This window comes from Methylobacterium sp. SD274 (assembly GCF_017355285.1).
In the GTDB taxonomy this organism is placed as follows: domain Bacteria; phylum Pseudomonadota; class Alphaproteobacteria; order Rhizobiales; family Beijerinckiaceae; genus Methylobacterium.
In genome coordinates this window covers 55709-111438 of the sequence record NZ_JADIJP010000015.1, presented here as the reverse complement: position 1 = coordinate 111438, position 55730 = coordinate 55709, and the positions used below count along the sequence as shown (strand labels likewise).

The 55730-nt window shown below is 62.6% G+C and carries 56 protein-coding genes and 4 pseudogenes (1 of these 60 cut by a window edge); 39 read left to right on the top strand and 21 right to left on the bottom strand.

Annotated features, from left to right (window positions below):
• Positions 1-65, top strand: partial view of a methyl-accepting chemotaxis protein gene (locus tag IPV08_RS14535; protein ID WP_207412350.1) — the 3' portion only. It extends 1633 nt beyond the left edge of the window; only the last 65 of its 1698 coding nucleotides appear in the window; its start codon lies beyond the left edge, outside the window; the stop codon is at positions 63-65.
• Positions 66-348: 283 nt separating this feature from the next.
• Here the strand turns inward: IPV08_RS14535 and gltX are convergent, their stop codons facing one another.
• Positions 349-1695 (bottom strand): glutamate--tRNA ligase, encoded by a 1347-nt coding sequence (gene gltX / locus IPV08_RS14530; protein WP_056434646.1) that lies wholly within the window; start codon positions 1693-1695, stop codon positions 349-351.
• A gap of 738 nt (positions 1696-2433) precedes the next feature.
• Here gltX and IPV08_RS14525 point away from each other — a divergent pair.
• From IPV08_RS14525 to IPV08_RS14515, 3 genes and pseudogenes are all read left to right on the top strand, one after another.
• Positions 2434-2865, top strand: a pseudogene (locus IPV08_RS14525) (formate dehydrogenase); the annotation flags it as partial.
• Between the two features lie 155 nt (positions 2866-3020).
• Positions 3021-3656: a DUF938 domain-containing protein gene (locus IPV08_RS14520; protein ID WP_056434653.1), complete on the top strand. Its 636-nt coding sequence runs from the start codon at positions 3021-3023 to the stop codon at positions 3654-3656.
• The gene (locus tag IPV08_RS14515) at positions 3653-4381 is read left to right on the top strand and encodes an SDR family NAD(P)-dependent oxidoreductase (RefSeq protein ID WP_056434655.1); all 729 of its coding nucleotides are present in this window, start codon (positions 3653-3655) and stop codon (positions 4379-4381) included. Before IPV08_RS14520 ends, IPV08_RS14515 begins: the two co-directional genes overlap by 4 nt.
• Positions 4382-5408: 1027 nt before the next feature.
• Here the strand turns inward: IPV08_RS14515 and paoC are convergent.
• From paoC to paoA, 3 genes are read right to left on the bottom strand one after another with little or no spacing between them, the layout of a single operon-like run.
• The gene (gene paoC / locus IPV08_RS14510; protein WP_056434658.1) at positions 5409-7625 is read right to left on the bottom strand and encodes an aldehyde oxidoreductase molybdenum-binding subunit PaoC; all 2217 of its coding nucleotides are present in this window, start codon (positions 7623-7625) and stop codon (positions 5409-5411) included.
• A 3-nt stretch (positions 7626-7628) separates the two neighbouring features.
• Positions 7629-8579, bottom strand: coding sequence for a xanthine dehydrogenase family protein subunit M (locus IPV08_RS14505; RefSeq protein WP_056434661.1), 951 nt, complete (start codon positions 8577-8579; stop codon positions 7629-7631).
• Positions 8576-9211 carry an aldehyde dehydrogenase iron-sulfur subunit PaoA gene (gene paoA / locus IPV08_RS14500; RefSeq protein WP_082490501.1) on the bottom strand — a complete coding sequence of 212 codons (636 nt, stop codon included), beginning with the start codon at positions 9209-9211 and terminating at the stop codon, positions 8576-8578. Before paoA ends, IPV08_RS14505 begins: the two co-directional genes overlap by 4 nt.
• A 156-nt stretch (positions 9212-9367) precedes the next feature.
• On the opposite strand from paoA, the gene IPV08_RS25080 reads away from it, so the two are divergent.
• Positions 9368-9700, top strand: coding sequence for a LysR family transcriptional regulator (locus IPV08_RS25080; RefSeq protein WP_210348473.1), 333 nt, complete (start codon positions 9368-9370; stop codon positions 9698-9700).
• Positions 9701-9893: 193 nt separating this feature from the next.
• On the opposite strand, the gene IPV08_RS14490 is transcribed toward IPV08_RS25080, so the two are convergent.
• A complete protein-coding gene (locus IPV08_RS14490; protein ID WP_082470353.1) occupies positions 9894-10241 on the bottom strand; it encodes an avidin/streptavidin family protein in 348 nt (115 codons plus the stop codon).
• A gap of 700 nt (positions 10242-10941) precedes the next feature.
• Here IPV08_RS14490 and IPV08_RS14485 point away from each other — a divergent pair.
• The 3 genes from IPV08_RS14485 to fdhF are packed head-to-tail and all read left to right on the top strand — an operon-like array spanning position 10942 to position 16049.
• Positions 10942-11265: a hypothetical protein gene (locus IPV08_RS14485; RefSeq protein ID WP_056434670.1), complete on the top strand. Its 324-nt coding sequence runs from the start codon at positions 10942-10944 to the stop codon at positions 11263-11265.
• Between the two features lie 49 nt (positions 11266-11314).
• Positions 11315-13033: an NAD(P)H-dependent oxidoreductase subunit E gene (locus tag IPV08_RS14480; protein WP_056434673.1), complete on the top strand. Its 1719-nt coding sequence runs from the start codon at positions 11315-11317 to the stop codon at positions 13031-13033.
• Positions 13034-13076: 43 nt separating this feature from the next.
• On the top strand, positions 13077-16049 hold the full coding sequence (gene fdhF, locus IPV08_RS14475) for a formate dehydrogenase subunit alpha (protein ID WP_056453869.1): 2973 nt from the start codon (positions 13077-13079) through the stop codon (positions 16047-16049).
• A gap of 388 nt (positions 16050-16437) precedes the next feature.
• On the opposite strand, the pseudogene IPV08_RS14470 reads toward fdhF, so the two are convergent.
• Positions 16438-17210, bottom strand: a pseudogene (locus IPV08_RS14470) (IS3 family transposase); the annotation flags it as partial.
• Between the two features lie 115 nt (positions 17211-17325).
• Between IPV08_RS14470 and IPV08_RS14465 the strand changes: the two are divergent.
• The 10 genes and pseudogenes from IPV08_RS14465 (at position 17326) to IPV08_RS14420 (ending at position 25736) form a co-directional block, all read left to right on the top strand.
• A complete protein-coding gene (locus tag IPV08_RS14465; protein ID WP_156467946.1) occupies positions 17326-18291 on the top strand; it encodes a hypothetical protein in 966 nt (321 codons plus the stop codon).
• A 316-nt stretch (positions 18292-18607) separates the two neighbouring features.
• Positions 18608-18808: pseudogene (locus tag IPV08_RS14460) on the top strand (DUF3489 domain-containing protein); the annotation flags it as partial.
• A complete protein-coding gene (locus IPV08_RS14455; RefSeq protein ID WP_246747957.1) occupies positions 18808-19086 on the top strand; it encodes a DUF2924 domain-containing protein in 279 nt (92 codons plus the stop codon). The pseudogene IPV08_RS14460 and the gene IPV08_RS14455, both read left to right, overlap by 1 nt.
• A 204-nt stretch (positions 19087-19290) precedes the next feature.
• A complete protein-coding gene (locus tag IPV08_RS14450; RefSeq protein WP_056434677.1) occupies positions 19291-19476 on the top strand; it encodes a hypothetical protein in 186 nt (61 codons plus the stop codon).
• A gap of 434 nt (positions 19477-19910) precedes the next feature.
• Positions 19911-20465 (top strand): DUF2059 domain-containing protein, encoded by a 555-nt coding sequence (locus IPV08_RS14445; RefSeq protein ID WP_244483701.1) that lies wholly within the window; start codon positions 19911-19913, stop codon positions 20463-20465.
• A gap of 1030 nt (positions 20466-21495) precedes the next feature.
• Positions 21496-21909, top strand: coding sequence for a transposase (locus IPV08_RS14440; protein ID WP_056434681.1), 414 nt, complete (start codon positions 21496-21498; stop codon positions 21907-21909).
• Positions 21906-22253 (top strand): IS66 family insertion sequence element accessory protein TnpB, encoded by a 348-nt coding sequence (gene tnpB, locus IPV08_RS14435; RefSeq protein ID WP_056434683.1) that lies wholly within the window; start codon positions 21906-21908, stop codon positions 22251-22253. The genes IPV08_RS14440 and tnpB overlap by 4 nt, the downstream gene beginning before the upstream one ends.
• A 101-nt stretch (positions 22254-22354) precedes the next feature.
• A protein-coding gene (locus IPV08_RS14430; RefSeq protein WP_207412356.1) for an IS66 family transposase occupies positions 22355-23856 on the top strand; the annotation gives its coding sequence in 2 pieces (ribosomal slippage) (positions 22355-22451 and positions 22451-23856; 1503 coding nt in all).
• A 571-nt stretch (positions 23857-24427) separates the two neighbouring features.
• Entirely contained in the window at positions 24428-24637 is a 210-nt protein-coding gene (locus tag IPV08_RS14425) for a hypothetical protein (protein ID WP_207412349.1), read from the top strand.
• A 325-nt stretch (positions 24638-24962) separates the two neighbouring features.
• A complete protein-coding gene (locus IPV08_RS14420) occupies positions 24963-25736 on the top strand; it encodes a GGDEF domain-containing protein (RefSeq protein ID WP_162239928.1) in 774 nt (257 codons plus the stop codon).
• Positions 25737-25893: 157 nt separating this feature from the next.
• Here the strand turns inward: IPV08_RS14420 and IPV08_RS14415 are convergent, their stop codons facing one another.
• Together IPV08_RS14415 and umuD are read right to left on the bottom strand one after the other, a co-directional pair.
• Positions 25894-27186 (bottom strand): Y-family DNA polymerase, encoded by a 1293-nt coding sequence (locus tag IPV08_RS14415; protein ID WP_207412348.1) that lies wholly within the window; start codon positions 27184-27186, stop codon positions 25894-25896.
• Positions 27183-27638, bottom strand: a complete 456-nt coding sequence (gene umuD, locus IPV08_RS14410; RefSeq protein ID WP_056434691.1) for a translesion error-prone DNA polymerase V autoproteolytic subunit — start codon at positions 27636-27638, stop codon at positions 27183-27185. Before umuD ends, IPV08_RS14415 begins: the two co-directional genes overlap by 4 nt.
• A 97-nt stretch (positions 27639-27735) precedes the next feature.
• Here umuD and IPV08_RS14405 point away from each other — a divergent pair, with 97 nt between their 5' ends.
• Positions 27736-27984, top strand: a complete 249-nt coding sequence (locus IPV08_RS14405; protein ID WP_056434693.1) for a hypothetical protein — start codon at positions 27736-27738, stop codon at positions 27982-27984.
• A gap of 409 nt (positions 27985-28393) precedes the next feature.
• Here IPV08_RS14405 and IPV08_RS14400 read toward each other — a convergent pair whose 3' ends face one another.
• Positions 28394-28618 carry a hypothetical protein gene (locus tag IPV08_RS14400; RefSeq protein ID WP_156467947.1) on the bottom strand — a complete coding sequence of 75 codons (225 nt, stop codon included), beginning with the start codon at positions 28616-28618 and terminating at the stop codon, positions 28394-28396.
• A 239-nt stretch (positions 28619-28857) separates the two neighbouring features.
• On the opposite strand from IPV08_RS14400, the gene IPV08_RS14395 reads away from it, so the two are divergent.
• The 4 genes from IPV08_RS14395 (at position 28858) to IPV08_RS14380 (ending at position 30482) form a co-directional block, all read left to right on the top strand.
• Positions 28858-29100 (top strand): hypothetical protein, encoded by a 243-nt coding sequence (locus IPV08_RS14395; protein WP_056434697.1) that lies wholly within the window; start codon positions 28858-28860, stop codon positions 29098-29100.
• Positions 29101-29470: 370 nt separating this feature from the next.
• On the top strand, positions 29471-29704 hold the full coding sequence (locus tag IPV08_RS14390) for a hypothetical protein (protein ID WP_207412347.1): 234 nt from the start codon (positions 29471-29473) through the stop codon (positions 29702-29704).
• A gap of 74 nt (positions 29705-29778) precedes the next feature.
• A complete protein-coding gene (locus IPV08_RS14385) occupies positions 29779-30099 on the top strand; it encodes a hypothetical protein (protein WP_056434701.1) in 321 nt (106 codons plus the stop codon).
• A gap of 179 nt (positions 30100-30278) precedes the next feature.
• Positions 30279-30482, top strand: a complete 204-nt coding sequence (locus IPV08_RS14380; protein WP_207412346.1) for a hypothetical protein — start codon at positions 30279-30281, stop codon at positions 30480-30482.
• Between the two features lie 259 nt (positions 30483-30741).
• On the opposite strand, the gene IPV08_RS14375 is transcribed toward IPV08_RS14380, so the two are convergent.
• Complete coding sequence (locus IPV08_RS14375) at positions 30742-31275, bottom strand: MucR family transcriptional regulator (protein WP_056434705.1); 534 nt, start codon at positions 31273-31275, stop codon at positions 30742-30744.
• Positions 31276-31829: 554 nt separating this feature from the next.
• Here IPV08_RS14375 and IPV08_RS14370 point away from each other — a divergent pair.
• Positions 31830-32003 carry a hypothetical protein gene (locus tag IPV08_RS14370; protein WP_200930133.1) on the top strand — a complete coding sequence of 58 codons (174 nt, stop codon included), beginning with the start codon at positions 31830-31832 and terminating at the stop codon, positions 32001-32003.
• A gap of 184 nt (positions 32004-32187) precedes the next feature.
• On the opposite strand, the gene IPV08_RS14365 is transcribed toward IPV08_RS14370, so the two are convergent.
• The 3 genes from IPV08_RS14365 to IPV08_RS14355 all read right to left on the bottom strand — a co-directional run bounded on the left by IPV08_RS14365 (position 32188) and on the right by IPV08_RS14355 (position 35281).
• Positions 32188-32688 carry a hypothetical protein gene (locus IPV08_RS14365; RefSeq protein WP_207412345.1) on the bottom strand — a complete coding sequence of 167 codons (501 nt, stop codon included), beginning with the start codon at positions 32686-32688 and terminating at the stop codon, positions 32188-32190.
• Positions 32689-33718: 1030 nt separating this feature from the next.
• Positions 33719-34240 carry a phospholipase A2 family protein gene (locus tag IPV08_RS14360; RefSeq protein ID WP_082490349.1) on the bottom strand — a complete coding sequence of 174 codons (522 nt, stop codon included), beginning with the start codon at positions 34238-34240 and terminating at the stop codon, positions 33719-33721.
• A 552-nt stretch (positions 34241-34792) separates the two neighbouring features.
• The gene (locus tag IPV08_RS14355) at positions 34793-35281 is read right to left on the bottom strand and encodes a thermonuclease family protein (RefSeq protein WP_348646127.1); all 489 of its coding nucleotides are present in this window, start codon (positions 35279-35281) and stop codon (positions 34793-34795) included.
• 338 nt (positions 35282-35619) lie between these two features.
• Here IPV08_RS14355 and IPV08_RS14350 point away from each other — a divergent pair, with 338 nt between their 5' ends.
• Positions 35620-35844 (top strand): hypothetical protein, encoded by a 225-nt coding sequence (locus IPV08_RS14350; protein WP_207412344.1) that lies wholly within the window; start codon positions 35620-35622, stop codon positions 35842-35844.
• Positions 35845-35899: 55 nt separating this feature from the next.
• On the opposite strand, the pseudogene IPV08_RS14345 reads toward IPV08_RS14350, so the two are convergent.
• Positions 35900-36308 (bottom strand): annotated as a pseudogene (locus IPV08_RS14345) (SOS response-associated peptidase family protein); the annotation flags it as partial.
• Between the two features lie 613 nt (positions 36309-36921).
• Here IPV08_RS14345 and IPV08_RS14340 point away from each other — a divergent pair.
• The 3 genes from IPV08_RS14340 (at position 36922) to IPV08_RS14330 (ending at position 40682) form a co-directional block, all read left to right on the top strand.
• Positions 36922-37425, top strand: a complete 504-nt coding sequence (locus IPV08_RS14340; RefSeq protein ID WP_207412343.1) for a hypothetical protein — start codon at positions 36922-36924, stop codon at positions 37423-37425.
• Positions 37426-37609: 184 nt separating this feature from the next.
• Complete coding sequence (locus IPV08_RS14335; RefSeq protein ID WP_207412342.1) at positions 37610-39310, top strand: DUF927 domain-containing protein; 1701 nt, start codon at positions 37610-37612, stop codon at positions 39308-39310.
• Between the two features lie 343 nt (positions 39311-39653).
• Positions 39654-40682: a formamidase gene (locus IPV08_RS14330; protein ID WP_207412341.1), complete on the top strand. Its 1029-nt coding sequence runs from the start codon at positions 39654-39656 to the stop codon at positions 40680-40682.
• Between the two features lie 651 nt (positions 40683-41333).
• On the opposite strand, the gene IPV08_RS14320 is transcribed toward IPV08_RS14330, so the two are convergent.
• Positions 41334-43136 (bottom strand): methanol/ethanol family PQQ-dependent dehydrogenase, encoded by a 1803-nt coding sequence (locus IPV08_RS14320; RefSeq protein WP_207412340.1) that lies wholly within the window; start codon positions 43134-43136, stop codon positions 41334-41336.
• A 203-nt stretch (positions 43137-43339) separates the two neighbouring features.
• On the opposite strand from IPV08_RS14320, the gene IPV08_RS14315 reads away from it, so the two are divergent.
• The 5 genes from IPV08_RS14315 to IPV08_RS14295 all read left to right on the top strand — a co-directional run bounded on the left by IPV08_RS14315 (position 43340) and on the right by IPV08_RS14295 (position 47225).
• Positions 43340-44764, top strand: a complete 1425-nt coding sequence (locus IPV08_RS14315) for a histidine kinase (protein ID WP_207412339.1) — start codon at positions 43340-43342, stop codon at positions 44762-44764.
• The gene (locus IPV08_RS14310; RefSeq protein ID WP_207412338.1) at positions 44761-45420 is read left to right on the top strand and encodes a response regulator; all 660 of its coding nucleotides are present in this window, start codon (positions 44761-44763) and stop codon (positions 45418-45420) included. Before IPV08_RS14315 ends, IPV08_RS14310 begins: the two co-directional genes overlap by 4 nt.
• A gap of 311 nt (positions 45421-45731) precedes the next feature.
• Positions 45732-46358 carry a hypothetical protein gene (locus IPV08_RS14305; protein ID WP_207412337.1) on the top strand — a complete coding sequence of 209 codons (627 nt, stop codon included), beginning with the start codon at positions 45732-45734 and terminating at the stop codon, positions 46356-46358.
• A complete protein-coding gene (locus IPV08_RS14300) occupies positions 46355-46726 on the top strand; it encodes a DUF3768 domain-containing protein (protein ID WP_207412336.1) in 372 nt (123 codons plus the stop codon). The genes IPV08_RS14305 and IPV08_RS14300 overlap by 4 nt, the downstream gene beginning before the upstream one ends.
• Positions 46727-46793: 67 nt before the next feature.
• On the top strand, positions 46794-47225 hold the full coding sequence (locus tag IPV08_RS14295) for a superinfection immunity protein (protein ID WP_207412335.1): 432 nt from the start codon (positions 46794-46796) through the stop codon (positions 47223-47225).
• 153 nt (positions 47226-47378) lie between these two features.
• On the opposite strand, the gene IPV08_RS14290 is transcribed toward IPV08_RS14295, so the two are convergent.
• Both IPV08_RS14290 and IPV08_RS14285 read right to left on the bottom strand, forming a co-directional pair.
• Positions 47379-47804, bottom strand: a complete 426-nt coding sequence (locus IPV08_RS14290) for a VOC family protein (protein WP_207412334.1) — start codon at positions 47802-47804, stop codon at positions 47379-47381.
• A 101-nt stretch (positions 47805-47905) separates the two neighbouring features.
• Entirely contained in the window at positions 47906-48619 is a 714-nt protein-coding gene (locus IPV08_RS14285; RefSeq protein WP_348646125.1) for a Crp/Fnr family transcriptional regulator, read from the bottom strand.
• A gap of 175 nt (positions 48620-48794) precedes the next feature.
• On the opposite strand from IPV08_RS14285, the gene IPV08_RS14280 reads away from it, so the two are divergent.
• Genes IPV08_RS14280 through IPV08_RS14270 form a run of 3 tightly spaced genes read left to right on the top strand, consistent with a single transcriptional unit; the run spans position 48795 to position 50755 of the window.
• Complete coding sequence (locus IPV08_RS14280; protein ID WP_207412333.1) at positions 48795-49595, top strand: pentapeptide repeat-containing protein; 801 nt, start codon at positions 48795-48797, stop codon at positions 49593-49595.
• Between the two features lie 44 nt (positions 49596-49639).
• Complete coding sequence (locus tag IPV08_RS14275) at positions 49640-50029, top strand: thioredoxin family protein (protein ID WP_207412332.1); 390 nt, start codon at positions 49640-49642, stop codon at positions 50027-50029.
• A gap of 6 nt (positions 50030-50035) precedes the next feature.
• Positions 50036-50755 (top strand): cytochrome c biogenesis protein CcdA, encoded by a 720-nt coding sequence (locus IPV08_RS14270; protein WP_207412331.1) that lies wholly within the window; start codon positions 50036-50038, stop codon positions 50753-50755.
• A gap of 29 nt (positions 50756-50784) precedes the next feature.
• On the opposite strand, the gene IPV08_RS14265 is transcribed toward IPV08_RS14270, so the two are convergent.
• The 3 genes from IPV08_RS14265 to IPV08_RS14255 all read right to left on the bottom strand — a co-directional run bounded on the left by IPV08_RS14265 (position 50785) and on the right by IPV08_RS14255 (position 52821).
• On the bottom strand, positions 50785-51411 hold the full coding sequence (locus tag IPV08_RS14265) for a methyltransferase domain-containing protein (protein WP_207412330.1): 627 nt from the start codon (positions 51409-51411) through the stop codon (positions 50785-50787).
• A gap of 430 nt (positions 51412-51841) precedes the next feature.
• Entirely contained in the window at positions 51842-52108 is a 267-nt protein-coding gene (locus tag IPV08_RS14260) for a hypothetical protein (RefSeq protein ID WP_207412329.1), read from the bottom strand.
• Positions 52108-52821 (bottom strand): Crp/Fnr family transcriptional regulator, encoded by a 714-nt coding sequence (locus IPV08_RS14255; RefSeq protein WP_207412328.1) that lies wholly within the window; start codon positions 52819-52821, stop codon positions 52108-52110. Before IPV08_RS14255 ends, IPV08_RS14260 begins: the two co-directional genes overlap by 1 nt.
• Positions 52822-53132: 311 nt before the next feature.
• Here IPV08_RS14255 and IPV08_RS14250 point away from each other — a divergent pair, with 311 nt between their 5' ends.
• Together IPV08_RS14250 and IPV08_RS14245 are read left to right on the top strand one after the other, a co-directional pair.
• Complete coding sequence (locus IPV08_RS14250; RefSeq protein ID WP_207412327.1) at positions 53133-54266, top strand: helix-turn-helix domain-containing protein; 1134 nt, start codon at positions 53133-53135, stop codon at positions 54264-54266.
• Positions 54263-54508, top strand: coding sequence for a hypothetical protein (locus IPV08_RS14245; RefSeq protein ID WP_207412326.1), 246 nt, complete (start codon positions 54263-54265; stop codon positions 54506-54508). Before IPV08_RS14250 ends, IPV08_RS14245 begins: the two co-directional genes overlap by 4 nt.
• Positions 54509-54750: 242 nt before the next feature.
• On the opposite strand, the gene IPV08_RS14240 is transcribed toward IPV08_RS14245, so the two are convergent.
• Positions 54751-54960, bottom strand: a complete 210-nt coding sequence (locus IPV08_RS14240; RefSeq protein WP_207412325.1) for a hypothetical protein — start codon at positions 54958-54960, stop codon at positions 54751-54753.
• A gap of 170 nt (positions 54961-55130) precedes the next feature.
• Between IPV08_RS14240 and IPV08_RS14235 the strand changes: the two genes are divergently transcribed.
• Positions 55131-55685 (top strand): PAS domain-containing protein, encoded by a 555-nt coding sequence (locus tag IPV08_RS14235; protein WP_207412324.1) that lies wholly within the window; start codon positions 55131-55133, stop codon positions 55683-55685.
• The last annotated feature ends 45 nt before the right edge of the window (positions 55686-55730 follow it).

Sequence of the window (55730 nt, the reverse complement as noted above, 5' to 3'; positions counted from 1 at the left end):
CTCGCCAATCCGAGCACCTGAACGCCGAGGTCCGCCGCTTCCTCGCCAGCGTAAGAGCGGCCTGAGGCGGTCTCCGGCCGCTGCACTCGGTGTCCGGCGAGCGCGGGTCCCCTCTCTTGGAAGGAAGGGGGGCCGGCTCCGGCCGACCTGACCGAAGCGACCGACCGGAGGGGGTATGAGGCCGACCGGCATCGGTCTGAGACCGGCCGACGATGAGGAGAACTCATCGTCGGCCGCCCGCGCGACTGCGCGGCGGCGGGCGTCCGCCGAACGCGCTGAAGACGACCATCGGTCGGGATCAGCGCCGCTTGGTCTGAGAAGCGGGATCCGCTTTTCGGGCCGATTCTGTCAGCCTCGACCGCCGAGCCGAGCCGCCACAATGTCCCGGCCGATGAGGGGCAGCAGGCCCGAGAGGTCCGGGCCGTGCTCCAGCCCTGTCACCGCGAGGCGGAGCGGCATGAACAGGGCCTTGCCCTTGGCGCCGGTCCGCTCCTTCACGGCATTGGTCCAGGCCTTCCAGGTCTGGCCGTCCCAGGGCTCGGGCGGCAGCACGTCCAGGGCGGCAGCGGCGAAGCCCGCATCCGCGATGACCGGCGTCACCTCCCCGGCCACGATCCGCCACCATTCGGCGGCGTCCCCGACCTTGGTGAGGTTGGGCTGGATCACCGCCCAGAACGCCTGCGCCCGTTCCTCGGGGATGCCCATTCCGAGGAGGCGTTCGCGTGCCTCCTCATACGGCATGGCATGGATCAGGCGGGCATTGAGCCCGTCGAGTTCCTGCGGATCGAACTTCGCCGGCGCCCGCGAGATGTGGGAGAGATCGACCAGGGCGGCGAGTTCGTCGAGGTTAGGCACCGCGCGCACCGCCTCGGCAGAGCCGGTGAGCACGGCAAGCGAGCGCACCGCGCCGGGTTCATAGCCGGCCTCGCGCAGGCCCCGGAGAGAGAGGTGGCCGAGGCGCTTCGACAGACCTTCGCCGTCGGCGGTTGTGAGCAGGTTGTGGTGGCCGAAGATCGGCACCGGCTGGTCCAGGGCCTCGAAAATCTGCACCTGCACGCCCGTATTGGTGACGTGGTCCTCGCCGCGAATGACATGGGTGATCCCCATCTCGGCATCGTCCACCACGGAGGGCAGCGTGTAGAGGTAGCTGCCATCGGCGCGGATCAGCACCGGGTCCGAGAGAGAGGCGCAATCCACATGCGCCGGCCCGCGCACGAGATCGTCCCAGGCGACGGTGCGGGCGTCGAGCTTGAAGCGCCAATGCGGCGTGCGCCCTTCGGCCTCCAAGGCCGCACGCTCGTCATCGGTCAGGCTGAGCGCGGCGCGGTCGTAGATCGGCGGCTGGCCACGGCCGAGCTGGCGCCGGCGTCGACGCTCGAGTTCCTCCTGCGTCTCGTAGCAGGGATAGAGCCGGCCCGCCGCCTTCAGGCGCTCGGCCGCCGCATCGTGGATGGCGGAGCGGTCCGACTGGCGGACGAAGAGATCGGGCACGATGCCGAGCCAGGCGAGGTCTTCCTCGATGGCGTTGGCGAATTCCTCCGTCGAGCGCTCCCGGTCGGTGTCGTCGAGGCGCAGCAGGAAGCGCCCGCCATGCGCCCGCGCGAACAAGGCGTTCAACAGCGCCGGGCGGGCGTTGCCGATATGGAGATACCCCGTGGGCGAGGGCGCGAAGCGGACGAGAGGGGCGGATGTCATGCCTGCCCGTCTACAGCATCGACCCGAACGGTGGGAACCGGCTTTCGGGAAGACCGGGGCAGGTCGCACATGATAGGCGCCGCCGTCGCACTGGCCGCGATGAGCTCCGCCCGAGCGCGCTTGCAGCCCGGCCCAAACACGATCGCGACCAGAACGAAGTCCGGTCCTGATCGCATGTCATCAGGAGGCAAAGTCGCGGCCGACCTGCGCCTTGCTCTCTACTCTGGGTCAGGTGGCCACGGCTTGGACCTCAGTCTGAGTCTAGTCCCAGTATCCGACGGAGCCTGGACGTTGCGGGAGACCGGACTGGCCCGTTGGCACGGAAGCTTGCTCGGTGTTCCGGCCCCGCGACCCCTCCGAACCCGATAAGTCCAAGCTTATAGATCGCAGGCTGCAGGTTTCATTGCTGTCGCGATAGGATGACGGGTCGCGCTGCGCCGGCGCATCAGACAAAGAGTGCCCAATGCGGCGAGGCTCATTGCCCCCGCCAGGATCCGTGAGGGTCTGACTCCCATGCGCCTGGCCGAGCGATCCAAGGCGACTTCGAAGCCACCGGCGAGATTTGCGACAAGCGGCACGATGGTCGTATCCAAGAAAAACTTCGGCGCCGACGGTCCAGCCGGCTTCTTTAGAAGGTAATCTCGATCAATCATCATCGTAACCTCCGATAATGCCGCACCTGATTTTGCAACTATACATGGATGCATGGGCCGGACGTAGAACCTGACGAGCCGGCCGATGTTCCCGCAGCTGTATTGGCACGGAGATCGTTCATTGGATAAGCCCACCTACAAGCCGTACCGCCTTCCATCAGGGGGATGGGGCTCGGCCCGCTCCGTCGGCAACATCCTGCGGCGCGAAGGGGTGCTGGCGAGCGTGCCGATCGCGCTGACCCGCCACAACAAGGTCGACGGCTACCAGTGCAACAGCTGCGCCTGGGTGAAGCCCGCGAGCCCCCTGCCGTTCGAGTTCTGCGAGAACGGTGTCAAGGCGGTCGCCTGGGAGCTGACCGCGCATCGCTGCACGCCGAAGTTCTTCGCCGAGCACACCGTCACCGAACTTCGGGGCTGGGACGATTTCCACCTCGAACAGCCGGGCCGCCTGACACACCCGCTCCGCTACGACGCCGCCAGCGATAAGTACGTGCCCGTCTCCCGTTGGTCGAAGTCATGATTGAACTCCGTTTGAGGAGCCATCAGCATCTCATCGCGATCGGCCCGCGCCGCAGCTGCGCGCTATGAGCTGAAGACGCGTCTTTTCCCCGAAGTAGGCGCGCTGCCACGAAAGGGCATGCACTCGGCATCGGCCGCGCTTAGAAGTGACCCATGCCCAATACTTTGTTCTCGCCGGCCGCAGCCCGCAACGCCGCCCCGATCGCCGAGGTCCTCGAACGCGTCTTCCCGCCCAGCGGTCTCGTGCTCGAGATCGCGAGCGGATCGGGCGAGCACGTCGTCCATTTCGCCCGTGCGCTGCCCGCCCTCGACTGGCAGCCAAGCGATCCCAATGAAGTGGCCCGTCGCAGCATCGTCGCCCATGCCCACGCCTCCGGGCTGGCCAACATCCGGTCGCCGTTGGCGATCGATGCGATTCGTCAGCCGTGGCCGGTGCCGCGGGTGGACGCGGTCGTCGCGATCAACATGATCCACATCGCACCCTGGGATGCGACCATCGGGCTGATGGCTGGCGCAGAAGCGGCGCTAGCGGGGGGTGGTGTGTTGTACCTCTACGGTCCTTTCCGGGAGCATGGCGCGCACACCGCGCCAAGCAACGCCACGTTCGACAACAGCCTGCGCGCGAGGAATGCCTCCTGGGGGGTCCGCGACATCGAGGCGGTCGTGGCTGCTGCAAAAGCGCATGATCTTCATCTGGCAGAGCGCATCACGATGCCGGCCAATAACCTCAGTTTGATCTTTCGCCGAGGGCGCCGAGGCTCCGCCGTTGACCGGGAGGCCGCGCCTTGACCGCTTCACGCCCGACCAGCGCGGTCGTCATCGGTGCGTCCGGCGGCATCGGTGGGGCCGTGGTCCGCGCGCTCGCCGAGGGCGAAGCCTACGCGCCGATCTTCGCGCTCTCACGCTCGGGATCATCTGTTCCCGCGGGTGTCCGAACCCTCCCGATCGACCTGAGCGATGAGACAACGGTTGCTGCGGCGGCGGCCAGGGTCGGCGAAGCCGGACCGGTGGGTCTGGTTATCGTCGCTACCGGCCTTCTTCACCGGGCGGGTGTCTCGCCTGAGAAGGCGGTCAGGGCGCTCGACCCCGCCGCGATGGCCACCATCTTCGCGATCAACACGATCGGCCCTGCGCTTGTCGCCAAGCATTTCGTGCCCCTGCTTGCGCGACGGGAGCGATGCGTGTTCGCGGCCCTGTCGGCGCGGGTCGGATCGATCGGCGACAACCGACTTGGCGGCTGGTATACCTACCGTGCCTCAAAGTCGGCACTGAACCAGATCCTGCGAACGCTCGCGATCGAGGTCGCCCGAAGCCGACCGGAGGCGATCGTCGTGGGCTTGCATCCCGGCACGGTCGCCTCCGGCCTGTCGCGGCCCTTCCGGCCGGACCCGACGGCCGACGGCGTCTTCTCGCCCGAAGTGAGCGCGGCCCATCTCCTGCGCGTGCTGAACGGCCTTAGCGCGGCCGACACCGGCAGCGTTTTCGCTTGGGACGGTTCGAAGATCCCCGCCTAAGCGCGGTTTCGGCCCAAACGGATAACGGGCAGCTGCCTCGGCTGCTACTAGGATGTGAATGTTTCCCGCAGGATGCGTGGTGCGAGCTTGACCATTGGCATACCGGTTCCTCCAACGTTTAATTAGCCTATCATCCGCCTGAAAGCGGATGAGCAGAAAGCTGTCCATTCCCTTCATAGCCATCTGATAAATTGAATAGCCCGGTAGCGGACGTTCCTAAGGTCTGAGAAGGGTCAGCTTCGGCCGACTAATAAGATCTACTTAACCAATTGACCGCCCGGAAGCAGGCGGACTGTCCTGGCGCCCGTACCGTTCTCCGTTCCGGCACGGCAGATGGTTCGCAGGCGGCCAGCCTAGTAGGCCTATCGTCGAAGGGGCGTGCCATCCGGCCGTGAGATCGATGGACGGGCGAACCACCACGGTTAGATGCGACGCGGGTTCCGGCATGCCGCATCATGACGGCCACACGATGGGGCATCTTCGACCGCGATGGTCTCTATGAATCCTTACAGTGGGGCATCAAGGCCTTACCAACTACGAGCTTCGGGATAGGCACTGATAGGCTCATGATGCCGTTCGGCCGTAGAAACGACGAGAACCGCAAGCCCTATGGCAGCGGCATCCTCGATAAGGCCCCTGGGCACGACCAGGGAACTTGCGCGAGTCCGGTCCCCGGGCCGCTCGGCCGATACGTGTACCCGCGACGGCGTCGGCCTGGGCCCCGGTCCTGGGTGACGATTGACGGCCGACCAACGCTCATCCGCCGATTGCGAGCCGAAATGCGAACGAGGGCGGGATGCGGCAATCCGCTGGGAACGACATCTTGTCCCTTGCCATCTCACCACGCGGCAGTGTCGTCACAATGGCTCGTGCTCCCGCGCCGACCGGGATCGAGGCGCCCCGTGTCCGGCCCTCCGAGGTGGCCCACGCCACTGCGGCACAAGCCGACATGCTGTGCATTCCGGCGACGGGGGCGAGCCCGAACAAGGTCGCATATCCGTACATTGTGCCTGCCGTTCCCCGTAGCTCAGGCTGCGTCGGGCATGCGGTCAAGGAACTTGTCGAGGGTAAGCGGGTATTCCCGCACCCGGATACCCGTCGCGTTGTAAACGGCGTTTGCCACCGCCGCGCTGACGCCGCAGATGCCGAGCTCGCCCACGCCCTTGGCTTTCATCGGCGAAGAGATCGGATCGACCTCGTCGAGGAAAATCACATCTTGGTGCGGGATATCGGCATGTACCGGCACCTCGTATCCGGCGAGGTCGTGGTTAGCGAAGAAGCCGCGTTTGGTGTCGACCGCAAGCTCCTCCATCAGCGCAGCACCAACACCCATAGTCATGCCGCCAATGACCTGGCTGCGGGCCGACTTCGGGTTGAGGATACGACCGGCGGCGCAGACCGCAAGCATGCGCCGGACCCGGATCTCCGCCGTGTGGACATCGACGCCCACCTCGACGAAATGGGCTCCGAACGTTGATTGCTGATAGGTCTTCGAGAGTTCGCCGAACTCGATGGTGTCCTCGACTGTCAGCCCTCCCTGCGCGGCTTCGCCGAGCGGCACGCCGCGGTTTCCGGAGCGGACCTGGCCGTCCTCGAAGACTGCGTCGGCCGAGTTGATGCCAAGGCGCTGCGCCACGGCCTCGCGCAGCTTCACGCAGGCCGCGTAGACCCCGGACGTCGAGGAGTTGGCGCCCCATTGGCCACCCGATCCCGCCGAGGCGGGGAAATCGGAGTCCCCCAGCCGCACCACGACCTTGTCCAGCGGGACGCCCATCATCTCGGCGGCCGTCTGGGCGATGATGGTGTAGGTGCCCGTTCCAATGTCGGTCATGTCGGTTTCAACCGTGACCGTCCCTTGTTCATCCAGGCGAACGCGCGCACCGGATTTCATCACCATGTTGTTGCGGAAGGCGGAGGCGACCCCGACGCCAACGAGCCACTGCCCGTCCCGAAGGGAGCCAGGTTTGGCATTGCGCTTCGCCCAACCGAACCTGTCCGCCCCCAGCTTAAGGCACCCGACGAGGTCACGATGCGAGAAGCGGCGATCCGGGGCGTGGGGGTCGACCTGGGTGTCGTTGCGAACGCGGAACTCCACGGGGTCGATTCCTAGCTTTTCTGCCATTTCGTCCATGGCGACTTCCAGGACCATCAGGCCCGGAGCCTCGCCGGGCGCGCGCATCGCATTGCCCTCGGGCAGGTCGAGGAGGGCAAGCTTCATCGCCGTGAGCCGGTTGGCGCCCGCGTAGAGAAGCTTCGTCTGGCTCACCGCCGTCTCGGGATCGCCGTCGGGCAGGTTGCCGGAAGTGCTCTCGTGGGCGATGGCCGTGATGGTGCCGTCCTTCGTCGCCCCGATGCGCACGCGCTGTATAGTGGCGGGCCGATGGGTGGTGTTGTTGGCGATAAGGGGACGGGTCAGTGCGACCTTCACCGGCCGTCCCGCCGCCTTGGCACCGAGCGCCGCGAGGACCGCGTCGGCGCGCACGAACAGCTTGCCGCCGAATCCGCCGCCCACGTAGGGAGAATCGATCCGCACGTTCGCTTTCGGAATACCAAGGATCTTGGCCATGCTTTCATGGGCCCAGGTGATCATCTGGTTCGAGGTCCAGAGCGTGACCTTGTCGCCCTCCCATGCCGCGACGGTCGCGTGCGGCTCCATCATCGCGTGGCTCTCGTCGGCGGTGGCGTAGATTTCGTCGAACGTGACCTGTGCCTTTGCGAAGGCGCCCTCGAAATCACCGACGCGCTCCTCGCCGTTGCCACCGCTGCCCTCGCCGCTGTCGCCCTTCACCGGCTTCGCGGACTTCGCTTCGGCGGCCAGGTCGAACTTCCCCGTTTCAGGGGTATAATCGACCGTGATCAGGAAGGAGGCCGCGCGGGCCTGCTCGAAGGTCTCGGCCACCACCACGGCGATGGCCTGGTGGTAGTGCTGAACTTGGTCGCCGCCGAACAAGTAGGCCGTGTTCATTGTGCCCCGTTCCATCCGGGGCGTTTCGAGCGTCGTCACGATGGCGAGGACACCTGGGGCCGTCCTGGCAATGGAGGTGTCCATGCCGCGAATGCCGCCCTTGGCAATGCCGGCACCGAGCACGTAGCCGTAGGCCTGGCTCGGCGTCACGTCATGGCGTTCGTAGGCGTAGGGCGCGGTGCCAGTGGTTTTGTACTTGCCGTCGATCCGGTCGGTCGGCTGGCCGACGACCTTAAGACGGTCGATGGGGTTCTGGCCTGCGGGGGTGTCGAACTTCATGGCTCAGGCCCTCGCTTCGTGGATCGCCGCCATTAGCGTACGCTCGGCGAGCTTCAGCTTGTAGGCGTTCTGGTGAGTAGGCTTGGCCCCGGCGAAGGCCTTGTCGGTCACGGCCTTGGCGCCGCGTGGCAGATCACCCTCTGCCGCCTCGACGCGCCATGGCTTGTGCGAGACGCCACCAAATGCTGCCCGACCCGTGCCGTCCGGCTGCAGCACTGCAGCGACCGAGACGAGGGCGTAGGCGTAGGAGGCCCGGTCGCGGACCTTGCGGTAGACATGCGTGCCGCCTAACGGCTTCGGCAGGGTAACGGCGGTGATGAGCTCGCCGGCCTTGAGGGTCGTGTCAATCTCGGGCCGGTCGCCGGGCAGGCGGTGGAATTCCGCCATCGGGATTTTTCGCGATGAGCCTTTGGCATCCACGGTCTCGACGTTGGCGTCGAGCAGCCGCATGGCCACCGCCATGTCACCCGGGTGGGTGGCGATGCAGGCCTCGCTGCCGCCGATCACCGCTAACTGGCGCGAGACCCCATCCAGGGCCGAGCAGCCGGAGCCGGGCTGGCGCTTGTTGCAGGCCTGAGCCGTGTCGTAAAAGTATGGGCAGCGGGTCCGCTGGAGCAAGTTGCCGGCGGTGGTGGCTTTGTTGCGCAGCTGGCCCGAGGCGCCCGCCAGGAGCGCGCGGCTGAGCACGGCGTAGTCCTTGCGGACCCGGGCATCGGCGGCCAGATCCGTGTTACGCACCAGGGCACCGACCCGGAGGCCGCCCTCGGGCGTCGGTTCGATGGTGTCCAGGCCTAGGCCGTTCACGTCGACGAGGTGCGCCGGTGTCTCGATCTGTAGCTTCATCAGGTCAAGCAAGTTCGTGCCGCCTGCAATGAACTTCGCGTTCGGGGTGCGGGCGACGGCGGCGGCTGCCTCGGAGGGCGAGCTTGGGCGCTCGTAGGTGAAGGACTTCATACGGGCCTCCCGGCAACCTCGGTCATCGCCTCGACGATGTTGGAATAGGCGCCGCAACGGCAGATGTTGCCGCTCATGCGCTCCCGAATCTCGGCCTCTGTCACCTGGAGGGTGGCATTGAGATCGGCGGTGACGTGGCTGGGGATGCCGGCCTTGATCTCGGCGAGCACGGCGACGCCGGAGCAGATCTGGCCCGGGGTGCAGTAGCCGCACTGGTAACCGTCGTGCTTGATGAAGGCCGCCTGCATCGGGTGTAGGTTCTCGGGCTGGCCGATACCCTCGATGGTGGTGATCTCGGCGCCCTGGTGCATCACCGCGAGGGTGAGGCAAGAGTTGATACGCCGCCCCTCGACGATCATCGTACAGGCGCCGCACTGGCCGTGGTCGCAGCCCTTCTTGGAACCGGTCAGATGCAGGTGCTCACGGGCGGCATCGAGCAGGCTCGTGCGGGTGTCGAGCTCAAGGTCGCGGCGCTGGCCGTTCACCGTCAACGACACCTTCGTCAGCACCGGCTTGTCGATGCTCACGGGGGCAGCGCCCGCCGCCGAGGGTACGGCCGCGAGGGCCGCCGTGGCGGATGCTCCCACCATCAAGTCTCTCCGATTCAATTCATGATCTCCAGATCGTCCCATCTCGGCCTCCGTAGGGATGCGGGGGCGGCGCTTCGAACCGTCCGGCGCGAGCGGGTTGTGCGGAGGAAACACTCACACCTTGGATAGGCTCCAATGTACGGCGCACGATCTCGTCGATTTGCCCTGCAAACCCACATAGGGTCATGAGCGTGGACTATGGGGTCGGTTCGGCACGCCGCAGCTGCAGGATCAACCCCCTACGGATGCGCGCGCCGGGGACCGTCGATTGCGCGTGAGAACCTGACCGAAGTCCGGTCCTTTGCAACGGTATCGCCGCAGGACAGCTTCGTCCTTGCCGCGGCACGACTGGGCGTGCCCCAATCGGCCCTGAGCCGCGCCATGACGGATCTTGATGAACAGCTCGGGATGCGGCTGCTGACCGATCCACGCGCGGTGTCTTCCCGACCGAGGCGAGCAAGCGTCCGCTGGACGTCGTCGGTTCCCAGTTCGCGCAGGTCGAGGTCGAGCTCACTGCCCTGGCAGAGATGAAGGACAAGCCCGCGGGAAACATGAGAGTCCCAGCGCCCGAGCACGCGTCCCAGACGTTCCTGTGGCCAGTCCTGCATCCGCTCTTGTCGTACTAACCCAGCATCAACATCGTCGCCTTCGTCTGCCTCATGCTTTAAACAGGTCGCTCAACTGGCACGGTTCATAAAAGCCTCTAGCTTCGGGTAGGCGCTAATTAATCGACGGTCACCTGGGTGAACACGACGGTCTCAAGCTTGACCGACCGCGAAAACTTAACCCGCGACGTCTGCTGTCCGACAGTTTGGCTCAATAGGTGAAGCTCGAAACCCATTCCTCCTTCAGACGGATAGATGCGACCCGCCCAGCTCCTGATTGTGTGCGATGCTCCTGATGCCGTCACGAAACCAATCACGTTGCCTTCCGCCATACCGACCAGTATGCGACCACGATGCGGCGGCATCGCCTCCGCTTGGCCAGCAGCATACGTGCCGGATACCGCCTCCCCGAATTGCCATAGTCGGAGCTCGGCACCGGCCGCGCTGCGCCACGTCCCTTCAAACATCGATGCGTCCACACCTGCTCGCTCAGCCGACGCAGATGCGCGGCACACGAGATATGTGCATCGGTATATCGATGTCGGCTATGTTTCCCAAGAAGCCGAGAAGAACTCCTCCGATCTGCGACCGTCTCTAACGCGCAGCTTGGGCGATTTCATGGAATATCGCCCCATCGGAATTTGCTAAGTAACTCATCCACCCTGCAAACATCTGCTCGGCGGATTATACCACCGGCGTACAAGCACGCTCGAAGGGGCCGTCACGACCGACCAATACGATCCGTACAAGGCTGGAACGCAGCGGTCCTCGTTCGTTCGTATGCGAGTAGATTCCAATTTCTGGGCTGGTCCAACGCTAGCCCACTCGACCACCGCGAGGTTTTATGAGCCTGCCCGCCAAATCGCTTCACCGAGCCGTGTCCGGCTCGTCGTCGAACTCGTGAACCGCGGTCCAGTGATGCCCCATGATAACGAGTATCTGGCTCACCACCGCCCTGCAAAGCTCAAGCTCGTCACTTCCCGGTCGGTCCCGAGCCATGCTCCCAGGGCTTGCCCCCGCAACGCAGCGCCAGTTTGAAACCATTGCAAAAGCGATATACCACATGAAATATATCGCGTATTAACGGGTAGCCAGAGGCAGAATGCCGAGTTACCGAAACAACGGGCACGCCATGCACCGCCTTTTTGCACCCTTGCGAGCCCAACCATGACCGAGCTCCCCATCCTCACGGCGACCGATCAGGCGCATGCTGTGACGCAAGCCTATGTTGAGCAGGCCAAGCCACCACTCACCCAAGAGTTGATTGAGCGGCTTCAAAGCGTACTGACCGAGGCCCTCGATTCAAAAGGCCAGTCGGGATCGGACGAAAGCCCGACGGACCGTCTCAACGCTGCCCTGGACGCTTTCGAGTCGGAACTTCGGTCCATCGTCGGCCCACGGGTCGCGTCGCTGGAGACGTCCACCGGTGCTGTGACGATGGAACATCGCTCCGAAGCCGGTCAGCCGCTACGGGCCTTTGGTGGCCAATAGGCAGCGCTCGCACCAATCACCGCAAGAACGAATGGAAACCGGATCGCCCATGAGTGAGGCAGCAGGGACAGTCAGGAATTTTTCTCATCCTGGCACGGGACGCAACAAGGTCCGAGCCGTGCCAAAGGGCCGTCAGGTCGAGCCGAATGCCAAAGTCGAGATCGAGCAACTCCTTGGGACGCGCTCGCGCCAACGCGACCTGCTGATCGAGCATCTCCATCTGATCCAGGATACCTACGGCCAGATCGGGGCACACCATCTCGCGGCGTTGGCGGACGAGATGGACCTCGCCTTCGCCGAGGTCTTCGAGACGGCGACGTTCTACGCCCATTTCGACGTGGTGAAGGAGGGCGACGCTGACATTCCGCAGCTGACTGTCCGCGTCTGCGACAGCATCACCTGCGCGATGTTCGGCGCCGACGACTTGCTGACAACGCTCCAGCGGGAGCTTGCGTCGGACCGGGTCCGTGTCGTGCGTGCCCCATGCGTCGGCCTCTGCGACCACGCGCCCGCCGTCGAGGTCGGGCATAACTTCCTCCACAAGGCAGACTTGGCATCCGTGCGGGCGGCCGTCGAGGCCGGTGACACCCACGCCCATCTGCCCCAATACATCGACTACGACGCGTACTGGGCGACCGGCGGATACGCGACGCTGGACCGTCTCCGAGGCGGCGACCTTTCCATAGACGACATATTCCAGGTGCTCGACGACGGCGGCTTGCGTGGCCTCGGCGGCGCGGGTTTCCCAACGGGGCGCAAGTGGAGATCGGTGCGCGGCGAACCTGGGCCGCGGCTGATGGCGGTCAACGGCGACGAGGGTGAGCCTGGCACCTTCAAGGATCAGCTCTACCTTAACACCGACCCACACCGCTTCCTCGAAGGCATGCTGATTGGCGCCCACGTGGTCGAGGCCACGGACGTCTATATCTACCTTCGCGACGAGTATCCGATCTCCCGTGAGATCCTGACCCGAGAAATCGCCCGGCTTCCTACGGGCGGACCGCGCATCCATCTCCGCCGCGGGGCCGGGGCCTATATCTGCGGCGAGGAATCCTCACTGATCGAGTCGCTCGAAGGCAAGCGAGGGCTGCCACGGCATAAACCGCCCTTCCCGTTCCAAGTCGGTCTGTTCAATCGTCCGACCCTCATCAACAACATCGAGACGTTGTTCTGGGTGCGCGACCTGATCGAACGCGGCGCTGGCTGGTGGAAGAGCCATGGCCGTAACGACCGTGTCGGCCTGCGCTCCTATTCGGTGTCCGGACGCGTGAGGGAACCCGGTGTGAAGCTGGCGCCCGCCGGCCTCACCATCCAGGAACTCATCGATGAGCATTGCGGCGGCATGCTGGAGGGCCATACCTTCTCGGCCTACCTGCCGGGCGGCGCGTCCGGTGGTATCCTGCCGGCGTCGATGAACGACATCCCGCTCGATTTCGGCACACTTGAAAAATACGGCTGCTTCATCGGATCGGCGGCCGTCGTTGTCATGTCCGACCGGGACGACGTTCGGGGGGCCGCCCTGAACCTAATGCGATTCTTCGAGGACGAGAGTTGCGGGCAATGCACGCCCTGTCGCTCCGGCACCCAGAAGGCCCGCATCCTGATGGAGGATGGCATCTGGGACACCGAGCTTCTGGGGGAACTCGCCCAATGCATGCGCGACGCCTCGATCTGCGGGTTGGGCCAGGCGGCCTCGAACCCCCTGAGCAGCGTCATTCGGTTCTTCCCCGATCTTTTTCCTGCCCCCAAGGCGCTGGCTGCCGAATGATGGTCACGATTACCCTTTCCACGCGCAAGCCAGGAGCGGACGCATGAGCAACGCCCCCGAAACGCACGACGATACGTCCGTAAGGCACAAAATCCGGGCCGACGGCGCGCAGGATGCCGGCGGCCCTACGCAGGGGTCGAGCCCCGAGGCGGGCGGCGCCTATTCGCAAGGGGCGAAATCGGGGGGGCAGGCCGCCCCTGATCCGACCGGGACGTTCGGCTTGAGGGACGGCCCGGTCGCCCCGTCGTCGATTGCGTTCGAGCTCGATGGTCGGCAGGTCGAGGCTCAGCCCGGCGAAACCATCTGGGCGGTGGCCAAGCGGATCGGGACGCACATCCCGCACCTTTGCCACAAGCCCGACCCAGGCTACCGCCCGGACGGCAACTGCCGTGCTTGCATGGTCGAGATTGAGGGCGAGCGCGTGCTCGCCGCCTCGTGTAAGCGTACCCCCGCCATCGGCATGAAGGTGAAGTCGGCATCCGAGCGGGCGACCAAGGCCCGAGCGATGGTGCTCGAACTGCTCGTCGCCGACCAGCCGGAGCGCGAGACCTCGCACGATCCAACGTCGCATTTCTGGGTGCAGGCCGACTTCCTCGACGTCACGGAAAGCCGTTTCCCGGCGGCCGAGCGCTGGACCGGAGACTTCAGCCACCCTGCCATGAGCGTCAACCTCGACGCGTGCATCCAGTGCAATCTCTGTGTCCGGGCCTGCCGCGAGGTGCAGGTCAACGACGTTATCGGCATGGCCTACCGCTCCGCCGACGCCAAGGTCGTGTTCGACTTCGATGACCCCATGGGCGGCTCGACCTGCGTCGCCTGCGGCGAGTGCGTCCAGGCCTGCCCGACCGGCGCGCTGATGCCCTCGGCCTACCTCGATGCCGAACACAATACCCGGACGGTCTATCCCGACCGGGAGGTCACCTCGCTGTGCCCGTATTGTGGCGTCGGCTGCCAAGTCTCCTACAAGGTCAAGGACGAGCGGATCGTCTACGCCGAGGGTGTGGACGGGCCGGCGAACCATAACCGGCTCTGCGTGAAGGGGCGCTTCGGCTTCGACTACATCCACCACCCCCATCGCCTAACGGCACCGCTGATCCGACTCGACAATGTCCCGAAGGACGCCAACGACCAGGTCGATCCCGCCAATCCATGGACGCATTTTCGCGAGGCAACTTGGGAGGAGGCGCTCGACCGGGCAGCCGGTGGGCTGACCAAGGTCCGCGACACGCACGGGCGCAAATCGCTCGCCGGATTCGGCTCCGCCAAGGGTTCGAACGAGGAAGCGTATCTCTTCCAGAAATTAGTCCGGCTCGGCTTCGGCTCGAACAACGTCGACCATTGCACACGCCTGTGCCACGCGTCCTCAGTTGCCGCACTGATGGAAGGCCTGAACTCCGGTGCCGTTACTGCACCATTCTCGGCGGCGCTGGACGCCGAGGTCATCATCGTGATCGGTGCCAACCCGACCGTGAACCACCCGGTCGCGGCGACCTTCCTGAAGAACGCCGTGAAGCAGCACGGCGCCAAGCTGATCGTGATGGACCCGCGTCGTCAGGTTTTGTCGCGGCATGCCTTTAAACACCTCGCCTTCAAGCCGGGCTCCGACGTCGCGATGCTGAATGCGATGCTCAACGTGATCGTCACGGAGCGGCTCTACGACGAGCAATACATCGCGGGTTACACCGAAAACTTCGAGGCGCTGAAGGAGAAGATCGTCGACTTTACGCCAGAGAAGATGGCTCCGGTCTGTGGCATCGACGCCAAGACCCTGCGCGAGGTCGCCCGCCTCTACGCAAGGGCTAAGTCCTCGATCATCTTCTGGGGCATGGGCGTCAGCCAGCACGTCCACGGTACCGACAACGCACGCTGTCTCATAGCGCTCGCGCTCATTACTGGGCAGATCGGGCGCCCAGGTACGGGGCTACACCCGCTCCGAGGCCAGAACAACGTCCAGGGCGCGTCTGACGCAGGCCTGATCCCGATGGTCTACCCGGACTACCAGTCCGTCGAGAAAGAGGCGGTACGCAAGCTCTTCGAGGAGTTCTGGGGGCAGTCCCTCGATCCGAACAATGGCCTGACCGTTGTCGAGATCATGCGCGCGATCCATGCGGGCGAAATCAAGGGCATGTTCGTTGAGGGTGAGAATCCGGCTATGTCGGACCCTGACCTCAACCACGCCCGTCACGCGCTGGCAATGCTCGACCACCTCGTCGTGCAGGACCTGTTCCTGACCGAAACCGCGTTCCACGCCGACGTTGTTCTGCCGGCTTCGGCCTTCGCCGAGAAGGCCGGCACTTTCACGAACACCGACCGTCGCGTTCAGATCGCCAAACCCGTGGTCTCGCCGCCGGGTGACGCTCGCCAGGATTGGTGGATCATTCAGGAACTCGCCAATCGGATGGGGCTTGTGTGGAATTACGGCGGGCCCGCCGACATCTTCGCCGAGATGGCGCAGGTGATGCCATCGTTCAACAACATCACCTGGGAGCGCCTGGAGCGAGAGGGCGCCGTGACCTACCCGGTCGACGCGCCAGACAAGCCCGGAAACGAGATCATCTTCTACGCCGGCTTCCCGACCGAGAGTGGCCGGGCCAAGATCGTACCGGCGGCCATCGTACCGCCTGACGAGGTGCCGGACGCAGAATACCCGATGGTGCTCTCTACCGGCCGGGTGCTGGAGCATTGGCATACCGGATCGATGACGCGGCGTGCGGGCGTCCTCGACGCACTCGAACCGGAGGCGGTCGCCTTTCTGGCACCAAAGGAGCTTTACCGACTCGGCCTCGAACCCGGCGATACGATGAGACTGGAAACGCGACGGGGCGCTGTCCACTTGAAGGTTCGATCCGACCGAGACGTACCAGTCGGCATGATCTTCATGCCGTTCTGTTACGCCGAGGCCGCGGCAAATCTTCTGACCAATCCGGCACTTGATCCGATGGGCAAGATTCCGGAGTTCAAGTTCTGTGCGGCTCGAGTATCTGCCGTCGGTGTAGCGCATATGGCGGCGGAATAGCTGCTGGGCAAACCTTCATGCGGGGCAACGGGGCCGCAACAGTCGCTGCGGCCCCGTTGCCCACCTTTAACATCGACATGATCCGGTCACGGTCGAGGCGGCACTCACCGATGACAAATTACACCGATGCTTTTTTGACCGCTCGATGCACTCGCGTCGGAGCGAACCTAAATGGGGGGCCCGCTCACTCAGTGCGAGCGCGCCAGGCTCAGTCTCGACCCCTTTACTCGTCTCGCATCGATTCGAGACGTACGGGTTCGGCACTGTGACAGAGTCGCATAACGATGCTCTCGCAGGCGGTAGGAGATGACGTGCCCCCCGTTTCTTCATCCACCTGGAACTAGAGGCCGTCCTTTCGTTGGAGTTGACCCGCTTTGTGGTCCACGGCCTATGCAAGTTCTCGGGCTGTGACAGCTTGGTTGGCGAAGGCTCGGGGCGTCAAGCCGCCCAGGGCCGTGTGGGGTCGATCTTCGTTGTAGTGGCACCTCCAGTCCTCGATGCGCTCGCGGGCATCAGCCAGCGACAGGAACCACGAAGCGTTCAGGCATTCCGCCCCCAGACGGCCGTTGAACGACTCGATGTAGGCGTTGTCGGTCGGCTTGCCCGGTCGGGAGAAGTCGATCTTGCCCCCGTTCAGGTAGGCCCATTGGTCGAGCATGCGACCGGCAAACTCAGGTCCGTTGTCTACCCGTAGACTTTTCGGTCGACCTCGCGGCCTGACCAAAGCGTCGAGCGCCTCAGTTACCTGGTAGGCGCGGAAGTTGGCTCTCGGTGTGAGCGAGAGCGCCTCTCGCATGTGGCAATCGACGACGGTCAAGATCCGGAACGGACGTCCGTCGAAGATGCGGTCGGACATGAAGTCCATGGCCCAGACCTCGTTGGGGCTGGCGATCGCCGGTCGCCCCTGGCGATAGCGCCAAGCTCGCTTGCGCTTAGGCAGCTTGGCCCGGATCGACAGTCCCTCGTCGCGGTAGATCCGGTAGGTGCGCTTGTGGTTCACCTTCCAGCCCTCCCGTCGCAGCAGGATGTGTAGACGCCGGTAGCCGTAAAGCACCCGCACGGCGGCCAACGCCGCATGCGCAGTGCGACCTGAGGGTCCGAGCGCTTCCTCTAGCGCTGGGACGAACGGCCGAAGCCGGTAGCCAGACAGGCCCGCCGCTCGCCGCGAGGTCGCCGGTCACCTGCAGAAGGCATGTGTCCAGTCGTGAAACCTCCTTGGCTGCTGCGTCGATCCCATTCACGTCACGCTGACGGAGGCCAGGGGCGATCAGTCAGTATGCCCACCGGCACCGAGCAAATGGTGGATCTTGGCGGCGAGTGCATCGGTGGTGAAGGGCTTGCCGAGAAAGTTCACGCCCTCGTCGAGGCGGCCATGGTGAACGAAGGCATCGCGGGCATAGCCGGACGTGAACACGCGCCTGCGCTCGTGCTCGAAAGTGCCGACAATCGCTATGAGGTCGTCCTGACCACTGAAAAGCTCGGATTGCCCTATGAGGCAGCAGCCGTAGCAGCCGCCGCAAAACAGCTTCGTGAGTTTTATGGCGCAGAGCGCGGCCGCTACGGTTTGCGAATCCGGAAAGATGGGGTGCGACCTGAAGGACGCGAACGAGAGGCTGAGCCGTCTCCTGCCTACGCTCAGATCGTGGACGGTGCCGGTACCCTCTGCAGCCGCCTGAAATCCATGATCAAGAAATGGATCATAACGTTCATCAACCGCCTTGGACTAGGCGCTGGCTCGCGGTTAGGGTGCGGATGGCCTTCCGATGGAGTGCCTGAACCAGAGAATGCGCCGGTGTATTGGGCGCATCGCGCCGACATCCTCGCGCATTGGGAGGGACGCTGGCCCAATGCCTCCCGCGTCGACAGCCTGATCGCCCGGCGCATGCAGGCCAATGGGCATGCCGAAGCGGCTGTCGCCAATGTGATCACGGCATGTGCTCCGGCTGTCGATCGGCTGAGGCGATACGACTGGATCGCTTACGGCCTACGGGCGGCAGCCCACGCTTTTCACGATACCGAGGACACATGCTGGGCCTTCGACCGGTCCCCCACAATGCGGTGGCGCGAATTGGAGGAGGACGTGAAGGCACGAGCAGTAGCCAGGAAAATCGCTTCACCGCCGCCGATCGACGTCGTCATCCCGCCGTGGCCTAGAGGCGAGAAAGAGACGGGCAAAGCGAGACGCGCCGCACCAGCAGCCCAAGGCGCCGCAAATGGGCGCGGTGGTGGCTATGAGAGGTGATTCGGAATTGCGTGCCGCGAAGTTTGGTAGTGCAGCCTGAGGATCCCTGAATTTGTAGCCCACGCTAATTATTAGATGTCGATCTCCAGCGGTTCAATTGCCAAGCTCACCGTCGAAAGAAGCATATCGGTCGTGGCATTGTCGCGAGCTCGCGTTGCCATGCCGACGATGACGGTTCCGTAAAACTCAGCGAACATGCTCAAGAGAAGGGACGACGAGATCTGCTTCTCTGAAACTGCGCGTGCGAGCCTCCCGTGGATCGCACTCTGAATGCGATCACGATATTGCGCCGTCCAGGTGATCCGGCACGAAGCAGGCGCTGATCATCGCGATGCTGCGGCGTGAGGAAGGGGCCACACTCGCCGACCTGCTGGCTGCCACCGGCTGGCTCGCCCATTCGACGCGCGCCGCCCTGACCGGCTTGCGCAAGCGAGGGATGATCCTCACGAAGGGATGCGATGCCGAGGGTTGGACCGCCTATCGCCTGACCGACGATGCCACGACGGAGGCCCGGTGATGGCCGGCGTGATCAGCCCCGAGCTCAAGCGTGAGATCGAGGGGCTCGTCTCTCTCGATCTGGGCCACCTGCGCATTCGCTGGCGTCAGCATCTGCGAACGGCCACTCCCCCGCACCTGTCCCGAACCCTCATGGTGCGGCTCCTGGCCTATCGCATCCAGGCCAAAGCCCTGGGCGACCTCGATCGCGACAGCGCCCGGCTGCTCGATCGGATCGCGAAGGAACGCCTGCGCCGCCGCGCCGCCGCGCCGCCGCGCCGCCGCCGAACGCGCGGCTAAGCCGAAGGGACCGCCAGCGGCATCAAAAATCTGGCGACTAACCCTGTCACCCTAACTGCCAATGCCTCTATATTCGCCTCCCTGCGAAAAGAGGTTGCCCGACTGGGCACGGCCCTGGCCTCCACCGCGGACCGCGGAACCTATCGGGCGCAGCTCACCAGCCTCAATGCCTCGCTTGTCCAGCTTCACGGCGACTATCGGAAGGTGATCGCGCTCGGCATCTTCATGCTGGTCGCGGTACCGAACATCATTGGCGTCGGCGTGCCGAAATGGACACGGTTCCGGATCGGGCTGGCCTGGGCAAATGCGGTCGGCGTCGTCGCGGGATTGGTCGCTTTGTCGCCCGACCTACATTGGGTGGCTGAAGGACTTCGACCGGTGCTTTGCTAAGAAGCGGCCGGCCAGCGACCTCCGCCAACGCCCGGCACACCCCGTGCATGGCGCTGAGAGAGCTTGTCCTCCCTCATGCTCCTCTGAACAACTGACCCGCCCGGCTCACGCTGCGGCGGTTTTTTTCGTATGGTGCCCGCGACCCAAATACCTAAGTACTGGATTCCACTTTTCGCATAGGGGGTATGCTGCTAGGGAGGGGCTCCCAAAAAGAAGGGCAGCCCCGAAGAGCGACCCGAGTCTAGGGAGGAAACGTCAAAAAGGGCTGCTGAAACGCGACGCCATCGCGTTCCCGCAATGTGCCAATGCATCGAATGCTAGATGGCCTCAAGCCTCTGGCCTTGGAGACCGACCTTGCCCGCCCGGCTGACGCCGCGGCGGGTTTTTCGTTTGGATTGCCCTACCTCTGCAGTTCCACAACTGGAGGAAACCTCTTGCAGAATCGTATCGGCCGTTTGTGCCCCCTAATCGCAGGCCTTTCCCTGTGCATTCCGCTCGCATCGGAAGCGCTTGCTCAAGCAGCAGCGCCAGCGGCCAAGCCTGCTGCAATGGCGGCACAAGATCCGGCGACGCTAAAGGTGGCACGTGAGGTCGTGACCCAGATGCAGGGGGATCGCGCGACTACGCTATCCTCAATGGCCGCCCCCATGGCCGGCATGATGCAACAGATGGGAATCAAGGAAGCTGATCGGGCTCAGGTCATCGTTCAAGAGGCCGTACTTCCAATGTTGACGGCCCATTACGACGAGCTCCTCGATATCCAGGCACGCAGCTTCGCAGGTGTCCTCAGCAAAGAGGATCTGCAGGCGGTGGGGACGTTCTATGCCTCTCCGGCTGGCCGCCGCCTTGCCGCAGCACAACCCCAGCTAGTTCAGGCTCAGATGGCCGGCACGACACAGTGGATGCAGGGCCTGATGCCCGAGATGCAGACGAAGATCGTGCAGATCATCAAAGCGAAGGGATGGGGGCCTGGCGACAAGCCCAAATAATGGCTCTCGTTAGGGCTATAGTGCTCTGAGTAATCATGACCCGTCGGCTGAGGCCGCGCGGGGGCTTTTCATGCGGCACTGGTCCACCCGACGCGCTACCCCGTGTGCCGGTCGTCCCGAGAGCACAATATGACTCCGCCCGGCGAAAGCCGGAGCGGGGTATTTTCTTTCGATTCGGTCCATGCCTTTCCGGCGGTCGGTCTTCTTGATAGAAAAGCACCGTGAATTCACAAGATTCACCTCGGTCGGGGCCTTGGCATTTGACAATCGCCGCGACTGCTTTCGGGAAGCATTAGGCCGATGACTGAGCAAACCCCACCGGTCCGTTCACCTGATGCTGAAGCGAAGCGCGCGAGTTCAGGCAATTAAGGAAGGACGAGCCAAAATTCGCGCAGCATTGCGTAAAGCGAAGCGCGCGGACGAGGAAGCTCAGAACGAGTGTAACTCGGACGGGACTTAGCTATTTACGGCCCGATCGGGGCGTGCAGATGAATTTCTGCAAGAACGGTTATTGACCCGCCCGGCTCACGCCGCGGGTGGTTTTTGGTTTTGACTAGGGCGCCTTAAACTGTCGTGCCGCTCTCTTGACGGTAAGGCGGCGAATTGCGGTGAGTTGCGATTCAGACGTGCCGGTAGTCGAGGTCGTCCCTTCAGCGGCAACCTCTCGCAAGATCACCTCGAAACTCTCCCTCGAAACACCGAGGCTCTCGGCTAATGCCTTAAAGGCGTGAAGTGCCGCGATGTAAGCGGCGTGTTTCAACTCTTCGTCGTATCCGGTCACCATCCGTTCAGTGCAGTAGCAGCCGGCTCTTAATTTTTCTCCTCAAGCCCCGCCGCTGTCATGGCGCGCCGGGCTTTTTGTTCTCGCCGCCTGGAACGCCTGCCCTAAGGGTCGGCCTGGGCGGGGCTGCCTGCAAATTTGATTGGTTGGCACAAGCGTACGCGTCCGGTGATGGCCGCGGTCGACAGCATCGCGCACTCGGCTGAAGCCTGACCTTAATGCTGGCGTCAAGGTCAGCGGGTCGGGGCGATGCGGCTCGAGGTGCTTGAGGGGGCCGAACGACGGCGCCGCTGGTCGTTCGAGGACAAGGTGCGGATCGTCGAAGCCTCGTACGAGGCCGGGGTGTCGGTGTGTTCGGTGGCGCGCCGGCACGGGATCGCCCAGGGCCTGCTGTTCACGTGGCGACGCCAGGCTCGGGAAGGCCGTTTGGGCGGGGATGAGCAGGCCCCGGTCTTCGTGCCCGTCGCGATCACCCCGGAGCCGTCGCCGGCGGTTCCAGTTCTGCAGTCGGATGATCTTGATGTTGCGGCCCACCCCCGTCGAGCGCGGCGCAAGACCGGGATCATGGAGATCGATCTCGGTGGTGGTCGGCGTCTCAAGGTCGACCGGGACGTCGATGCCGCGGCACTGCGTCGGGTGCTCGATGCCCTGGAGGGCCGATGATCCCGCTGCCGGCCAACGTTCGGGTCTGGCTGGCCACCGGCCACACCGACATGCGCAAGGGCTTTTCCAGCTTGGGGATGATCGTCCAGGAAACGCTCAAGCGCGATCCCCACTCCGGACACCTGTTCGTCTTCCGCGGCCGGCGCGGTGACCTGATCAAGGTGATCTGGCACGATGGCCAGGGCGCGTGCCTGTACACCAAGCGGCTCGACCGCGGCCGCTTCCTGTGGCCGTCGGTGGCGGACGGAGCCGTGACGATCTCGACGGCGCAGCTCGGCTACCTGCTCTCGGGCATCGACTGGCGGATGCCGCGGACAAGCTGGCGTCCGAGCGCCGTCGGCTGAGGATAACGCGTTACAGAGGCTGAGGAATATGCTCTTCTCAGTGTGTGCCGAACGCGCCTGAGCCCCCGCCGCTTCCCACCGATCTCGCTGCCGCTCACGCCATGATCCTGGCCGAGCGAGCGGCGCGGCTCGTGTCCGAGATCGCGGTCGAACGGCTCAAGCTGGAGGTCGCCCGGCTGCGACGGGAGCGCTCTGGGCCTCCTCGGAACGCAGCGCCCGGATCGACCAGCTCGAACTGACGTTGGAGGATCTGGAGGAGACGCTCGCCGAGACGGAGGCGCAAGCGGCTGAGCCCGAGCCGCATACCACCCCGACCTCTTCCCAGCGCAAGCCCGCTCGTAGGCTCTTGCCCGAGCATCTGCCGCGCGAGCGCATTCTCCATCCCAGCCCGACGACCTGCGCCTGCTGTGGCGGGGCACGCCTGCGCCCTCTCGGCGAAGACGTCACCGAGACTCTGGAGCGGATCCCGGCGCGCTGGGTCGTGATCCAGCACGTGCGCGAGCGCTTCTCCTGCCGCGACTGCGAGACCATCGCGCAGAACCCGGCCCCCTTCCATCCGATCCCGCGGGGGCGGGCCGGGCCGAACCTCCTGGCCGAGGTGATGATGGCCAAGTTCGGCCTGCATCTGCCGCTGCATCGCCAGAGCCAGCGCTTCGCCCATGAAGGCGTGCCGGTCGACGTCTCGACGTTGGCTGGCTGGGTCGGAGCCGTCACCACCGCCCTGTCGCCCCTAGTCTCTCGGATCGAGGCCCATGTCCGGGGAGCCGACCGCCTCCATCTCGACGATACGCCGGTGCCGGTCCTGGCCAAGGGGAAGACCCGCACCGGCCGGCTCTGGACGGTGGTGCGCGACGACCGCCCCTTCGGTGGACCCGAGCCGCCGGCCGCGGCCTACTTCTACTCCCCCGACCGCTCCGGCGCGCATGCCGAGACTTGGCTCGGCGACTTCCACGGCATCGTGCAGGCGGACGCCTTCTCGGGGTTCGGCCGGCTGTACGACCCAGGCCGCAAGCCGGGTCCGATCCGCGAGGCGGCCTGCTGGGCCCATGCCCGACGCAAGTTCTTCGAGCTGGCCGATCTAAAGAAGGCTCCGATCGCCATCGAGGCCGTGACGCGGATCGATGCGATCTTCGCCATCGAGCGCGCCGCCAACGGTCTTGCCCCCGATGAGCGCCGCGCGCACCGAAGCATTCGCTCGGCCGCCCTCGTTGCCGACCTGGAGGCGTGGCTGCGGGAGAACCGCGCCAAGCTCTCGGCCAAGGCTCCCACGGCAGCGGCGATCGACTACCTGCTCAAGCGCTGGACCGCCTTCGCCCGGTTCCTCGACGACGGACGGATCTGCCTGTCGAACAATGCTGCCGAACGCTCCATCCGTCCCATCGCGGTGGGCCGCCGCAACTGGACCTTCGCCGGATCGGATGCGGGCGGTCATCGTACCGCTGCCCTCTACACGCTGATCGAAACCGCCAAGCTCAATCGCATCGACCCCCAGGCCTGGCTCGCCGACGTGCTCACGCGGCTACCCGACCATCCCGCCAGGCGTATCGACGATCTGCTGCCGTGGAACTGGACCCAGCCTCAGCGCCGGCAGATCGCCGCCTGACACCCCGCCGGGACCACGAACGCGGCCTTCACCGAAGGCGTACGCACAAGCGATGCCATAACTAGATTGAAATATTGTATTCACTTTTGAAACCTAGATGATCCGTCTGCCGTACCAGCGCGCATGATGAATGCGAAAGCACGCCCGAGGCCCGTCCCTTTCTTATCGGTTACAGCTAGTCGCCTCTATGCCGCTGACGAAGCCTGGGCAACAGAGCTAGCGGCACGGTTTGGTGACGAGATGGTCAATGCAATCTCGGCCCAAACAGAGGGCCGTGGGGAAGAGGGAACCAGACTTCGCGCGCTTTACGATGCCCGAAGCCGTGCCCTGAGTGATTGGCAGCGCGTCCGAGGTCTGAGGTAGCGTTACGAACGCCCCTTTACCAATCAACTTCCCAATCTCAGCGTCTCAGCATTACGCCCGGCCGCCGGTCGTTCAGGAACGCGCTTAAGCCCTCGTTAACCATTCCCCCGGCATCTTTCGGACTACGCCCGGAGGCCACCATGACGCTCACCGTTTTCGATCCGATCTCGGGCAAGCTGGTGACGATCGAGGTGCCGGTCAGGAAGCCATGTCCCTGACCCTCTACCGCATTGGACCTGACGAGCATCACCTAATCCAGGCTGGCGAGGTCGTCGGCAATCTGGCGCGAGAGGAAGGCAAGTCGAGTTGGCGGGTGTCGCTGCTTGAGGACGCCGGGACGATCCGGCAGCGTCTTTTCAGATCGTTCGACGCGGCGTTGGAATGGCTGGGCCTGCCCGCTCTGGCTGAGCCGGTCTAAGGTTATCCGGGAACTGATGGTGAAAACGCTTGCTGCTGAGCGAGCGGACAAGTCCAAGATTTGATAGTTGAAGCAAAGAAGTATGGCCCGGACGGATTGCGGCACGCCACTCGTTTGCGTTCTCAAACCGGAACGAAGGACACGGTAAGTCTACCCCCATCCCACGTGAGGCCAGTCATCGAGCTTCTGAACCGCCTTTAGAGAGGCGCCAGAAACCAGACAAGCGGGGAGGACATTAATTGAACGTTGACGCTAAATCTGAGGTATTGATTCAGCCTGTCGCCTTAGGCGTAAGCGCCGTACCGCTCCAAAGTGTATGTATGTCATGCCGCTTATCCGCAACCCTCTTAAAAAGCTACGCATTGCGTCGAAGCGTGATCTTCAATTTTATATGATCCGAACGACAGCCTTCTGCATTGGCGTCGCGCTTCTCTTCGATGTGGTTCAGCAGCTTGTATTTTTTCAGAGCTGGACATCCGCAGTTCGGTCTTGGGTCATCACCGTTGTAGTTGTAATCGTCGTTGCCGCTCCCGTCACTAGAGCTATCGGCAAAGCGCACTTAGCACTTTTCAGGGCAAGCCAGACTGACCCGTTAACTGGGCTGCTAAATCGGCGGGCCCTTCTCGAAGATGTTGAGGAGCGCTCGACGCTGATGGCACTTATGATCGTCGATATAGATCATTTTAAATCAGTGAACGATAATCACGGCCATTTGGTCGGCGATCAAGTTCTTCGTGTCGTAGCCGAAATTATGCAGCGCGAGCTCGGCGCCATTGGACGAATTGGGCGACTTGGAGGCGAAGAGTTCGCGCTGATCACCGACGGTTGCTACGAACGAAGCCTGCTTCAGCGACTTGACGAATTTCGGGAAACCATAGCTCGAACACTCGTCCATGCTGGCTCGGCCGTCGTATCAGTTACCATCTCAGCAGGTGTTGCAACCCGCACGCCAGATCAGCCCTTTCAGGCGCTATTCATTGAAGCAGATCAGGCACTCTATCGTGCCAAGGCGGCGGGCCGTAACCGCATCGTGGTCGCGCCCACTAAAAACTTTACAAGTGACGACGGGCATCAAAAGCAGTTGGCGTCAATCCGCTGACCGGTAGTGAAGATTGGAAATCTTCCGATCAAATCTGATCGTGTTTTGCGCGCCTCCGCTCCAAGATTACGTGGTACCGATGAACAGCGCTTGGTGCTCTGCAGGCGGAAGGGCATGGGCCAAATGCCGTGTGCATCAACGGTATTGTCGCCTCTTCTCACGCATGCGCCGTTGGCAGCTCTGATATCTGTGTCGTGTAGCGCGGGCTCCGCATCTCGAACTTCGTCGACCAGGTCCGCTTCGTTTCCAGGCCCGCCCGGGCCGGCACGACGGCACCGAGCCCAAAGCGCCGATTGCACTCGTCCATCGCGGCCATCAACGGAGCGCTGCGCTCACGGTCGAGCTGGCCGATCAGGGCGCGCTGGGATTCCTCCAACAGCTTGAGGTCGGTGGTGATGACGCCAGCCTTGCTGTAGCGCCACGGCCGGTCGCCTGGTGCCTCGCGCCAAGTGCGGGTCACACCCTCGAGCGCCGCTTTGATCAGCGCCAATGTGTCGTTCGTCGCCTCCGGTAACGTGACAGTCGTCGAGACCGAGCGCATCGGGTCGCCGCGGTCGTGCTCGGAGGTGTGGTAGAAAACCGAGACGTGGTTCGTGCCGAGCCCACCCCGGCGCAGTTTCTCACCCAATCGGGTCGCGTGAGCGGACACCGCCTGCTCCATCGTGGCTCGGTCCTCGATCCGGCTGGAGAACGAGCGCGTCACGGCACACCCCTTCCGTTGGGCCGGCATCAGTTCGAGCGGCAGGCAGCACACGCCGCGCAGCTCATGGATGATGCGCTCGCCAACCACCGTCATCGCCTTACGGACCGGACGCGGGTCGAGGTCGCGCAGATCGGCGATGGAATCGACGCCCATGGCTTCTAGCTTCGCCAGCGAGGCCCGGCCGATCCCCCAGACCTCGCCGACGTGGATGCGACAGAGCCAAGCCGCCCGCTCGTCCTCGTCCGAGAGGTCACACACCCCGCCGAGATCCGGAATCGTCTTGGCGATGTGGTTGGCGAGCTTGGCCAGCGTCTTCGTTGGCCCAATCCCCACGCATGTCGGAATGCCGGTCCAGGCGCGCACCGTCGCACGCAGGTCACGCGCGAGCTCGACGCGCCGATCCTCGCGCACGTCCGACAGATCGAGGAAGCTCTCATCGATGGAATAGATCTCCACAGCCGGCGCGAAGTCGCGATAGACCGCGTTCGCCCTGGCGCTCATGTCGCCATAGAGCGTGTAGTTCGACGAGAACGCCCGCACGCCCTCGCGCTTGCACAGGTCGCGGATCTTGAACCAGGGCTCGCCCATCTTGATCCCGAGCGCTTTGGCCTCGGCGGTGCGGGCCACCGCGCAGCCATCGTTGTTGGACAGCACGATTACCGGGACGCGGGCGAGCTTCGGGTCGAACACCCGCTCGCAGGAGCAATAGAAGCTGTTGCCGTCGATCAGCGCGATGGCACGGCTCATCGAACCAGGCCGGCCCGGGCGATGTGCCAGCGAATCGAAAACCGTACGACGCCCCAGATCTCGGCCTCGCCGCTCTCCTCAACCGCGAAGGCCGGCAGGTCCGGGTTCTCGAACGAGAGCCGCGCCACGTTCCCGTCCACGAGGAAACGCTTGATCGACATCTGGCCATCGATGGCAGCGACCACGACGCTATCGTGCACAGCATTGAGGCTCCGATCCACGACGGCAAGATCGCGGTCGAAGATGCCGGCGCCGCGCATGGAATCTCCGGAGATGTTCCAGGCGAACGTAGCCGGCGGGTTCGGTGCGAGCCACCGCGGCAGTTCGAGCGAGCCTTCGAGGAAATCGTCAGCAGGCGAGGGAAAGCCAGCGCAGAGTGTCGGCCCCATGATGGGGATGTGGACAACGTCGGTACCGCCCGGCGTCAGCTCGTCGATTCGATAGACGCCCATGGCCCTCTCCGTTAGAACAAAAAGAGAACAAACAGGCTGGCGGTTCCAGGTCAATCTTAGCCGTATGCGGCCTATTCGAGCCTGTGGAGAGCTGTGGATGGCGCGCCAGACATATCGATTTCACTGCACCGACGGACACACCGCGATCATCGACGAGACGGGTGTGAAGCTGCCGAACACCGGCCTGCTCTGGCACCACGCGGAGCGCGCGGCTTGGCGGGTGATGGAGCTGACCGGGCGCAATCTCGACTGGTCGGATTGGGTCGTCGACGTTCACGATGGCGCCGGCCGGCACGTGATGACCCTTGGATTTATGGACGTGCTCAACGTCCCGATGGCGGCGTGAGAATAGGCGAGATGGGGTAGTGGGTCAGTTTAAAAACTGAAGGCTCGCCGGCATCTCAGGTGCTGCTGTTTCTGTTTGGGCCACGGATAATCTTTGCAGACCCAACACAAGTAAATGCAGGGCATCAAAGGCCAATGCAGCAATTCAGCCTTGAGCTTTTCCCCCAGCAATCCAGCGATCGGCACGATATGCCCTCGCTCTTAATCTGCTATGGGAAGTTAATGGCGCAAATTATTAACCTGAGCAGTAGGTATATCCCTCTGTCAGATCCCGAGCGCGTCCGCCATTCGGTTCGACTGGTGCAGGAGATGAAAGCCGAGATCGCCCGAAGCCGTGCCCTTCTGAGCGAAACGAAGGAAATCCTCCGCAAAATGCCGGATCTAAGGCCGAACTTCGACTAGCGCCAGCCTCAATCAACCGGCGAAAATCTCTCGATAAAGCGCAAGCCGTCCCAAAGCTCGACGGTCTCATCGCCCACCATCGCTTTAGCTTGCTGAACGGCGCGCTCCTCATTGTCGGCTGCGAGCCGCATCGCGTTCACGACCGTCCCGCTCTTGGCTACCACGATGGCACGGTAAACCGCCGATTGCCGATCACCTAAACCGCTAAGATGGAGTTGAGCTGAGCCCGACACGGCTTTGCTCCTTCTATGGCGGGAGCATTCTAATCTCAGCAGTCGCCGCCTGATTCGCTAGCTGATTAGAAACGATATCAACGACCCAATACGGTCGCAGCCACATATGTCAAATTGTGGCAAGATTAGGAACTTCTCATAATTTGGCCCTTTCTGGTCTAAGCAGTTCTGTATGAACCCAGACAGAAACCCTAGCTGGAGATGCGCGGTTGGCCTAGCAAACCGAACAGGGAGAGCCTATGCCCCGCTACTTCTTTGATCTCCACATCGACGGCAAAGCCCAGCGTGATGATACGGGGGTGATTTTGGAGACGATGGCGGAGGTGCGTAGGGCAGCACAGAAGCTCCTGCCCGCGATCGGATACGAGGAAATCCCCGCAGATGGAGATCGCATGTCGATTGTCGTCTTTGTGACAGATATGGATAGTCGTCCTGTCTACTCCGCTACGTTAAGCTATTCGGGGCTTTCGCTGCTGAGGTAGCACGCTCCCCTTGGTGCATTTGCTCTATAAGACTGATTTTACAACAGGACGTACGAACCACCGATCAAAAAAACTAATCAAATGACAAATTTTCGAAGCTTGAAATTCCGGTCGACACGTTGTCACATGCCTTTTCCTCAGCAATCTTGGCCGACCTGGGGAAAGGCGGCTCGCTGCCAACGCATCATTCGGTGCATTTCTAATTGAGGTGTAGGGGTAGGCGAGGAAGGAAGACTCCATGCCGTGCGGAACGACCCTGCTAAAGCGCTCTGCGATCCTGGCCTTTGCCGTGGGATGCTTGTGGCTGCCCACTGGCACCGCTTCGTCCCAACCGTCATCAAGCGTGTCAGACGCTGATCGGGAGAAGCGGATGGAGGCCATGCACCAAGAGCAAGTGGAGAATTCGGCCAGCCAGGCAAAGAAGGACAAGGACCGCGACGCCCGCACCGACCGTCTATCGAAGTCCGTTTGTATCGGATGCGGCGGTAGCGTCGTGCCGTTCGATCCGTCTGGGCGCGCTGCGAAGAAGGAGCCACGCAAGGCTCGGGCAGTGAAGCCCCGGCGTATTGATCCAGCACAAGCGGGTGGCGAAGGCGGCGATTGACGAGCCCGACCACCCGGCGAGCCTCCGCCGAGTTGCCTCACGGATCAGATCGAACTCTCGCACAGTGACAGTCCATGGCAAAGCTAGCTTTCAATTTGATGCTGGAGGAGCCGCGTGAGACATACATTGTCACCAGCGCGGCCCTGATCGTCGGAAGGATCGATTGTATTCAAGCCGAACCTGTGGCGGACCAGCAGTGGGCATGGGCGATGCACCTCGATATTGGTGTGGCACCGTTCCGGCGAGGCGGAAACGCTGGCTCTGCCGACGAAGCGGCATTCAAGATGCGTGAGGCTTGGGAGGATTGGAAGGTCTGGGCCGGGTTGCGGGATGTCGAGGGAGCCGAATGCACCATGGCAGCGACCGTTCAGATGACCCTCAAATCGTTGACGTAGAGCATCGCATTCGTTGTCCGGCCCATTGCCGCAGCCAATTCGGATACTGGGCGACCCAAATAGGGGCGTAGCCTCGTGCACACCAACAGCAGGCCCTCTCATGGATGCTAGCGAGAGGTTCTGTCGCATCCCCCTCGCGCCGTTCTTGGCGTTGGCTGCTGCCGAACAAGGCGACCCTCGTGGCAGCGAATGACAATGTCACTAGCTACACCCTGAAACCCGCTTTCGCGGCGAAGGTTGGCGACCACATCAAGCTCGCGGTGGAAGCCGAGAACGGGACCAACTTCAAGATCGTGGCGACCGCCGAGCAGTTCGACGCGCTCAAAGGCGATCTACAAAGCATCCTTGCCGAGGGCGACGCAAAGGCCGAAGCTACGGAGTAGCGGATTAGGCATGCTCATTGATCGTTAACCATATGATCCCCACATGAGGGCTAGGTCGATCGCGACCCACGTCGCTTGATCGGAGACGGCCACGATGCCGGGACAGGGTGACGCCGGATGTACGCGCACCTTGGCTCGGTGTCCGTGGCCGTTAGCTTTTCGGGTAGCTGCTATTCTCGATGCAGTTCGACCTTCTCCCGCTTTCCTCTGTCCAACCGCGGGTAGGGCCTAGCATGCGCCCGGCGCCCTTCAAGGCTCGTCAGGCAGCGACAGCAGCCTTGCGTGGCCGCCCGGCCTTCTTGGGCTTCTCAGGGGCCGGAGCGGCCTCTTCAACGACGGCCTTTTCAGGAGCGGCTATCTTCGCGTTGGCTGCACCCTTGCGCTGCTGCCCAAGGCCAAGGGACCGAGCAAGCTCCGAGCGCTGCGCCGAATAGCTTGCGGAGGTCATGGGATAGTCGGCGTGTAGGCCATGCTTCGCACGGTAAGCCTCAGGGCTCAGCCCGCGGAGCGTTAGATGCCGGCGCAGCGTCTTGTAGGGCTTGCCATCCTCGAAGCTGATGAGGTGGTCTGGCGTGATCGACTTCTTGATCTGTGCCGGCGTCGCCTTCTCGATCTTGTCCACCTCCGGCGCGCTAGATCCACCGCTGGTAAGGCCGCTGATGGCGGCGTGCACGCTGCTCAGCAAGTCGGCCAATGATCCTACCGGAACCGAGTTGTTGGAGACGTAGGCGGCGACGATGTCAGCCGTAAGCTCGATATGGCTGGTCGGCAGTTCGGGAGTCTGATCTGTCATATCGTTGTTCTCAAGAGGAGCCGTGGAACCCCCATAGAGCAATGTTTCGAGGCGTTCTCAATAGCATTATTATCGGATAGAGAAATAGATAGGTGATATAAACGCTCTTCGAAGCCAGCCGTGCCGACCTGGAATGAGAAGCAATAGGCCATCGATGACGCACGAACTCCCGCCCTGGCGCGAGATCATGACGGATGACTATGCACCCTGCCTTTTCACGGATCTGGGGGCTTCGGAAGCTTGGATCGCTTCTTCGGAAACCCTCAGGGTCCTATTGGTTCGCAAGCATGAGGGGGAATTCCGCCTGCGCCTGGTCCTTCGAGAGGGTGTCGATCTGAGATGGGGCCAACCGCAGACCCGAGCTGGAGGTGGGATTACGCCCATGCGCCAGAGCTCGCCCTCGACGCTACTGAGGTTTGGATCAAGCGGGCCGATGGCCGACGCGAGCGTGTGAATCAGACGGAGACGCGACCGCACCCTTGAGGAGGAGCAATAATTCAACGATCTGGTGGAAATTGTTGCCGTGATTGCCGGGGCAGGATACGGCCAGCGTCATGTCCAAGCTTGTCGCTCTCCTTGACCGTCTGAAGGCCCATCAGCACGTTCTGATCGTCGCCGCAGCGGATCACGACACTATGCCAGCCGATAGTGTGCTGAAGCGCGTCGCCGAGTTGGAGAATGCGATTGCTGCCGTCGAGGCAGTGATGGCGGAGGAAGATGGGAACTAGGTCCCGATACCAACGAACGAACCCGCGACAATGAGCATGGGAGGCTCGAACTTTCGAACCTCCGGATCATGGTCACCGACTTACTGCGTCCCAATCGGACAGTTCCTGAAGCTGGAACCGATGCACCGGATATGCTAATTGGCAGCTTCTGAGGAAAGCCATCCGTTCCTCACGCGAATAAAATTTAGGCCGTGAGGCGCTTTTCGTCTTTGGAAGAGAATTCCTCGGCGATCGTCATTGAGATCTTCGACAGCCACGCTTCTGCTGTGCGAGCCCGCTCTTCCGCTTCTCTAACGCGCGCATCGGCGGCTTTCAGCAACGCATCGGACCGGGTTTGAATATCCTTGGCATGGCTCTCGGCTGCTCTGATGCGCTCATGCGCGGCCGTCATATCCTCACGAACCCGGTCTAGAAGCTCACGAACGCGGATCTCCTGCTCCTGAGTTTCGGCTTCAGCCTCCCTTACCCGATGCGCAGCGTCCCTGACCCTATCAATCAGGTCCGACCAATCCTGTGGGGTGGCGTGATGATTAGGGGGGGAGTCAGTGGTTTGCCTGTCCGTCGAGCCAATGACCCGCAGAATGCCGGCCAGTGAAGGCGCAGAAATCTGCTTCGTATCGGATGCCTGCCGCTCGACTTCGAAATCCCTGGTGAGATCACGCATGATCTTTTCGATCTGATCCACCGTATGATTCCTTACAATCAACCTAAGCACATCGTTTCGGCCTCTCGCATGCCGAGCCGGGAGCACTCCCTAATTTTTTATAACCGTCAAGCGCGATAAAATTGTCTAATTATACTTTGGAAGAACCAACTGCTCGGTGTTGCTCATATATCTCTCAGCATCAGATGCGCGACTTCCCCATCCTGCTGCTTGCGCAGATCACGTGTGCCGCTCAACCCAAGTAGCGTAGGTCGGACAGCCGGCCTTTCCCAAACGGCTCAGCAGGGCGCGGCCCGCGCCTGCCACCTGTCGCGGTCGCGCTCGGCTACGGCAAGCCGCCACTGTAGCCGTTCCACCTCGGCGTGAAGCTCGCCCGCATCCACTGCCAGCTCGACGCACTGCTCCTGAACCTCCGCGAGCTGGGCGCGTAGCTCGGCGTTCTCGGTCGCTAGGGTGAGCAAAAGAAGAGCGTCGGAAATGGCGGGCCTCCCAGGGATTGAGCAGGCCGTGGGCGTCGCCGACGCGGGTTAGCGTTGAATTAACCATCTCGAACATATGGCCTGTGTGCCCTGTGATGTCAGGTTTTGAGATGCAGAGCGGACCGTAGAGGCGGCTGAAGTCATTTAGTAGCGACATCCGAGAAAACGGTATGGCGAGCAGCGATCAATCCTAACGGGAACGTAGAACTGCACACACTCTCGCCGACCTTTGGGTCGATCGTATCTACAACGCACTGCGGAGCCTATGCCGCTGTACGCCGGAGTGAGCACGCCTATGATCAAAATCCTGACGGCAATCCTGTCGGTCTTCGTTGTGCTGGCGCTGGGCGCCTGTGTGACGATGTTGATGCTTCCGTTCAGAGCCCTCCGGGGTCTGATGCGCAGCCCAGCCGAACCGGCTTAACCTGGTCGCCCGTACCGGCGGGATGATCGAGGCCTTCCGCACGACCCTCAGCTTGGTGATGCAGGGTGCCGTGTTCCGGCAACAGACGATCACGTCGATATGCCAGACCAGGATGTGACAGCTGGACCTCCCCTAATGGAGCTTACCCTCAGGGAGCCTGGCAGCTCATGGCATCCGCAGCCCCGACAACGCTCAAGGCTCGGCGACGTATTTCTAGCGTGACGTCTGGTCTTTCCGAAACCGCAGTCGCCTCGCGCCTCAGCTTCTTGTCACAAGCGCACGAGCGATGTCCGGCCATATCGTAGCATGCGTCATGGCGCTGACAGGCGGCATCTAGGGCGTCAGTCGGCGGAAGATCCGCGCCACGCTGGCCCGAGCCGCAATAATTGCCATGGAACAGATCCTTACCCGCGATGACGTTAGCAAGATCGCCCTTCGCGGGAGTCTCATCCTCGCGAGTCCCGCTCGGGTTGAGTTCGTTGGCGGGTCCACCGGCTTTGCTGGCCGATCCTCGCAGGACCTTCGGGATGCCGGAGCGCGCATCTGGCTCGGCGAGTGCCTCTCCGGTGCGAGAGTTCGGATCCGACAGGTCCGGGAGCGGCGGAGGCGGCCCCGGCCTTACGTCATCGATACTCTCCACGGCCTGATCCTGCGACAGGGTTTGCGCCATGGCGTCTTGTGCCAGGAGCAAGGTGAGGGACAGGATGATCGCGCCTATGGTTCTCAAATATGCCTCCTAGGAGGTGACGCGGGAGGGTGAGACGCCCCCCCGTTCACCGAGCCCTTGCAACCGCTTTCCCACGTATGATCGGCGAAGCCGCTCGCGCGTCGGCCATGGGTTACCCACGACGCACTCACACCTCAGTGCGGGGGCATTCGAAGTACGCGAAGGTCTCGTTGTCTGGGCCTGACCTTCAGCCGCCTAGGTACGGTGGAGACCGTAAAACCGTTCCCCGTAACTTCGTAGGGCGAAGGTATTTTGCAGGAGGCGCACACGAATACCCAGCACGACCTCGGCGCTCTCGGACGCCAGGACGAGCAGGAGCAGGGGATCGGAAACAGCGGGCCTTCGGAGATGAGGCCAAGGGAGGCGGTAACCTACTCAGTCATAAAACTTCTCAGAAACGGCGATTAGTCGCCGCAAACATTTTCTGGCGTATCTCATCCATTATGGCTGAAATCTTCTCCGGATCTATGCCGGCCTCAATCAGTGCTTTTGGTATTACCGCGGCTCCCGCCACCCAGCCGCTTTCGCTTCGTCTTCAGAGCAGAACATGCGCTCGCCGTCCTTCTCGCTGATCCGGGTCCGGTCATAGTCGCGCGATCCGGGAACGTGGAAGACCTTCTCGCCCTTTCGGCTAATGTTCCCCTTGATCGCGCAGCCGCCGGCCTTGGGGGCCGCTTGCGGAGGCATCGGCGAGGGTATCGGACAAACTGGACCGCCCGCTGCCGCGAACCCCATTGTCATGGCCCGCTTGCCCTTGCGCCAATCTCCTGGTGCCGTGAAGGCTCCTCCCCATGTCCCGAGCTTTCCCGCCTTCGCGGTGTCCTCAGATCCAACGTAGTCCTCCGAGTACCGGCGATAGGCCATTGCATGGCCCTTCGCGACCAGCCAGCGGTTCAGATCCTCGGCCCCCTTTCGGAAGACCGCGGCGGTGCGTCCGCACTTATCGGTATCCCTAGGATCGCAGGAGACAGGTTCAGAGTTGATCCGGTTGGCCAGCGCGAGGGCAGCGGCCTGCCCGCATCGGAAGCCTTCCCCACCTTATCTTCGCAGAGCTGGGCGCTTTCGGTCGCGTCGATGGCGTGAAGGCCGATGCGGGTACTGCCGATATCGAGGGTGTCGCCGTCGATCACCGAGGCCCGGCCGGTGATGGGCTCGGCTGCGAATGCGGGAGCCAGTGACAAGGCAAGGAAGAGGGCATGAAGGTACATCGATTTCATCAATATCGACTATCGATCCAATCTGTTTGAATGATGGTGCACTGCAGCGCATATCCCTCTCATCAGACGGGGCGCAGGCCCCGAAACACCAGAGGGATTAGTACCATGACCGTCCATAAAATCGTTCTTGCCGCTTTCGCCGCCATCACCCTGACCGGTACGGCAATGGCTGAGGATCGCGTTAACCTTACGCCGACCCTCTACCGTGAACAGGCTCGCGTCACAGCATCGGTTCGTCCGGCTTCCGAGCTGACGACCACGCCGTCCCTGACCCCGCGTGCCCCCACGACCCGGCGCCTCGTTGCCGACGCTGAAGCCACGGCCCGTTAGGACGGCTTCCCGGGCGGCCTGTCCCAGCACCAGGCCGGCCGCGATGCGATCCTGATTCTGCAGGGTCCTTCCGCGCCCCGGTCGCGACTATCCTCATCTTGGCGTCCCGGGGGTGGGCGCTGTAGCTCGAGGGCGATCTCGGTTGGCGCCTCAGGCCACGTCCGCAGCTCCTCTGGCGTCGTTAGCAGAACCGGCATCTCCTTCGGGTGGCCTGGGCCAACGATGCCATTCGCATCGCATATAAGGAACGAGAACAGCCGGTGCTCGGCCTCGTGGCGGTTGGGGTTCTCGGCCTTGATGCCGCGCACGTCCGTCCAGGGGCGCCAGATGCCGGCGAAGGCGAGCGGCGGACGGTCGTCATCGCGGGCGAACCACGTCGGCGTCTTCATGGGCTTTATGTCCGCATACTCACTGGAGGACGCCAGGACGAGACAGCGGGATTCCGGCTTGAGCAAAGGCCGCCATCTACTCCCAGGGATCGAGCAAGACGGGCATCAAGAACCGGACGCACGGTCGCGACGCGCATGCTTAGCCGTCCCCGGACGCACGACGACAGGCCCGGCCGGCTCCGTGCCCGGCGGGTTGTTCGTAGGTGAGGCCACCAAGGTGGCGGCGGAGTAGTCCGCCCCACCACCGCGTAAAGCTGCACCGCACAGGCAACAACGAGCACGCTGGCGTTACGAAACTGCCAGCAGCTCTACCTCACCACCCCGAAACCACCCGCCACCAAAGCAACCGGCCTCCCGGCCGGCAGGGCAGCTTTTGCCAAGGATCCCGCATGCCTGAACCCTACTACCTTACGGCTCGGCGCCAGAACCGGCGGCGCCTGATCGGGCGGCTGGAGCACGGCAGCGGCGCTGAGCGCCGGCTGGCCGCTACCCTCGTTGCCTGCACCGAAGCAGATCCCTGCCTGAGTGGCGCCTGCACCGAGTGCGGCGGCCGGCTCCAGCTCGCTGCCCTGGACCTAGCTGACCGATTCGTTCGCGAGCCCGCACGCGCACTGCGCGGCCGGATGACCATGATCACGGTGGTGCCCAGTTTCGGCTGCGTCTTGCCGAGTGAGCTCGATGCGGCCGTTTGCCGGCGGCCCTCGCTGCGGTGGGGGCTGCCGCTGTGGCCAGCGGCATCACCCCCAGCATCTTCAGCCTCGACATCTCTTTCAATGAGGATGTGACCGGCAAGGGTCCCCCGCCTCACTGGTGCGTGCACCCGCACGGTGTCGCGACCGATTGGTTCTCCCCGGCTCAGCAGGCCCCCTTTCGCGCTGCCTTCCCGCCCTCCGATTGGGTGAAGCGACCGGTCAAGTTCGATCCCATCGATGCCCGTAGTGAGGCCGTGCGCTACGCGCTCAAGCCCGACCGCATCCGGCGGGTGACCGAACTGAGTCAGTCCCGGCTGAAGGCCGGCGGCGGTCCCAGCACCAACACCAAGCGTCGCGGATTGCGGGCGATTCAGGCCGATGAGCTGGCCATGGTTGAGCACCAGCTCGGCTTGGCTGGCCGGGTCATCGGGTGCGGAATCGATGACGATGCCGTCGAGCGGGCTCTGGGTGGCTTCAACTGGCCGAGAGACGGGCCCTAGGGGCGACTAGGCAGGAGGGGGAACTGCAGCCCCCGTCCGCCCTGGCCAAGGCGCCGACTTCCACGACGTGCCCGGCACATACCCCACCCTGTCAGCGAAAAGCCCGTGCAGCCTGTGCACCCCGTGCGTGAGCTGACCCACCACCATCGAGAACCAGTCTGAGAACAGAGAAAGAGGATCTATCATGTTTACCGATAGCACCACGCCCAACGCGGGTATTCGCAAGATCAAGCAGCTCTTCGATGAGGGCGAACAGGTCTGGTACGATATCTATGAGGCCCCCGGTATCGAGGGCGCTATCATCCACGCAACGGTTCCTCGTCAGGATCAAAGTGTTGCAGCGGTCGCGCGCTACTTGCTTGGCAAGGGCACGCAACTCCCTTCCACCAGCGAGCGTCACGGTATCATCGCCGCCGCCATCGTGGCTGATGCCCCGATTGTTCGTCGAGCCGCTCGCAATGGCTGGCGGGACGCCACCACGTTCGTGACGCACCGTACCGTCGTATCTGGGCGGGACAATGCCGAGGCGATTGTGCCGCCGAACGGGGCTTTTGCTGGAAGCGCTGGACACATGCAGGATTGCGGTGATCTCGACGGCTGGCGTTCGCTGATGCTGATCTCGCGTTTCTCGACGGCAATGATGGTTGCTCTGGCCGCCGCCTTCGCAGCCCCGCTTCTGAAGATCGCGCACCGCCCGAACTTTGGCTTGGTGCTCCACGGCCCTAGTCGGTCGGGCAAGTCCACGGCGCAGCTCGCCGGTGCTTCGGCCCTAGGCTATGGCCAGGAAGAGGATTTGCCCAGTTTGAATGCCACGGGCCCCGGTCTCATCGCGGTTGCCGTTGCGTTCAACGACCACGCGCTCGCAATCAACGAAGTGGGGACGGCTCGCGGCGCGAAGCGCGATGTCTATGAGGTAGTTCGTGAAACGACGTATGGATTGATGAACGGGCAGGACATCATTCGCCACCCTAGCTGGCCTGGCAGTGACGGTGGGGCGGCGGCAACGTTTCAAGTGCTGGTTCTGATGTCGTCCGAGCTCTCGCCCGATGCCTGGGCAGCACGCAAGGGTGAAGCCCGGGATGAGGGAGAAACGGCACGCTTGATTGGCGTGCCGGTGCTCTTTAACGGGTCCCGCACCATCTTCGATCTGGCACCGAAGGCCCTTTCCGGGGTTGATCTCGCTGCGTGGGAGAAGAAGCAGTTTCAGCTTTTGCGGGAAGGGCTGCCAAACTTTCGCGGTCGTGCCTTCAGCACCTATACCGAATGGCTCGCCAGGCGCCCAGAACTCGTCAAGAACATGGTTCGTTTCGCGGTGCCGATCTTCGAGTCTGCCGTCGCGGTACCAGCGATGTCGCCGGTTGCGCGTGATATTGTGGCTAAGTTTGGTGTACTTTATGCGGGCGGCCTTTTAGCAATCGCTGCCGGTGTTCTTCCGCTGGACATGAAACGACTCGGTGCGGCTTTGAAGCGGGCATGTTTGGCGGCGCTTGCGGAAATCCCCAATCCGCAAGCCGAGCTTATTGCCGACCTGAAGGCCTTGAAGGCCAAGCTTAGCGGCGCCAGCGTTTTGGATACCGAGACGTGCACTCGCAAGCAGTTGCGACTCATGCACAACGCGGATGGCTTTCGTCAGATCAAGAATGAAGGGCTCGAGTTCGTCGTTCGATCCGAGGTTTTCACCAAATGGTTCCGCTCGGAATTGCGGAGGCAACGGGTTCTCGAATGGCTCGACGCTGAGGGGTTCTTGGACCACGGCCGGGACCGGACCACTGGGCGCTCGATCCAGTGGGCCCAGCGTCAGGTGACTTGGCCTGATACTTCCCGCAAGCGGTCGATCAGCGTCTACCTGCCCGGCGGCTTTGCTGATTTGGAGCGGGCGTTCTAAGAATCACTACGGACCCCGGGCGTTAATAGCCACGCCCGGGGTTTTTGGTGTGTCAGGGCTTTCGCCACGCCAAGCGACTTACCATGACTACATACTTCTATAGCCCCCATCGGCAGGTAGCCCCGCCTTGGCTGAGATGGCCGACCTGGGCCGCCTGTAACGCTCTCAGGGGCATGGCGGCGATATGGGTGAGATCGTCGGCCGGGCTTTGGGAAGCCGACGCGAAGCAACCGACGTTCCCAAGCGGCATTCTCCTTGCTCGCATCGGCCGGACACCTGGCTTGACAAATCAACCCTCGGTTGCGGTGGCTCGGTGCCGATAACGAGATAACGGGAAACGCCCATGAATGGACTCGGCGGACTCAACAAATCCCCCAACGGCGTGGTGCTGGGCCTCGTCCAACTCCAATTACCAACTGTCGTCACCAAAGCCGACCTCACGGCCCAAACCGAGCGCATCGTCGCCATGGTCGCCAAGGCTCGGCGCAACCTCGCGACCATGGACCTTGTGGTCTTTCCCGAATACGCGCTGCACGGGCTGTCGATGGACACCAACCCTGACATCCTGTGCCGGATGGATGGGCCGGAGGTCGCAGCCTTCCAGCAGGCCTGCATCGACAACCAAATCTGGGGCTGCTTCTCGATCATGGAGCTGAACCCGGGCGGAAACCCCTGGAACACCGGCCTCATCATCGACGATCAGGGTGTCGTGGCGCTCTACTATCGCAAGATGCACCCGTGGGTGCCGGTGGAGCCCTGGGAGCCCGGCGACGTCGGCATCCCGGTGATCGAGGGACCGCGCGGCGCGAAGATTGCGCTCATCATCTGCCATGACGGCATGTTTCCAGAGATGGCGCGTGAATGCGCTTACAAAGGCGCCGAGATCATGATTCGCACGGCGGGCTATACCGCGCCGATCCGCGAGTCGTGGCGCTTCACCAATCAGTCGAACGCGTTCTGCAATCTGATGGTCACGGCCAATGTCTGCATGTGTGGAACGGACGGCTCGTTCGATTCCATGGGCGAGGGCATGATCGTCAATTTCGACGGGGCGGTCATCGCCCACGGCACCACGGGGCGCGCCAACGAAATCATCACGGCGGAGGTTCGGCCCGATCTGGTGCGGGAGGCGCGCCTTCATTGGGGCGTCGAAAACAACATCTATCAGTTCGGCCACCGTGGATACACGGCGGTGAAGGGTGGCGCGCAAGACTGCCCCTACACTTACATGCACGATCTCGCCGCCGGTCGTTACCGCCTGCCGTGGGAAGACGATGTGAAGGTCGTAGATGGCACGCCCTGCGGATTTCCCGAGCCGACCCGTTCGTACGGTGCCGCACAGACTCAAGGAGCAAAAAAGTCGGTGGAGTAAGTGGTGGCTCCGTGCGTTGAAGGGGGCGCCATCGGGAGCTCTCTGCCCCGGTTTCTTAAGGTACCGTGCCAGTCTTCTCAATATGTACTCACCGGTAGGATTCTGCTTATTCCACATCGTTTCTGCGACTGCGCTTGCTGCACTTCAGTTCGAATAGACCGGCGCAAATACCGCCCCCACGACCAGGACGTCGGCAATCCTGGTTGTGTAGCGCGGAGACCGCATGTCGAATCGCGTAGACTAATTTCGCTGTGCTTCGATACCTGCCGTGCCAGGAACTGCCCCCTCGCCTCCAGCGAAAGCTGCAGGAGTTGAGAGCGTCCATCAGCGCCTCGCTTCGCTCGCTGTCGAGACCGTCGGATAGTACCCGCTGTGAGGCTGTCGGCGCCTACGTTAGCGAGCTGTTTCGCGTATGGGCGTCTAGCTTCAGCCAAAAAAAATGGCGGGCCCGAAAGCCCGCCGATCCATTTCCGTAAGACAACATAGTGGAGGACATACGCCCCACGGAGGTTCGGATCAGTTACTGTCGCAAATAGCCCTCTTCGTCGTTGGCGTGAGGGCGACACGCCATTCCTCCCGACAGTGGTCAGTGCGCGGGAGAACAGTGCCTGCATCCGCCCCAACAGAGCGGATGCATCGAGTCGAGGTCGCTCAGTTCGGCAGCGTGAAGACCGTCAGCTGACCGCCGAGGTTGGTGTAGCTCGACAGGGCAGCGTAGCCACCCACCGCGCCGAGCCCGGCATTCGGGTCCGTCAGACCGGCCGCGAGGCCGATGCCGGCCCAGCCACCGACACCCGACAGGATGGCGAGGTGCTGCTTGCCTTTGTGGGTGTAGGTCATCACGTTGCCGATGATGCCGGAGGCCGTCTTGAACTTGTAGAGTTCCTTGCCGGTTTTCGCATCTACGGCCTTCAGGTAGCCTTCGAGGGTCCCATAGAACACCACGTCACCGGCGGTGGCGAGTGCACCCGACCATACCGAGAACTGCTCCTGGTTTGACCACTTGATCTGGCCCTTCAGGTTGTCCCAGGCAATGAAGTTGCCCATGCCGCCGTGGCTGTTGGGAGCCGGGTACATCGAAACGGTTGCACCGACATAGGGCTGACCCGGCGTGTAGCTCACGCGGAACGGCTCATAGTCCATGCAGACATGGTTGGTAGGCACGTAAAACAGCTGGGTCTTCGGCGAGAATGCAGCAGGCTGCTGATCCTTGGTGCCGAGGGCGGCTGGGCAAACGCCCTTCGTATTGGTGTCCTCACCGTTCTGGTCGGTGGAGAACTTGGCCTGGACGAGGGGGCGGCCATAGGTAGGCGACGCCTTGTCCAGGTCGATCTTCGAGGCCCAGTTCACCACCGGATCGAACTTCTCGGCCACCAATACCTCACCCGTGGCGCGGTCCAAGGTGTAAGCGAAGCCATTGCGGTCGAAGTGGGTCAGGAGAGGGCGCTCCTTGCCGTCGATCTTCTGATCCGTGAGGATCATCTCGTTGATGCCGTCGTAGTCCCATTCGTCGTGCGGGGTCATTTGGTAGACCCACTTGGTCATGCCAGTATCGGGATTGCGAGCGAAGATCGCCATGGTCCATTTGTTGTCGCCCGGGCGCTGCTTCGGGTTCCAAGTCGAGGGGTTGGCGGTTCCGTAGTAGACGAGGTCGAGCTTCGGATCGTAGGAATACCAGCCCCAGGTCGCACCACCGCCGGTCTTCCACTGATCGCCTTCCCAGGACTTCAGGGAGGAGTCCTTACCAATCGGCTTACCGAGTGAGGTCGTCTTCGCCGGATCGACGATCATGTCGTCATCTGATCCGACGCTGTAGCCGCGCCAGACGCGGTTGCCGGTCTTGGCGTCGTAGGCAGTGATGTGGCCGCGAATGCCGTACTCGGCCCCGGAGATACCGACAATGATCTTGTCCTTCACCGGCAGCACCGTGGCGGTGTTGGTCTCGCCGATCTTCGAATCCCCGTTCTTGACCGACCAGTTCACCTTGCCGGACTTGGCGTCCAACGAGACCAGGGTAGTGTCGGCCTGATGCAGGATGATGGCGCCATCCGCATAGGCCAGGCCGCGATAGACCGTGTCGCAGCACATGACCGGGATCACGGACGAATCCTGCCTCGGCTCGTACTTCCAGAGGATCTTGCCCTCGTTGTTGAGGTCGAGGGCATAGACGATATTGGGGAAGGGAGTGTGGACGAACATCATGTCACCGATGACGAGCGGTGAACCCTCGTGGCCACGCAGAACGCCGGTGGAGAAATTCCATGCGACCTGCAGGTTCTTCACGTTCCCGGCGTTGATCTGGTCGAGCTTCGAGTAACGGGTGTTGGCGTAGTCGAGCGTCTGCAGCACCTGCTGGTTGGGGTCTTGGCTGCGCTTGAGCACGTCGTCATTGGCGAGCCCGGCGGTGGCACCCGCAACCGCGAGGCCCAAGCCGAGAAGGCAAGCATGTTTCATGGAATTCCTCCCGTCGCCGGCTGCCTTCTTCGACTATCTCGCGGAGCAGCCCGACGACGGAAACGCTATTGGCCCGCCCGGTCCCCTGGTAGGGCAGGATCCCCGTCGGCAGTCGGGCATTTTGCCTGATCGTAGCCTCGACCACTTGCCAGCATCCGGCAGTTGCGTCCCTCTCCCTCGCTGGATGCGGGGAACACGACGGCATGGGTCTGCTCATCGGATTGATCCTGCGCGTCCTGGGCGTAGTGCTGCTTTGCCTGGCCTGTGCCACAGCCTGGGTCGTCGCCGAGGTGCACCAAGGCATCCGTGAGGAGACCACGGCCTCGGCCGACCGGGTGGTCCGGGAAGCGCAGGAACTCGCCTGGCGGGAACTGACCTGGCGCGGCAGCGCTGGTCGCTCCGCCAAATATGCCTTCCCGGATTGGCGCAGCTCGCACACCCTGCGATTCATCAGTCCCGGGAACTGCGTCGCTCTGACATGGGAGGGCGAGGCCACGCTTCAGCAATGCAGTGGCCTGGAGACCGCGGGTAGGCCCGCTCCGGCTTGGTTCGAGACATTGTATCACGAGGCTTTCGGAGTGATTCCGCCGATCCGCCGCGCGGTGACCCTGAATCGCAAGGAAGCGGGGATCGTGGTCACGACGCCCGACCGGGGCGCGGCCGTGCGCCAGGTCTGGCGACAAGTGCGGGTGCTGTTGGCCGCCGCCGCCGCCATGGCTGGCGGTATCGCCATCCTGGCCACCTTCGTGATCGGTATCGCACTACAGCCGGCGCGGGTGATCACCCGTGGCCTCGGCAAGATGGAGAGGGGCGATCATTCCACCCGCCTACCCCCGTTCCGAGCCGGAGAGTTCGACCGCATCGCGCGTGCCGTGAACGCCCTGAGCGAGCGTCTCCAGCACACTACGGCCGAGCGGGCGGCGCTGACCCGGCGCCTCTTTACCGTTCAGGAAGAAGAGCGCCGTGCACTCGCACGTGAGCTCCACGACGAGTTCGGACAATGTCTGACCGCCACGGGAGCCCTGGCGAGCGCAATCGAAGCCGAGGCCGGCGAACGTTCGGAGCTGCGTGACGACGCCCGCTCGATCAGCCGGATCACCCGTCATATGATGGGTACGCTGAAAGGGGCGCTGGCACGCCTGCGGCCCCCCGACCTCGAAGAGTTCGGCTTGGAACATAGCCTCCGCCGCCTCGTCTCGACATGGGAGGGACGAAGCGCAAAGCCCGCCGCTTTCAGCCTGAGCTTCGCCGGTGACTTCTCGACATTGACCGCACCGGTTGCGCTCAGCATCTACCGGATCGTGCAGGAGTGCCTCACCAATGCAGTTCGTCACGGAAAGCCGACTCAGGTGAAGGTCAGCCTCGTTCACACGCCGGACATGGTGACGCTCGGCATCGTGGATGACGGCGGTGGCGACGCGGCGCTGGTGGAGACCGGCAGCGGCCACGGCGTGCTCGGCATTCGTGAGCGAATCGGGGCGCTCGGCGGGACTTTGGCCATTGTCCCCGCCCAAGGCGGCGTACGGATCGAAGCGACGATTCCATGTCCGTCGGAGGCCGATCCTTCTAGCCCACCGAACGATAGGAAGATCCCTCCCGAAATGAAGCTAGAGGGGCTTGCCGCGTGAGCGAGATCGGCATCCTCCTAGTCGATGACCATCCTATCGTTCGGGAAGGGTATCGTCGTCTGCTGGAGCGTCAACCGGGATACAGCGTAGTGGCAGAGGCGGAGACGGCGTCTGATGCCTACCGGGCGTATAAGGCCATGAAACCGACATTGGTGATCATGGACCTGTCGCTGCCGGGGCCTAGCGGCCTCGAGGGGGTACGTCACATCAGGCAATGGGACCAACGCGCGCGCATCCTAGTGTTCACCATGCATCAGGGTGCGGCCTACGCCTTGAAAGCCTTTGAAGCGGGAGCCTCGGGTTACGTCACCAAGAGCAGCGTCCCCGAGGAACTGGTTAGATCAGTTGCCATCGTGGCACGCGGCGGCCAGGCCGTTAGCGCCGACATCGCACAGGAACTTGCCGCGGAACGTCTAAGCGGCAAGCGCTCCCCGCTCGACGAGCTCGGCCCCCGTGAAGTCGAGGTGCTCCAACTCGTGGCGTCCGGCATGGCCACGGAGGCCATCGCCAAGGCGCTTAACCTAAGCCCCAAAACCATTCAGAACTACCATTACGGCATCAAGGCGAAGCTGGGTGCCCGCAACGACGCGCATCTCGTTTGGCTGGCAATTGCTGCGGGCCTCATCCGACCGAGTGGATTACCCGACAAGTCATGACCCAGAAGCAGAACGACGAGGATTTGCTCGCCGCGGCCACTGCTCAGCTACTATCAAAAAGACATGGCCGCACAACTCATAGGCAGATGCTTCAGCTTAAAATCAACCTAAGCTTGACATTAGGATGATAATCTTATAATGTGAGGTTCGCTGCGGGCTGTTTCGCAGCTAACCGGATGCCCCCCGATGACCCTGCCGCCGCGACCCTTACCGCCACCCGAAACCCTGCTGCAGCGGGCGGGTGCATCCTCCCCCTCATACCCATCGAAAGGCGGCCTCCGGGCCGCCTTCGTCGTTTCTGGAGCCCTTTGATGACCCTGAACATCACAACGAGCACACCAACTGCCGTGCCGCCCGGCCTGATCCTGTTCGGCCGCGACGAACGGCACCGCCCCCATGCCTCGCGCTTTGCCGCCGGAGACAAGGCCGAGGCCGAGCGCGCCGCTGGCCTGATGGGTATGCATGTGCTCGAGATCAGCAACGACACCCATCACAGCCTTGCCGCCGGCCTACCGCACGGACGCCTATTCGAGAGCGGCAAAGCCTTCGTGCCGTTCGTCAAAGCCGAGGTGTTCGACCGCCTCGTCGCGGCGGCGGGCCTGCCCGACATCACCGTACCCATCAGCGCGTCGGGCAAGGGCGCCAGCGCCCCTCCGGCATCAGGGGGCGGGGCAAGTGGCGCTGCGGGCGCCGGAGGCCCTGGCGGCCGCTTTAAGGCGCCGACCGATTGGCCCGAGATCGAACGCGGCTGCCTTGTACTCGCCTGTGCCGGTCCGCAGGAGGGCTGGTTCGAGGCGATCATCATGTACACCAAGGCCGACGACGCGTTCGAGCTTCAATGGCGCGACTGGCCCGACGATCCGCTGATCACCCGACACCGCAGCGAGCTTGGCTTGCTCCCGCCCGGCGCGGTTCAGGGCGCGAAGCAAGGGGCATGAGGCAGCTTGCCCCTAACAGCGTCGAGGCGGATCCCGCCTCGACCACTCGCACCGACCGGGTGCGTGCCCTGAACGATGCCTTCCGCCGGAGCTTTGCCGGCGGCCGTGTGATGCTGTCGCGCGGGATCGCTACTCTGCCCGAGGAGCGCCGGCGCGAAGCAGAGGCAGCGGTGCAATCGTTCGAGGCCTTCAGCATCGCCAACGACCCGTATGGTGAGCACGATTTCGGCGCCTTCGATCTCGCCGGGCAGCGGTGCTTTTGGAAGATCGACACCTACGACCGCGCCATGGTCGGGCATTCGCCTGACCCGGCCGACCCAGCGGTGACGGTGCGCATCCTCACCATCATGCTGGCCCAGGAATACTGAGCCTCCGACATCGATAGCCCTGCCTGCCGGATGCCGAGCCGGCCCACCCGCCCGAACGGCGTTGCGTGTGAACGACGACACTGCCTCGATCCTCGTCGTCGTCACCGTTTGCATCGCGATCTACGGCCTGCCTTCGTTCATCGCCTTCCTCCGCCGTCACCCGAACTTCTGGGTCATCCTGGCGATCAATGGGCTGTTCGGCGGGACGCTCGTCGGCTGGGTCGTGGCACTGGTACAGGCGCTTCACGCCGCGCACCGGTGGGATACGCCCGGCGCCTCGCAGGGAGGAGAGTCGGGGCTAAACCTGTTCGTCAACGACACGCGGCAGGTCGCCCTCGTGGCGGCCCCTCACGGGGATGGGGGTGGGCATGTGAGGCCAAACCTATCGCCGGCCGCTGCCGTGCGCGAACTTGAATGCCTCGCCGATCTCCGCACCGCCGGCCATATCGGCGAGATCGAACACCGGATGATTACGGCCTCGATCCTTCGAAAGATGTAGGGCGGATGGCTCCTATCGACTCGATTTGGTCATTCCGTCTGTTCGACCGGTGGCTCTCAAGCGGACTTAGTGGACAAAATCTGACCCTTGGTACCCACTCGTGAGGGCGGCTTGGGGAAATGAGCCTGGATCGGCAGCGATACACCCGAGCCGCTATTCCGGCAGGCTTAGACCGCCATCGGCCGCTAGATCGAATCCCGGGTTCCATGCGACCTCCCACAGGAAGCCATCGGGATCGGCGAAATGACCATGATAGCCGCCCCAAACCGCTTCCTGTGCAGGGCACGTGACGCGTCCCCCCAGCGCCTCCGCCCGGGCAAGCACGGTGTCCACCTCGTCCCGGTTTCGCGTATTGTAGGCCAGGGTCAGGCCCTGTGACGGCGCGGCTTGCAAGGGAACCCCGGCATCGGCGGCCAAGTCGGCGCGGGGATACAGCGACAGGCCGATGCCGTTGAGTTGAAAGAAGGCGACGCCTTTGGCTGCGATGACCTTCCTGGGCCATCCCAGCCCTTCGTAGAAGGTCATGGCGCGAACGAGATCGGTGACACCTAAGGTCACGAGACTGAGGCGTGGTTCCATAATCCCCCATCGGCTCAATTGCGCCGCTGCTGTCAAGGATTACAGAGGGTCGGAAGCGCCCCTCGCAATGGGTACTAGGTGTCTGACTTGGACCAATAGGATCAGTTCGGTCTTCTCGCTGCCAAGCTCGCCCGGTCGATCAACTGCACCTGGCCTCGGCGGATCTCGACGAGCCCCATGTCCGCCCATTCCCCAAGAAGGCGGCTGATGACCTCCCGCACGCTGCCGACGTCCGATGCGAGTTGCTGGTGCGTCTTCCAGACGATGCCTTCAGCATCGGCCTCGATCAGCAGCCGCCTGGCGAGGCGCTGCTCCAGGGGGGCGAAGGCGATCTCCTCGACCAAATCGAACATGCCGGACAGAAGCCTCGTGTAGTCATCAAGGACGAAGCCTCGGAACGTTTCACTCTCCCGCATCAACTGGCGAAAAGTATCTGACGGAAGCGCTGCCAGTTCGGTCCTGGCTTCCGCGATGCTTTGCGCCGGGAAGCCCCCGCCCGAGAGCAAGCATTGGGTGGTGAGCACGCAGGTGCCGCCGGCGCTGACCTTGTAGATCAGCATCTCCCGCCCGCCCTCGGACATCCGAAACACCCGGGTCCGCCCGTCGATGCACATCAGGTAGTTCGCGCAGGCGTCCTGAAGCTCGTAGGCAATTGCGCCGGCCTCAAGCACGGGGAAGTGTACCGTGCCGCGGGCGATCTGGAGATGGCTGGCGCTGAAGCTCCGGACCAGCGGAAAGCGCTCGATCCAGCGCTCGACCTGATGGGCACTCTGCATGGTTCGTCCTCCCGGAGGCCAGCGGTCGTTGGATGCCACCATACCCCGTTGAAGCAATGGATATTCGCATTACGGAGCCATCGGTGACCTGGGTCACAGACGGTGGGAACAGACCCCAGTACCACCAACTTCAGAGAACAAAAATCCGCCCAAACAACGGTTTGGGGAAGCACAGGCTTTCCATGGACCCAGGCGAGATGATTCGGGAGAAACCATGCGCCGCCTCGCCCCCCTTCTGCTCGCCTCCGTCCTCCTGGCTGCACCGGCTCACGCGGAGCAGGACCTATTGCTGGGCGCCGACATGGGCTCGGCTGCAATGACCCAGGCCGAGATGACCCGGGCCGACGTAGAAGCGCTGATCGCCAAGGCGGACGGCAGGCCTATCGACCTCTCCGATAAGGCGCTTGCTGGCCTCGACCTCTCCGGCCTGAACCTCAAGGGTGCAAACCTGCGCACCGCCCGCCTTAACAAGACCAACCTCCGCGGCACCGACCTGACCGGGGCAAACTTGGAGCAGGCCTGGTTCATCAAGGCTGATCTCAGCGGGGCCAAGCTAGTCGGAGCCAAGATGTTCGGTATCACCGCCCGGGACGCGAACCTCAGCGGTGCCGACCTGAGCCGGTCGATGCCCATCGGCGACTTCAAGGGCGCCAACATGGCTGGGGCGACGCTGGTCGACCTCAAGGGCGGCGCTGACATCAAGAACCAGTCCATGGGCCTGATGCGGGCCGTGTTCGTCTCGGTGAACCTCAAGGGGGCCAACCTGAAGGGAGCGAACCTCGGGCGCTCGCGCCTCGAATACGCCGACCTCACCGATGCCGACCTCACCGACGTAATTCTGATGGGCTCCGACCTTTCGGGGGCCAACCTCACCGGCGCGACCGTTGCCGGAGTCGACTTTAAGAACGTCGACGTCACCGCCGCCCGCCTCATCGATCTCAAGGGCCAGGACAGCGCCAAGGATTGGTCGGCCCGCGTGAACGTCGACCGGGCGATCACGCAGGTCTCGAAATGAGCCAGGACTTCCACCCCCAGCCATCCATCACGGGAACACCATCCATGACCACCCGCCGCATCCTGCTCGCCGCCTTCGCCGTCGGACGCATGCTGGTCGGAACAGCTGCCGGCGCGGCCGAGATGACCTACACGCCCGCCGCGTTCGAGGCTGCCCAGAAGGCCGGGAAGCCGATCCTCGTTCACATCACCGCTCCGTGGTGCACCACCTGCGCCGCTCAGAAGCCGATCCTGGCGAAGCTTGAGGCCGATCCGAAGTTCAAGGACCTGCAGGTGTTCGACGTCGACTTCGACAGCCGCAAGGATGTGGTCAAGCAGTTCGGCGCGACGATGCAGAGCACGCTCATTACCTACAAGGGCAAGAAGGAGACCGGGCGCTCGGCCGGCGAGACCAAGCCCGAGGCGATCTCGTCGCTCCTCGACAAGGCGCTTTGAACCATCATGGTCACGAGCCTGGGCCTCGCCTTCCTCGCCGGCATCCTCTCGGTGCTGTCCCCCTGCGTGCTGCCATTGCTGCCGCTGGTGCTCGGTGCGGCGACCTCGGAGCATAGGCTCGGGCCGGCGGCAATTGCCGTCGGCTTAGCGCTGTCCTTCGTGGTCATCGGGCTGTTCGTGGCCACCGTCGGCTTCGCCATCGGGCTCGATGCCGGCATATTCCGGACCGGAGCCGCCATCATGCTCATACTCGTCGGGCTCGTCCTGATGGTCCCGGTGGCCCAGACCCGGCTGGCCGTGGCCGCCGGCCCGATGAGCAACTGGACAGAGAACCGGTTCGGCGGCTTCTCCACCGCCGGCCTGCCCGGTCAGTTCGGCGTTGGCCTGCTCCTCGGCGCGGTGTGGAGCCCCTGCGTTGGACCGACCCTTGGCGCTGCATCCCTGCTCGCCTCCCAGGGACGCGACCTTGGCGTCGTCGCCCTGACCATGCTGCTGTTCGACTTAGGTGCCGCCCTACCGCTCTTGCTGCTCGGCACCCTGTCACGCGAGGTGCTGATGCGTTGGCGAAACCGGATGATGGGTCTGGGCAAGGGGCTGAAAGCGACGCTTGGATTGATGCTAGTCGTCACCGGCATGACCATCGTGTTCGGTTACGACAAGGTGCTGGAGACCGGTCTCGTAAACGCTTCGCCGGCCTGGCTGACAGATCTGACGACAAGGCTCTGAGCCCACAAACCATATTTGTCGTCCTTTGGTCATGGCGTTCGGCCGACCACTGCCCATAGTGGATCGCTGAGGTCGCCCTCCGGCACTACGGCATAGGCCTCTACGGTGGTGAACCCGGCGTGCCGCAAATAGAGGTCGATGAGCCGCGCTTGATCGTCCCCGCCTAGCGCGCGCCAGATGGCCACCGCCTTGGATGCGAAACACCGATTCGAAAAGGTGATGATCACGGGGGCGTCCGGCACCATCACCCGTGCGACCTCGCTGAGGACCGCCACAGGGTCTTGGAGGTACTGAACCCCGACGCAGATGAGGGCGGCGTCGATGCTTGCGGTTTCGAGGGGCAGGATCGGATCGGCGTTGAGATCCTGCACGAAATGCTGCGTCAGGCGCGGGTTGGCGGCAAGCTCGCGCTCGTTCATTCCATGCCCGATCACAGTGGCGTAAGCGGCCTCTCCAGGCAGGTGGCTGACCCAACTCGACATCAAGTCGAGGATGCGACCGCCAAGTGGCAGGTGGGTGCGATAGAAGTCGGTGACGGCTTCGATGGCTGCGTCGTCGATATGGGTGACGAAGCGGGGCTGCGCGTAAAACAGGGTATCCGGCGTAGGATCCTGCTTGGCAAATGCTTCGGAGGGCAGTCCGGGAAGGCTGGTCATGATGGTCCCCGTTTGCCTTTCTTACCATCCGACGAGACTCCGCGCGTCAGGCAAAGCCCGTTCAGCCGCACCTCCTTTATCTTGGTGACGATCCTCGACTTTGCCCTGGGGGTGATCGTCGCGCCCTGCTGGTATGCATTGGTGAAAAACTGACGCTCGGCACTTACCCTGAACGTCTGAGAAGGGTGGATTGCCGTCAGTCCGCTTTGAGGCGGCGATCCATGGAAGCGGACATCGTCGGTGAGCCTGCTCTCGACCCATTGCCGACCCTTGGAAAGTCCGCTTCCAGCCTGTTAAAGCAGAGACTGACGACCGAGTTTGGTGGTATTGCAAATTTCCGCATAAAATAGATGCTTGAATAAGCGCATGCTGAACGATGTATGCATTATACTTGAAGAAAGCTCGAAACGTTATGATCTGCCTATTATTACTAAAAATTGCCGTCGTCTTCATTGTCTGGAACCGTGTCGCTGAATGCAACCGTGAGCAGTCGCTGGCAGTCCTCGTCCTCAATCTCATACGAACACACGAACCAGTCGCGAACAGCGTCCGTGCGCGATCTTGCGATAAGGTCCCGTGCGGAATGCAAAGCATGCATGCGGACGGCATCGAGATCAGGAAGCTCGTCCCCTTCCGGATCGACTGATAGCTTTTCAGGACCGTGGCCATAGCGGAGGTTGAAGAAGTAGCGGGGCATCAGGCTCCCTCGATCAAACGGGCATACTCCGCTTCGGCTGCCCCGTAGCTATCGCCAGCCACCTGCTCCAAGAGTTCGCGGCTCGTTACCGTGATGCGCCCGCGTCGGCCACGGATGCGGCCCGCCCCCTCCAGCACCTGAAGGGATAGCGTGACCCCGGTGCGCTGCACGCCCAGCATCACGGCCAGGAACTCATGCTTGACCGGCAGATCGTCCCCGTCCACCCGGTCGTGGCACATGAGCAGCCAACGCGCTAAGCGCAGTTCCGTCGTGTAGGTCGCATTGACGTAGGCGGTTTGTCGAGCCTGGACGAGTTCAGTCTGAACGTAGCGCAGGAGCAACTTGCGCAATGACGGGCTTTCTTCGACCGCCGCACATAAGGCCTCGGTCCCGATACGAAGCCCCTGACCGGCCACCTGCATGAAGTTGTCATGCGGAATACGGTCGTTGCCGAGCAGCACCGGTACGGCTCCCGACAACCCCTCCCAGCCCGCTAAACCAACTTCGACATGCCCCTCCGCGCCCTTCATTGTCGCAGAGGAGATCCCGCTCTCCAAGAAATAGAGATGCATGACTGGAACATCAGGTTCGATCAAAGCGTGCTTTAGCGGAAGATCAACAAGTTGAAGGTGCGGCTGTACGAGCGCGAAATCATCGTATGTCATCGCCTTCAATAGGCGATTGCGCACATTGGATTGTTGAAGATGAGCCATGGCTCTTGTCTCCTCAGGAGAGCAAGAGCGCGAAGCGTCTCTCAGTCGCAGGCGCTCGGTTATCGTGCTTGCAATAACAAATCCTAGACCAAAAATGAAACCAGCACAAATTTCGCGTTCGATTAAATTAATTATGTTTGATTTCGCACATTCCAATTAAGTCCGGTTTCATACCGGACAATTTCAAAAATAGGATTCTTATTTACTCTAACCGACAATGTGCGCCATTGAACCTAGCCGGTCCCGTTTGACGCTCGGCTAAGGCCCATCAGAAGGCGCTGGTATCAATGGGGCATAGCCCACTTACTATCATGCTTGTCGAAGACAACGCGCTGATTGCCCTTGATCTGGTCGATGCGCTTGAGGCTGCGGGTTACGAGGTGCTCGGTCCTTTTACGAAGACCTCCGAGGCATTGCGGCTGCTTCAACAGAAGGCGCCCAGCCTCGCGATCCTGGATCCCCTGTTGCGGGAAGGGTTCTGCGTGGATCTGGCTGGCGAGTTACGCCGTCGCGGCGTGCCTTTTCTGGTCCACTCGAGCCTTCAGCAAGACGAGCCCCTTGCGAATGGTTTTCGTGGAGTGCCCTGGCTGATGAAGCCGGTCCTACCCTCTGCTTTGATTCACGCCATAAGGGAGTTGGCTCGGTCGGCCGCGGCCTATGCGCGGGATCCAAGGGAGAACGATCTTATTCCGGCCTCTTGGGAGAGCGGCCCGACAAGTGCTTCGAGCAACCCGTTCATACGCAAGTTGGAAGGGTTCGCGAGCTTGTCTGATTCGGATCGAGCCATGCTCGAACGGATCAGCGCCCATCCACGCACCGTCGCGCCGGCGACGACCCTCATCGAAGAGGGCGAAGAACCACGCGGCGTGTATCTCGTCATGAGTGGCATTGCGTGCCGTTACAAGCAACGCCCCAACGGCACCCGTCAAATCACTGCCTTGCTCCTGCCCGGGGATACCTGCGATCTCGATGTCGCGCTCCTCGATGAGTTGGATCACGCCATCACCACGCTTTCGACATGCACGGTGGTCCGCATCCACTTTGCCGAAGTGCGAGATCTCGTGAGTCGATATCCCACAATCGCGAAGGCTCTGCGCATCAGCACCCTGGCGGACGAGGCGACGTTGCGAGAGTGGCTTGTGAATGTCGGATGTCGCTCCACCATTGAGCGGATCGCCCATCTTTTCTGCGAAGTGCTCGTAAGATTGCACGCGGTTGGCCTAGCGACGGAAGACACGTGTGAACTGCCGCTGACTCAGTTGCACATCGCCGACACGACGGGGGTGACCGCAGTGCATGTCAATCGCTCTCTCAAAGAACTGCGCCGACGGGGCCTGATCGAACTCAATGGTAGGACTCTAAAAATCCTCGATGGATCTGCTCTTAAGGCTCTTGGAGAGTTCAAGGCCAACTATCTGCACTTGAAAAATAGAGCAGTCGCATGACCCTCCGTCTTCAGCCTGTTCGGGTTGCTACCGACAGCGAAGATGCCGAAGGCCTGCTCGTGTTCGCTCGAGGCAATCTCGTCGCAGTTCTGGTGCGCCTGTCGGACGACCAGAGCGACGATACTGGCAAGTGGTTTCTCGAGGCGGGGTTCGGATCGATCTACCGCTCACGACCTCCAGTGTTCTACGACCTAGATAAAGCACAGGAGTGGATTACCATTTCACTTGCCGCCGATAATTGAGAAACAGATATCCGTAGTTTTATCATTATTCCGGACCAATTAACGTTGATTTTTAAGCAAAGCAAAGATCGGCTGCTTTTGCTGAGCTGGGTCGGACGCGGAGTGTTTGCTTTCAGACAAGAAGCAAAGATCCAGTTCCCACCCCTTGCAGCCCCCGGGACAGTCCGCTTCGCAGCAGTTGGGCTTCGCAACTCACAACGGAACATATCAAGGTCGATTCGGGTCGAATGAGGACCGTAATCTCACTGCATTCTAATTTCATCTTCAACAATCGCACGGAGGGCTTGAAGGGCCCGGCAGCGCCCTTCCGGGGTCCTGATGCTGAACCACAGGCTCAAGCACTCGCTTGCATCCAAAAGCGTGGAGTCGGTGGAAAACTGCTGCACAGGCACACCAATTTCGTCAGCAATTCGTTGGAGGAGGGCTGCAACACGCTTGTCCGATTCTTCCATAATGAATTCTCAATCCTATCCAGAAAAAATTGTTCCCTAAAAATTCATCCAACATGTCTGTAGAGTGCTAGTTCGAAGAAAGCTCGACTATCTGAATAAAATAGTGATATAATTATTTTCTGGCGCAGGGGCTTCAGCGTTGCAGCTGAACTGAAGCCAAGGAGTGCCACATGATATTCGTAACGAAGTTTGACGGTAGCGTAAGCTACGCAAGTTACGAATGGACTGTGTTTACTGGGCAAGCAGCAAACGAGGCTGTTGGGCATGGATGGTTCAGCTGTGTCCATCCCGATGACTATGAGATCGCGGTCGGCTTTCTGCGCAAGGCGCACGATCAACAAAGCGAGTTCAGCATTCGCCTCCGACTGCAGCGCCCTGATAAAAGCTATACGTGGGTGATGATCGGAGCTGTCCCGTCCTTCGGACCACCGGGGAGCACCTTCCTAGGCTATCTCGGTTCGATGACCGAACTCAGTGCTGGTACCTTTGAGCCTCTGACCGCCTACGGCACACTCGCGCGCTTCGTTCCACCACCTTCGCACCCCTCGACGCCATCAGGCTCTGCGTTGGAACTCGTGGCCGACTACTTACTAATCGCACACGGGCTCATTGAGCAGGATCATGCAAAAGAAATGCTGCCCGTGTTGCGGAATGCACTCCTTACGGCTGGCATATTGCTCGCTCAGAGCACCACATCACCTGCGCAAGGTAAGCGCGTCCATTGAGGGGCGCAGGATAGAACGGCCGCTTCGGGCCGCCCGGCCAAGGCC

Coding starts and splice junctions, on each gene's coding strand:
- IPV08_RS14235 (WP_207412324.1), top strand. CDS start 55,131: ATGATATTCGTAACGAAGTTTGACGGTAGCGTAAGCTACGCAAGTTAC.
- IPV08_RS14335 (WP_207412342.1), top strand. CDS start 37,610: ATGTTTACCGATAGCACCACGCCCAACGCGGGTATTCGCAAGATCAAG.
- IPV08_RS14290 (WP_207412334.1), bottom strand. CDS start 47,804: ATGGAACCACGCCTCAGTCTCGTGACCTTAGGTGTCACCGATCTCGTT.
- IPV08_RS14300 (WP_207412336.1), top strand. CDS start 46,355: ATGAGGCAGCTTGCCCCTAACAGCGTCGAGGCGGATCCCGCCTCGACC.
- IPV08_RS14360 (WP_082490349.1), bottom strand. CDS start 34,240: ATGGCGCAAACCCTGTCGCAGGATCAGGCCGTGGAGAGTATCGATGAC.
- paoA (WP_082490501.1), bottom strand. CDS start 9,211: ATGGGACGATCTGGAGATCATGAATTGAATCGGAGAGACTTGATGGTG.
- IPV08_RS14520 (WP_056434653.1), top strand. CDS start 3,021: ATGCCCAATACTTTGTTCTCGCCGGCCGCAGCCCGCAACGCCGCCCCG.
- IPV08_RS14315 (WP_207412339.1), top strand. CDS start 43,340: ATGGGTCTGCTCATCGGATTGATCCTGCGCGTCCTGGGCGTAGTGCTG.
- fdhF (WP_056453869.1), top strand. CDS start 13,077: ATGAGCAACGCCCCCGAAACGCACGACGATACGTCCGTAAGGCACAAA.
- IPV08_RS14390 (WP_207412347.1), top strand. CDS start 29,471: ATGGAGGCCATGCACCAAGAGCAAGTGGAGAATTCGGCCAGCCAGGCA.
- IPV08_RS14425 (WP_207412349.1), top strand. CDS start 24,428: ATGTCCCTGACCCTCTACCGCATTGGACCTGACGAGCATCACCTAATC.
- IPV08_RS14485 (WP_056434670.1), top strand. CDS start 10,942: ATGACCGAGCTCCCCATCCTCACGGCGACCGATCAGGCGCATGCTGTG.
- IPV08_RS14350 (WP_207412344.1), top strand. CDS start 35,620: ATGACCGTCCATAAAATCGTTCTTGCCGCTTTCGCCGCCATCACCCTG.
- IPV08_RS14305 (WP_207412337.1), top strand. CDS start 45,732: ATGACCCTGAACATCACAACGAGCACACCAACTGCCGTGCCGCCCGGC.
- IPV08_RS14255 (WP_207412328.1), bottom strand. CDS start 52,821: ATGGCTCATCTTCAACAATCCAATGTGCGCAATCGCCTATTGAAGGCG.
- IPV08_RS14270 (WP_207412331.1), top strand. CDS start 50,036: ATGGTCACGAGCCTGGGCCTCGCCTTCCTCGCCGGCATCCTCTCGGTG.
- IPV08_RS14250 (WP_207412327.1), top strand. CDS start 53,133: ATGCTTGTCGAAGACAACGCGCTGATTGCCCTTGATCTGGTCGATGCG.
- tnpB (WP_056434683.1), top strand. CDS start 21,906: ATGATCCCGCTGCCGGCCAACGTTCGGGTCTGGCTGGCCACCGGCCAC.
- IPV08_RS14275 (WP_207412332.1), top strand. CDS start 49,640: ATGACCACCCGCCGCATCCTGCTCGCCGCCTTCGCCGTCGGACGCATG.
- IPV08_RS14480 (WP_056434673.1), top strand. CDS start 11,315: ATGAGTGAGGCAGCAGGGACAGTCAGGAATTTTTCTCATCCTGGCACG.
- IPV08_RS14260 (WP_207412329.1), bottom strand. CDS start 52,108: ATGCCCCGCTACTTCTTCAACCTCCGCTATGGCCACGGTCCTGAAAAG.
- IPV08_RS14370 (WP_200930133.1), top strand. CDS start 31,830: ATGTCCAAGCTTGTCGCTCTCCTTGACCGTCTGAAGGCCCATCAGCAC.
- IPV08_RS14375 (WP_056434705.1), bottom strand. CDS start 31,275: ATGACAGATCAGACTCCCGAACTGCCGACCAGCCATATCGAGCTTACG.
- umuD (WP_056434691.1), bottom strand. CDS start 27,638: ATGGGCGTCTATCGAATCGACGAGCTGACGCCGGGCGGTACCGACGTT.
- IPV08_RS14320 (WP_207412340.1), bottom strand. CDS start 43,136: ATGAAACATGCTTGCCTTCTCGGCTTGGGCCTCGCGGTTGCGGGTGCC.
- IPV08_RS14240 (WP_207412325.1), bottom strand. CDS start 54,960: ATGGAAGAATCGGACAAGCGTGTTGCAGCCCTCCTCCAACGAATTGCT.
- IPV08_RS14245 (WP_207412326.1), top strand. CDS start 54,263: ATGACCCTCCGTCTTCAGCCTGTTCGGGTTGCTACCGACAGCGAAGAT.
- IPV08_RS14330 (WP_207412341.1), top strand. CDS start 39,654: ATGAATGGACTCGGCGGACTCAACAAATCCCCCAACGGCGTGGTGCTG.
- IPV08_RS14455 (WP_246747957.1), top strand. CDS start 18,808: ATGGCCGGCGTGATCAGCCCCGAGCTCAAGCGTGAGATCGAGGGGCTC.
- IPV08_RS14415 (WP_207412348.1), bottom strand. CDS start 27,186: ATGAGCCGTGCCATCGCGCTGATCGACGGCAACAGCTTCTATTGCTCC.
- IPV08_RS14385 (WP_056434701.1), top strand. CDS start 29,779: ATGGCAAAGCTAGCTTTCAATTTGATGCTGGAGGAGCCGCGTGAGACA.
- IPV08_RS14440 (WP_056434681.1), top strand. CDS start 21,496: ATGCGGCTCGAGGTGCTTGAGGGGGCCGAACGACGGCGCCGCTGGTCG.
- gltX (WP_056434646.1), bottom strand. CDS start 1,695: ATGACATCCGCCCCTCTCGTCCGCTTCGCGCCCTCGCCCACGGGGTAT.
- paoC (WP_056434658.1), bottom strand. CDS start 7,625: ATGAAGTTCGACACCCCCGCAGGCCAGAACCCCATCGACCGTCTTAAG.
- IPV08_RS14505 (WP_056434661.1), bottom strand. CDS start 8,579: ATGAAGTCCTTCACCTACGAGCGCCCAAGCTCGCCCTCCGAGGCAGCC.
- IPV08_RS14405 (WP_056434693.1), top strand. CDS start 27,736: ATGGCGCGCCAGACATATCGATTTCACTGCACCGACGGACACACCGCG.
- IPV08_RS14395 (WP_056434697.1), top strand. CDS start 28,858: ATGCCCCGCTACTTCTTTGATCTCCACATCGACGGCAAAGCCCAGCGT.
- IPV08_RS14490 (WP_082470353.1), bottom strand. CDS start 10,241: ATGTTTGAAGGGACGTGGCGCAGCGCGGCCGGTGCCGAGCTCCGACTA.
- IPV08_RS14280 (WP_207412333.1), top strand. CDS start 48,795: ATGCGCCGCCTCGCCCCCCTTCTGCTCGCCTCCGTCCTCCTGGCTGCA.
- IPV08_RS14265 (WP_207412330.1), bottom strand. CDS start 51,411: ATGACCAGCCTTCCCGGACTGCCCTCCGAAGCATTTGCCAAGCAGGAT.
- IPV08_RS14465 (WP_156467946.1), top strand. CDS start 17,326: ATGCCCACCGGCACCGAGCAAATGGTGGATCTTGGCGGCGAGTGCATC.
- IPV08_RS25080 (WP_210348473.1), top strand. CDS start 9,368: ATGGGGTCGGTTCGGCACGCCGCAGCTGCAGGATCAACCCCCTACGGA.
- IPV08_RS14420 (WP_162239928.1), top strand. CDS start 24,963: ATGCCGCTTATCCGCAACCCTCTTAAAAAGCTACGCATTGCGTCGAAG.